The organism is Pseudomonas sp. JQ36 (assembly GCF_053851495.1).
Map to the genome: position 1 here is coordinate 5,230,038 of NZ_CM132642.1, position 57,671 is coordinate 5,287,708.

Consider the following 57,671-nt stretch of genomic DNA (forward strand, 5'->3'; position numbering starts at 1 on the left):
GCTACGGGCGCTGGAACCTGCTCGGGATCAGTGTCTATGTGTTCGGCGTGCTGGTGCAGCTGCCGTTCATCTCCACCAAGTTCTACACCGGCCCGTTGGTGGCTGCCCTCGGTGATGTGGATATCTCCTGGATCATCGGCCTGGTGCTGCCTGCTGCCCTCTACTACGTGTGCGCAAAAAAATGGCACGGCTCGGTGCCTGATCAACTGATTCTGCCGGTCGAGCAGAACAGCGTTGTACCACCTGAAAAAAGTGGGGCCGGACGCGCTGCGGCGCAGGCCTGATTGGACGTGGACAGGGCTGGATGCCTCTTGACTGCCGTAAGCCAATTCATGATTAGGAGCGTCGCTACAATGAAATCGAACAAGACCCTGCTCACCACACTGTTGTCCATGGGCCTGTTGGCCAGTGCCGGTGCCACTCAGGCAGCCGGCTGGTGCGAGTCCGGCAAACCGGTGAAGTTCGCCGGCCTCAACTGGGAAAGCGGCATGCTGCTGACCGACGTGCTGCAAGTGGTGCTGGAGAAAGGTTACGACTGCAAGACCGACAGCCTGCCGGGCAATTCCATCACCATGGAGAACGCCCTGAGCAGCAACGACATTCAAGTTTTTGCCGAAGAATGGGTCGGCCGCAGCGAAGTCTGGAACAAGGCCGAGAAGGCCGGCAAAGTCGTCGGAGTCGGCGCCCCGATCGTCGGCGCGATCGAAGGCTGGTACGTGCCGCGCTACGTGATCGAAGGCGACGCCAAACGCAAGATCGAGGCAAAAGCCCCGGATCTGAAAAACATCGCCGATCTGGGCAAATACGCGGCCGTTTTCAAAGACGCCGAAGAGCCGTCCAAGGGCCGTTTCTACAACTGCCCGGCGGGCTGGACCTGCGAGCTGGACAACAGCGAAATGCTCAAAAGCTACGGCCTGGAAAACAGCTACACCAACTTCCGCCCGGGCACCGGTCCGGCCCTGGATGCGGCGGTGCTGTCGAGCTACAAGCGTGGCGAGCCGATCCTGTTCTACTACTGGTCACCAACCCCGCTGATGGGCCAGATCGACGCGGTCAAGCTGGAAGAAAAACCGGGCGTCGACAAGAGCGTGAGCATCAAGGTCGGCCTGTCCAAAACCTTCCACGAACAAGCGCCGGAACTGGTGGCCGTGCTGGAGAAGGTCAATCTGCCGATCGACCTGCTGAACCAGAACCTGGGCCGCATGGCGAAGGAGCGTATCGAGTCGCCAAAACTGGCGAAAATCTTCCTCAAGGAACATCCTGAAGTCTGGCATGCGTGGGTCAGTGAAGACGCTGCCAAGAAAATCGACGCGGCGCTGTAGGTCGAATTCCTCCCGGCCAACCGAGAGGCTGGCCGGGGTGTTCGCCGCAATCGCTTGATTGAGTTTCCTGATTGAGAGCCGCTTATGTTTCCCGAAAGCTTTACCTTTTCCATCGCCGACTGGGTCAACGGTTGGGTCGATGCGCTGGTCACCAACTACGGCGACGTGTTCCGCCATATCTCCGACACCCTGCTGTGGGCCATCGTCAATCTTGAAGGCCTGCTGCGCGCCGCGCCGTGGTGGTTGATGCTGGCCATCGTCGGCGTCGTGGCCTGGCATGCGACGCGCAAAGTCGTGACCACCGCCGTGATCGTCGGTCTGTTGTTCCTGGTCGGTGCTGTCGGTCTGTGGGACAAGTTGATGCAGACCCTCGCGCTGATGATGGTGGCGACGGTCATTTCGGTGCTGATCGGCGTACCGCTGGGGATTCTCTCGGCGCGCAGCAATCGCCTGCGTTCGGTGCTGATGCCGCTGCTCGACATCATGCAGACCATGCCCAGCTTCGTGTACCTGATTCCGGTGCTGATGCTGTTCGGCCTGGGCAAGGTGCCGGCTATTTTCGCCACCGTGATCTACGCCGCGCCGCCGCTGATCCGTCTGACCGATCTGGGCATCCGCCAGGTCGACGGTGAAGTGATGGAAGCGATCAACGCCTTCGGCGCCAACCGCTGGCAGCAACTGTTCGGCGTGCAACTGCCGCTGGCCCTGCCGAGCATCATGGCCGGGATCAACCAGACCACCATGATGGCCCTGTCGATGGTGGTGATCGCCTCAATGATCGGCGCCCGTGGCCTGGGTGAAGATGTGCTGGTGGGCATTCAGACCCTCAACGTCGGACGTGGCCTGGAAGCCGGTCTGGCGATCGTGATTCTCGCAGTGGTCATCGACCGCATTACTCAGGCGTATGGTCGGCCACGGCATGAGGTGAGCAAATGAGCAACGCAACCGTGAGCAAGATCGAAGTCAAAAACGTCTTCAAGATTTTCGGCAACCGCGCCAAGGACGCACTGGCGATGGTCGGCCAGGGCAAGACCAAGGACCAGGTGCTGAACGAAACCGGTTGCGTGGTCGGGGTCAACGACCTGTCGCTGAGCATCGGCACTGGCGAGATCTTCGTGATCATGGGCCTGTCCGGCTCCGGCAAATCGACGCTGGTGCGCCACTTCAATCGCCTGATCGACCCCACCAGCGGCGCGATCCTGGTCGACGGCGTGGACATCCTGCAATACGACATGGAAGCCCTGCGCGAATTTCGCCGGCACAAGATCAGCATGGTGTTCCAGAGCTTTGGCCTGCTGCCGCACAAGACCGTGATCGAGAACGTCGCCTATGGCCTGAAAGTGCGCGGCGAGAGCAAGCAACTGTGCGCTGAGCGCGCGTTGCACTGGATCAACACCGTGGGCCTCAAAGGCTACGAAAACAAATACCCGCATCAGCTTTCCGGCGGCATGCGTCAGCGTGTCGGCCTGGCCCGCGCCTTGGCGGCGGACACCGACATCATCCTGATGGACGAAGCGTTCAGTGCTCTGGATCCGCTGATCCGCGCCGAGATGCAGGATCAGTTGCTGGAGCTGCAAAAGACCCTGCACAAGACCATCGTCTTCATCACTCACGACCTCGATGAGGCCGTGCGCATCGGCAATCGCATTGCGATCCTCAAGGACGGCAAGCTGATTCAGGTCGGCACCCCAAGAGAGATCCTGCATTCGCCGGCGGACGAATATGTCGACCGGTTCGTGCAGCGGCGGGCGGCGGTGGTTTAGTGGACTAAGGGTGAGACTGCTTTTGTGGCGAGGGAGCTTGCTCCCGCTCAAGCGCGCAGCGGTCGCAAAAATTTTGGGCCTGCTTCGCAGTCCAGCGGGAGCAAGCTCCCTCGCCACAGTTGGTGTATCAATAGAATAGGCATGAGGTTTTAGATGTCCCAGGCTGAAAAAATCATCATCACCGGCAGCCCCCTGCGTTGGCAGGACGTGGTCGCCGTCGCCCGTCACGGCGCGCAACTGGAACTGTCGAGCGAGACCTGGGCGCGCATCGAAAACGCTCAGGGCATCGTCCAGCGCATCGTCGAAAGCGGCGAGCGTGCCTATGGCGTCAACACCGGTCTGGGTGGTCTGTCCAACGTGTCGCTGAAGGACGAACAACTCAGCCAGCTCTCGCGCAACACCTTGCTCAGTCACGCCTGCGGCGTCGGCCCGGTACTGCCTGATGAGCAAACCCGCGCGATCATCTGCGCTGCGATTCACAACTTCAGCCACGGCAAATCCGGCATTCATCGCCGCGTGGTCGAAGCGCTGCTGGCGCTGCTCAATCGCGGCATCACTCCACAGGTTCCGTCGCAAGGTTCGGTGGGTTATCTGACGCACATGGCGCACATCGGCATCGCGCTGCTGGGCGTGGGCAATGTCAGCTATCGCGGGCAGATCACCTCGGCGCAACAGGTGCTGGCCGAAGAAGGTTTGCAGCCGGTGCAATTGGGTGCGAAGGACGGCTTGTGCCTGGTCAACGGCACGCCGTGCATGACCGGCCTCAGCTGCCTGGCGATTGCCGACGCGATGCGCCTGGTGCAATGGGCCGATGTGATCGGTGCCATGAGTTTCGAAGCGCAGCGCGGGCAGATCGCCGCGTTTGATGCCGAGATCATCGCGCTCAAGCCGCACCCCGGCATGCAACAGGTCGGTAGCAATCTGCGCGCCTTGCTCGATGGCAGTGAAGTGATCGCGACGAGCAAAGGCATTCGCACTCAGGATGCGCTGAGCATCCGCTCGATCCCGCAAGTGCATGGCGCTGCGCGCGATCAACTGGAACATGCGATCAAACAGGTCGAAGCCGAACTCAACGGCTGCACCGACAACCCGTTGCTGCTGGGCACGCCCGACAACTTCCGGGTGATGTCGCAGGCCAACCCGCACGGCCAGTCAGTGGCGATGGCGGCGGATCTGCTGGCGATTGCCATGGCTGAAATCGGCTCGATTGCCGAGCGCCGTCTCGATCGTCTGGTCAACCCGCACGTCAGCGGTCTGCCGGCGTTTCTGGTGGCCAATCCTGGAGTGAACTCCGGGATGATGATCGTGCAATACGTCGCCGCTTCGCTGTGTGCCGAGAACCGCCAATTGGCGCAGCCGGCGGTGCTCGACAACTACGTCACCTCGGGCCTGCAGGAAGACCACCTGAGCATGGGCACCAGCGCCGCGCTGAAGCTGCACCGCGCCTTGGAAAACTGCACGCAGATCCTTGCCATCGAGTACTTGCTGGCGGCGCAGGCCTTTGAATTCCTCAAGGAGCAGCGCTTTGGCGCGGGCACTGACCGGGCGTGGCGCCTGCTGCGTGAAACCGTCCCGGCCTACGATCAGGATCGCTGGCTGGCGCCGGATATCGCCGCCGCCGCCAGCGTGCTGAAAAAACCGAATGCGCTGCACAACGTATTAACGAATCTGCACTGACAACTACCCATACCAGCGTGCCAAGGCGCGGATCGTCCACAAGGCGAGAGGCGACGGATAACGGAATGCTCCGGAGCGACTGGTAGTTAATAACAATGTTCAAAAGGAGCATTTTAATGACTGCGCTGAACCTGATTCCCGGCCAACTGAGCCTGGCCCAACTGCGTGACGTCTATCAGCAACCGGTCAAGCTGACCCTCGACCACAGCGCTGCGGCGCAGATCGAGGCCAGCGTCGCTTGCGTCGAGCAGATCCTTGCCGAGAACCGCACCGCCTACGGCATCAACACCGGTTTCGGCCTGCTGGCATCGACCCGCATTGCCAGCGAAGACCTGGAAAACCTGCAGCGTTCGCTGGTGCTGTCGCACGCTGCTGGTGTCGGCCAGCCGATCAGCGATGAGTTGGTGCGCCTGATCATGGTGCTCAAGGTCAACAGCCTCAGCCGTGGTTTTTCCGGCATCCGCCGCGTGGTGATCGACGCGCTGATCGCGTTGATCAACGCCGAGGTTTATCCGCACATTCCGCTCAAAGGTTCGGTCGGTGCCTCGGGCGACCTCGCGCCGCTGGCGCACATGTCGCTGGTGCTGCTGGGCGAAGGCAAGGCGCGCTACAAGGGCGAGTGGATGGAAGCCACCGAAGCGCTGAAGGTTGCCGGTCTTACCCCGCTGACCCTGGCGGCGAAAGAAGGTCTGGCGCTGCTCAACGGCACCCAGGTGTCCACCGCATTTGCCCTGCGCGGTCTGTTTGAAGGTGAAGACCTGTTTGCCGGTGCAATCGCACTGGGCGGTCTGACGGTGGAAGCGGTATTGGGTTCGCGCTCGCCGTTTGATGCACGTATTCACGCCGCTCGCGGTCAGAAAGGTCAGATCGATGCTGCAGCCGCATATCGCGATCTGCTCGGCGAGCGCAGTGAAGTCTCCGACTCGCACCAGAACTGCGAGAAGGTTCAGGATCCGTACTCCTTGCGTTGCCAGCCGCAGGTCATGGGCGCCTGCCTGACTCAGTTCCGTCAGGCCGCTGAAGTGCTGGTGGTCGAAGCCAACGCCGTCTCCGACAACCCGTTGGTATTCGCCGCTGAAGGCGATGTGATTTCCGGTGGCAACTTCCACGCCGAGCCGGTGGCCATGGCCGCCGACAACATGGCTTTGGCCATCGCTGAAATCGGCTCGCTGAGCGAACGCCGTATCTCGCTGATGATGGACAAGCACATGTCGCAACTGCCGCCGTTTCTGGTGGCCAATGGCGGGGTGAACTCTGGCTTCATGATCGCTCAGGTGACCGCCGCGGCACTGGCCAGCGAGAATAAAGCGCTGTCCCATCCGCATTCGGTCGACAGCCTGCCGACCTCGGCCAACCAGGAAGATCACGTGTCAATGGCTCCGGCCGCCGGCAAGCGCCTGTGGGAAATGGCCGAGAACACCCGCGGCATTCTCGCGGTGGAATGGTTGGCGGCGGTGCAGGGGCTGGACCTGCGCAACGGTCTGAAGACCTCGGCCAAGCTGGAACAGGCGCGGGCGATTCTGCGCCGCGAAGTGCCGTTCTATGAGAAGGACCGCTTCTTTGCGCCGGACATCAATGCGGCGACTGAGTTGTTGGCGTCGCGCTGCTTGAGCGAATTGGTTCCGGCGAAATTGCTGCCTAGTTTGTAAGTGTTTTTTCAGGGGGAGTTTTGTTGTTGCTGAAATCGATCCCCCTCACCCCAGCCCTCTCCCCCAAGGGGTAGAGGGGGAAGGGAACCAATCTTCATTGTTTTCAGAGCCGGAGTTCGGCTCAAGATTCTCAGGTCGATGTATCTCGACAGAACAACCCGGTCAGTCCCCTCTCCCTCCGGGAGAGGGCTAGGGTGAGGGGCTTTTGAAGGCTCCCCACCAAACCAATTCCAACGGAGGCCAACAGTGAAAACCCTCTGGCAACACTGCCACGTCGCAACCATGGCGCAGGGCGTCTACTCGATCATCGAGGATGCGGCCATTGTGACGTCCGGTGCGCACATCGAGTGGATCGGTCCGCGCAATCTGCTGCCGTCCGGCGAATACCCGGCGGTCAACGATTTGCAAGGCGCGTGGGTGACCCCGGGCCTGATCGACTGCCACACCCACACGGTGTTCGGCGGCAACCGCAGCGGCGAATTCGAGAAGCGTCTGCAAGGTGTCAGCTATGCCGAGATCGCGGCGCAGGGCGGCGGCATTGCCAGCACCGTGCGCGCCACCCGTGAAGCGACTGAAGACGAGCTGTTCGCCAGCGCCGCCAAGCGCCTGAAAAGCCTGATGCGCGACGGCGTGACCACGGTCGAGATGAAGTCCGGCTACGGTCTGGACCTGGCCAGCGAACGCAAGATCCTGCGGGTCATCCGTCGCCTGGCCAAGGAGCTGCCGATCAGCGTGCGCAGCACCTGCCTCGCCGCCCACGCGCTGCCGCCGGAGTACAAGGATCGCGCTGACGACTACATCGAGCACATCTGCGCCGAGATGCTCCCGGCATTGGCCGCCGAAGGGCTGGTCGATGCGGTGGATGCGTTCTGCGAGTACCTGGCGTTCTCGCCGGAGCAGGTCGAGCGGGTGTTCATCACCGCACAGAAACTCGGTCTGCCGGTGAAGCTGCATGCCGAGCAATTGTCGTCACTGCATGGCTCCAGTCTGGCGGCGCGGTATCACGCGTTGTCCGCCGACCATCTGGAGTTCATGGATGAAGACGACGCCATCGCCATGGCCAAGTCCGACACCGTCGCGGTACTGCTACCGGGGGCGTTCTACTTCCTGCGCGAAACCCAGTTGCCGCCGATGGACGCCCTGCGCAAACACAAGGTCAAGATCGCCATCGCCAGCGACCTCAACCCCGGCACCTCGCCGGCGCTGTCGCTGCGTCTGATGCTGAACATGGCCTGCACCTGTTTCCGCATGACCCCGGAAGAAGCCCTGGCCGGCGCGACCATTCATGCCGCTCAAGCGTTGGGGATGGCTGACACCCACGGTTCGCTGGAAATCGGCAAGGTCGCGGACTTCGTCGCCTGGCACATCGATCGTCCGGCGGATCTGGCCTATTGGCTCGGTGGTGATCTGGACAAACGCGTCGTGCGTCACGGCGTCGAATCAAGTCTGTAGGAGAGCGGTTGTGGATAAGGTTCTGAGTTTCAAACAAGGTCGCGTACCGCTGCTGATCAGCATGCCGCATGCCGGCGTGCGCCTGACGCCTGCGGTCGAAGCCGGGCTGATCGCCGACGCGAAAAGCCTGCCGGACACCGACTGGCACATTCCGCAGCTCTATGATTTCGCCGAGGAGTTGGGCGCCAGCACGTTGGCCGCCGAATACTCGCGGTTCGTCATCGACCTCAACCGTCCGTCAGATGACAAGCCGTTGTATGCCGGCGCCACCACCGGGCTGTACCCGGCGACGCTGTTTGACGGTATCCCATTGTTCAAGGAAGGCCTAGAGCCTTCGAAAGAGGAGCGCGCGACTTATCTGGAGCAGATCTGGACGCCATACCACCGCACCTTGCAGGAAGAGCTTGCGCGGTTGAAGGCTGAGTTCGGCTACGCGTTGCTGTTCGACGCGCACTCGATCCGCTCGATCATTCCGCACCTGTTCGACGGCAAACTGCCGGACTTCAATCTCGGCACCTTCAACGGCGCCAGTTGCGATCCACAATTGGCGACGCAACTGGAAGCCATCTGCGCCCGTCACGACCATTACAGCCACGTGCTCAACGGACGCTTCAAGGGCGGCCATATCACCCGCCATTACGGCAACCCGGCCGAGAACATCCACGCCGTGCAACTGGAGCTGTGCCAGAGCACCTACATGGAAGAGTTCGAACCGTTCCGCTACCGCGCCGACCTGGCGGAGCCGACGCGACTGGTGCTCAAGGAGTTGCTGCAGGGCTATCTGGCCTGGGCAGAGTCTCACTACTCCGCATAACCCACTGTGGGAGCGGGCTTGCTCGCGAAGGCGGCGCGTCAGGCAACATATGCGTTGAATGACATAGCGCTTTCGCGAGCAAGCCCGCTCCCACAGGTTTTGTATGCAGCAGAAAAATTGTGACTGCGTACGGGCATGCTCATTGACGTAAATCGGGTTTATGATGCCGGACGGCAGAATAATAGAAAGTCCCCCCAGGGATGACCTCGCCCCCTTACGGAGCACGCAATGCAGACATTGTTTCCGCAGATCAAACCCCATGCCCGGCACGATCTGGCTGTCGATGACACCCACACGCTGTACGTCGACGAAAGCGGTTCGCCGGAAGGCTTGCCAGTGGTGTTCATCCACGGCGGCCCGGGTGCCGGTTGTGACGCGCAGAGCCGTCGCTATTTCGACCCGAACCTGTATCGCATTGTCACCTTCGACCAGCGCGGCTGCGGACGCTCCACCCCGCACGCCAGCCTGGAAAACAACACCACCTGGGATCTGGTCGCCGACCTCGAGCGTATCCGCAAGCACTTGGGCATCGACAAATGGGTGCTGTTTGGCGGTTCGTGGGGTTCGACCCTGGCGCTGGCCTACGCGCAAACCCACCCGGAGCGCGTACACGGTCTGATCCTGCGTGGGATCTTTCTCTGCCGCCCGCAGGAAATCGAGTGGTTCTATCAGGCAGGTGCCAGCCGTCTGTTCCCCGACTACTGGCAGGACTACATCGCGCCGATTCCGCTGGACGAGCGCGACGATCTGCTCAGCGCCTTCCACAAGCGTCTGGTCGGTAACGATCAGATCGCGCAGATGCACGCGGCCAAAGCCTGGTCGACGTGGGAAGGGCGCACCGCGACCCTGCGGCCGAACCCGCTGGTGGTCGACCGTTTCTCCGAGCCGCAGCGCGCCCTGTCGATCGCGCGGATCGAGTGTCACTACTTCACCAATAATGCGTTTCTTGAGCCGAATCAGTTGATCCGCGACATGGGCAAGATTGCCCATCTGCCAGGGGTGATCATTCACGGTCGCTACGACGTGATCTGCCCGCTGGACAACGCCTGGGAACTGCATCAGGCCTGGCCGAACAGCGAGCTGCAGGTGATTCGCGACGCCGGTCACGCCGCCTCCGAGCCGGGCATCACCGATGCGCTGGTGCGTGCCGCGAGCAACATGGCCCGTCGCCTGCTCGACCTGCCGCCCGAAGAAGCATGAAGGGGCTGTTACAGCGCGTGCGTGGTGCACGGGTCGAAGTCGCGGGAGAGATAGTCGGCGCGGTGGATCAGGGGTTGCTGGTGCTGGTGGCGGTCGAACCCGACGACACCCGTACCAGCGCCGACAAACTTCTGCATAAGCTGCTTAACTATCGGGTATTCAGTGACGCCGAGGGCAAGATGAATCTGTCCCTGGCGGATGTGGGCGGCGGGTTGCTGCTGGTCTCTCAGTTCACCCTCGCTGCCGACACCAAGAGCGGGCTGCGTCCGAGTTTCTCGACCGCGGCCCCTCCGGCATTGGGCGAGGAATTGTTCGACTATCTATTGAGCAAAGCGAAACAGATGCATGGCACTGTGGCATCAGGTAGATTCGGCGCGGATATGCAGGTGCACCTGGTCAACGATGGCCCGGTAACCTTCCTGTTACAGACATGAAAGCGCTTGAAACATCTTTTCAAGGGCTTTTCGACTGAAAACAGGCGTTTTTCGCGATAAATACTTTGTTACCCCTGATGCGTTGTCACGCGGGCTACTAGATAATCGCGCGCTATGGGGATCAGCGTTCGCTGTTCCATTTTTGACTTAGGTAGAGACTTGTCTGGATCCGATTGGGGAATCATTTTGCCCCAGCGGAGTCGGAACAATGCTCGCCAACCTGGCATATAGATAGCTGGCCGTTGGTTTTTTGATCTGTTTTCGGCGAGGGTTGCTCGTGATTGTTAGTCCCTGTAATGCAGCAAAAATGTCTGCCAAACGCATGCGAAGTGCCCTGGTAGCGGGTTCGGCGCTCCTGTGCCTGCTCAGCGCCGGCCAGCTTTGGGCGTTCAATCTTGACGATGTATCAGCCAAGGCTAAAGAGCTGGCCGGGCAGAAGTTCGAAGCCCCGCGCAGCAACCTGCCGAACGAATTCCGCGACATGAAGTTCGCGGATTATCAGAAAATCCGCTTCCTCACCGAAAAGGCTGAGTGGGCTGATCAGAAGACACCGTTCAAGCTGTCCTTCTATCACCAGGGCATGCACTTCGACACGCCGGTGAAAATCAACGAAATCACGGCGAACACCGTCGAAGAGATCAAATACGATCCGACCCGCTTCGATTTCGGCGACCTCAAGTTCGATCCGAAGGCCACTGAACAACTGGGCTACGCCGGTTTCCGTGTGCTGTACCCGATCAACAAGGCCGACAAGCAAGACGAAATCATGACCATGCTCGGCGCGAGTTACTTCCGCGTCGTCGGCAAGGGGCACACTTACGGTCTGTCGGCCCGTGGTCTGGCCATCGACACCGCACTGCCGTCGGGCGAAGAATTCCCGCGTTTCCGCGAGTTCTGGATTCAGCAGCCGAAGCCGGGCGACAAGCATCTGGTGATCTTCGCCCTGCTTGATTCGCCGCGCGCCACCGGTGCCTACCGCCTGATCCTGCGTCCGGGCAGCGACACCATTGTCGACGTCAAGGCGCAGATGTTCCTGCGTGACAAAGTCGGCAAACTGGGCATCGCACCGTTGACCAGCATGTTCCTGTTCGGCGCCAACCAGCCGTCGAAAGTCCTCAACTACCGTCGTGAACTGCACGACTCCAGCGGTCTGTCGATCCATGCCGGCAACGGCGAGTGGATCTGGCGTCCGCTGAACAATCCGAAACACCTGGCCGTGAGCAACTTCAGCGTCGAGAACCCGCGTGGTTTCGGTCTGCTGCAGCGTGGTCGCGACTTCAGCCACTACGAAGACCTCGACGACCGTTACGACAAGCGCCCAAGCGCCTGGATCGAGCCGAAGGGCGAGTGGGGCAAGGGTACCGTTGATCTGGTAGAGATTCCGACCGCTGACGAAACCAACGACAACATCGTTGCGTTCTGGAGCCCGGAAACCATGCCGGAGCCAGGCAAGCCGCTGGACTTCGCCTACCGCCTGCACTGGACCATGGACGAAGCAGCGCTTCACGCCCCCGACAGCGCCTGGGTCAAGCAGACCCTGCGTTCGACCGGTGACGTCAAGCAGTCGAACCTGATCCGTCAGCCGGATGGCAGCGTCGCCTACCTGGTCGACTTCGAAGGCCCGTCGTTGGCGGCTCTGGCCCCGGATGCCGACGTGCGCAGTCAGGTCAGCGTTGGCGACAACGCCGAACTGGTCGAGAACAGCGTGCGTTACAACCCGGAAACCAAGGGCTGGCGCCTGACCCTGCGGATGAAGATCAAGGACGCGAGCAAGTCCACCGAGATGCGTGCCGCCCTGGTTCAGCCAGTGGTCACCGCTGATCTGGCCAAGTCTTCGGTACCGGCGTCGAATTCGTCGGTGGCCAAGGCGGACAAGGTCGCGGCCAAGCAGCAAGAGAAGATCGAGAAGGAAACCAAGGCAGCCGAGGCCAAACAGGCCGACGCCAAGCCAGCCGCAGATGCCAAGGACAAGGCCAACAAAGACGCCAAGCAGCCAACCGCTGCCAACGCGGCCCCAGCCACACCGGAATCGGCACCGACTGAAGAAGTCCTGACCGAGACCTGGAGCTATCAGTTGCCTGCCGATGAGTAACTCTCAAGTACAGCCAGAGACTCTGTCCGAGTATCTGGCGCATCTGCCGATGACCGACGAGCAGCGCGCGGAACTCGCGGGCTGCCAGTCCTTCAGCGAACTGCACCAACGCCTGTCGTCGCCGACGTTCGACGCCCCTGCCGAAGCCGCCCAGGCTTCGGTGGGCAAGCGCCTGACCCTGAGCACCGCCGAGGAGCTGGAAGAGGCGGAAATGCTGGTGCTCGACGCCAGCGGTCGGGTCAGCATGAAGGCGACGCCGCCCATCCGTCGGACCAAAGTCGTGCCGGAGCCATGGCGCACCAATATTCTGGTGCGTGGCTGGCGCCGCCTGACCGGGCGCACCAACCCGCCACAGCCGCCGAAAGATGCGAACGTGTTGCCGGCCGCGCGCTGGCGCACGGTCGGTTCGATCCGCCGCTACATTCTGTTGCTGCTGATGCTCGGCCAGACCATCGTCGCCGGCTGGTACATGAAAGGCATCATGCCGTACCAGGGCTGGTCGTTCGTCGATCTGGACGAAGTGCTGCACCAGCCGCTGCTGCAAACCGCCACGCAAGTGCTGCCGTATGCGCTGCAAACCAGCATCCTGATCCTGTTCGGGATTCTGTTCTGCTGGGTCTCGGCCGGTTTCTGGACGGCGCTGATGGGCTTCCTCGAGTTGCTCACCGGTCACGATAAATACCGCATCTCCGGTAAAAGCGCCGGCAACGAGCCGATTCCGAAAGACGCCCGTACCGCGCTGGTGATGCCGATCTGCAACGAAGACGTGCCTCGGGTATTCGCCGGTCTGCGCGCCACCTTCGAATCGGTCGCCGCTACCGGTGATCTGGATCGCTTCGACTTCTTCGTCCTCAGCGACAGTAACGACACCGATATCTGCGTCGCCGAGCAACAGGCCTGGCTGGACGTCTGCCGCGAAGCCAAGGGCTTTGGCAAGATCTTCTACCGCCGCCGTCGCCGCCGTGTGAAACGCAAGAGCGGCAACCTCGACGACTTCTGCCGTCGTTGGGGCGGTGACTACAAGTACATGGTCGTGCTCGACGCCGACTCGGTGATGAGCGGCGAGTGCCTGACCAGTCTGGTACGCCTGATGGAAGCCACGCCGGACGCCGGGATCATCCAGACCGCGCCGCGTGCGTCGGGCATGGATACCCTGTATGCGCGCATGCAGCAGTTCGCTACCCGCGTTTACGGTCCGCTGTTCACCGCCGGTCTGCACTTCTGGCAGTTGGGTGAATCCCACTATTGGGGTCACAACGCGATCATCCGCATGAAGCCGTTCATCGACCACTGCGCCCTGGCGCCGTTGCCGGGTAAAGGTGCGTTCTCCGGGGCAATCCTGTCTCACGACTTCGTTGAAGCTGCACTGATGCGCCGTGCCGGTTGGGGCGTGTGGATTGCCTACGACCTGCCGGGCAGCTACGAAGAACTGCCGCCGAACCTGCTCGACGAGCTCAAGCGTGACCGTCGCTGGTGCCACGGCAACCTGATGAACTTCCGCCTGTTTCTGGTCAAAGGCATGCACCCGGTGCACCGCGCAGTGTTCCTCACCGGCGTGATGTCGTACCTGTCGGCGCCGTTGTGGTTCTTCTTTCTGGTGCTGTCGACCGCGCTGCTGGCGGTGAACACACTGATGGAGCCGCAGTATTTTCTTGAACCGCGTCAGCTTTATCCGCTGTGGCCACAATGGCACCCGGACAAGGCGATCGCGCTGTTCTCGACCACCATCGTGCTGCTGTTCCTGCCGAAGCTTTTGAGCATCATCCTCATCTGGGCCAAGGGCGCGAAAGAGTTCGGCGGCAAGTTCAAGGTGACCCTGTCGATGCTGCTGGAGATGCTGTTCTCCATGCTGCTGGCGCCGGTGCGGATGATTTTCCACACCCGTTTCGTCCTCGCCGCGTTCCTCGGCTGGGCCGCAACCTGGAACTCACCACAGCGTGACGACGACTCCACGCCATGGAGCGAGGCGGTCAAGCGCCACGGTCCGCAGACCCTGCTGGGCTTCTGCTGGGCGCTGCTGGTGATCTGGCTGAACCCGAGCTTCCTGTGGTGGCTGGTGCCGATCGTCGGTTCGCTGATGCTGTCGATCCCGGTGTCGGTGATTTCCAGCCGTGTCGGTCTGGGCCTCAAATCCCGTGACGAGAGCCTGTTCCTCATCCCCGAGGAATACAATCCGCCACAGGCGCTGCTGGCGACTGACCAGTACACCCACGAGAATCGTTGGCACGCGCTGAACGACGGCTTCATCCGCGCCGTGGTCGATCCGCAGCAAAACGCCCTGGCGTGCTCGCTGGCGACCTCGCGTCACGGTCAGGCCGAGCCGATCGAGTGGCTGCGTCAGGAGCGTGTGCGTCACGCGATCAAGGTCGGCCCGGCCGGGCTGAACAACCATGATCGTCTGCAACTGCTGAGCGATCCGGTGGCCCTGGCCCGTCTGCACGAACTGGTCTGGGCCGAAGGCCACAACGAGTGGCTGGATGCCTGGCGCGCTTCGGTGAAAGCCGATCCGCATGCGCCGCTGCTGCCGCTCAAGCCTGTGAGTCTGCAGGCGCAACCGGCCTGATGAAGAAACCCCGCGAAAGCGGGGTTTTTTTTGTCCTGACGACAGCGGGCGCTGATCTGCAATCGATCAAAAAACCTTGTGCAAACGAACGAGTGCGTTAGCATCCGTCCCCGAATTGGCGCACCCGGACAATCTTGTCCATTTCTGTCGGTTTTCGCGCCGCAAACGCAATGGTTTTGGGGACTTGAAGATGAAGAAGTATCTGTCGATGCTGCTGGTCGGCGTCACGGCACTGGTTGCAGTCACTGCGGCGCAGGCCGGCGCAATCGATGACGCGGTCAAGCGCGGCACGTTGAAAGTCGGTATGGATCCGACCTACATGCCGTTCGAAATGACCAACAAGCGCGGCGAAATCATCGGTTTCGAAGTCGACATCCTCAAAGCCATGACCAAGGCCATGGGCGTCAAGCTCGAGTTGGTGTCCACCGGTTACGACGGGATCATCCCGGCCCTGATGACCGACAAATTCGACATGATCGGCAGCGGCATGACCCTGACTCAGGAGCGCAACCTGCGCCTGAACTTCAGCGAACCGTTCATCGTGGTCGGCCAGACACTGCTGATCCGCAAGGAACTGGAAGGCACCATCAAGTCCTATAAAGACCTGAACACCGCCGACTATCGCATCACCTCCAAGCTCGGCACCACCGGTGAAATGGTCGCCAAGAAGCTGATCGCCAAGGCCAAGTACCACGGCTACGACAACGAGCAGGAAGCCGTGCTCGACGTGGTCAACGGCAAGGCTGACGCGTTCATCTACGACGCGCCGTACAACGTGGTCGCAGTAAACAAGGTCGGCGCCGGCAAACTGGTGTTCCTCGACAAGCCGTTCACCTACGAGCCGCTGGCCTTCGGTCTGAAGAAGGGTGATTACGACAGCATCAACTTCATCAACAACTTCCTGCACCAGATCCACGAAGACGGCACCTACGATCGCATCCATGACAAGTGGTTCAAGAGCACCGAGTGGCTCAAGGACATGGAATAAGCCCGGTCAGATAGACCGCGTTGCCTCGATCGCGAGCAGGCTCACTCCTACAGGGGAGCGCATTCCAATGTAGGAGTGAGCCTGCTCGCGATGGGGCCTCCAAGGCGATACAGAATCCGGAACCTGCAATGAAACAGAAAAAAGCCCAATGGCCCTGGCACGTCCTCACCGTGCTGGTGCTGGTCGGCCTGGCGGGCGCGTTGTATTACGCCACGTCGCTGATGTCCTACGAATGGCGCTGGAACCGCGTGCCGCAGTACTTCGCTTATCAGGCCGAAGAATCCCAGCGAGCCACCGACATCTCCACCGTCACCGAGCTGGTGCGCAAGGGCGGCAGCGCGCAGGTCACTCTGCGCAACGATGCCGGTGACGAGCAGCACCTGACTGTCGACGAGAACAGCCTGCAATTCGCTCAGGGCGACGATGTGGCCGAAGGCGACGTCGTGGGCGTGACCCGGCACTGGGCGGCAGGGCCGTTGCTGTGGGGCCTTTGGACGACGCTGTGGCTGTCGGTGGTGTCGGGCGTACTCGGTCTGCTGATCGGTCTGGTCACCGGGTTGTGCCGCCTGTCGAGCAACCCGACCCTGCGTGATCTGTCGAGCATTTACGTCGAACTGGTGCGTGGCACGCCGCTGCTGGTGCAGATCTTCATTTTCTACTTCTTCATCGGCACGGTGATGAACCTGTCCCGGGAGTTTGCCGGGATCGCCGCGCTGTCGCTGTTCACTGGCGCCTATGTCGCGGAGATCATCCGTTCCGGGGTGCAGTCGATTGCCCGTGGCCAGAACGAAGCGGCGCGTTCGCTCGGTCTGAGCGCCGGCCAGTCGATGCGCCACGTGGTACTGCCGCAAGCATTCAAACGCGTACTGCCGCCGCTGGCCGGGCAGTTCATCAGTCTGGTCAAGGACACCTCGCTGGTGTCGGTGATCGCCATCACCGAGCTGCTGAAAAGCGGCCGTGAAGTCATCACCACCTCGTTCTCACCGTTCGAAATTCTGTTCTGCGTTGCCGGCCTGTACCTGTTGATCAACCTGCCGCTGTCGAAAATCGCCAGCCGTCTTGAGCGGAGGCTCGCGCAAAGTGATTGAAGTCCGCGATCTGGTAAAAGTCTTCGACACCCGTGGCCAGGTAGTTCGGGCGGTGGATAACGTCACCACGTCTGTCGCCAAGGGCGAAGTGCTGGTGGTGATCGGCCCGTCCGGCTCGGGTAAATCGACCTTCCTGCGCTGCCTCAATGGCCTGGAAGAATTCGACTCGGGTTCGGTGAGCATCGACGGCCTGCAACTGGCCGACCCGAAAACCGACGTCAACGCCTACCGCCGTGAAGTCGGCATGGTCTTCCAGCATTTCAACCTGTTCCCGCACATGACCGTGCTGGAAAACCTCTGCCTGGCACAGAAAGTGGTGCGCAAGCGTGGGCAGAAGGAAAGCGAGGCCAAGGCCCTGGCGTTGCTGGAAAAGGTTGGCATCGCGCAAAAGGCTCGCGAATACCCGTCACGCCTGTCCGGCGGTCAGCAACAGCGCGTGGCGATTGCCCGGGCGCTGGCGATGGACCCGAAAGTGATGCTGTTCGACGAACCGACTTCGGCCCTCGACCCGGAAATGGTCGGTGAAGTGCTGGATGTGATGAAGAACCTGGCCGTAGAAGGCATGACCATGGTCTGCGTCACCCACGAAATGGGCTTCGCCCGGGAAGTGGCGGATCGGGTGCTGTTCTTCGATCACGGCAAACTGCTGGAGGATGCCTCCCCAGCGGAGTTTTTTGATGCGCCGAAGGATCCGCGGGCGCAGGCCTTTCTGCGTCAGGTCCTTTAATTTCAGCGTCTGACCTACCGCTTTCGCGAGCAAGCCCGCTCCCACATTAGACCGCGTCCGCATGGACAACCAGGTCAACTGTGGGAGCGGGCTTGCTCGCGAATGCATCACTTCGGTTCAGAGCGAACCGAGGTGGATGAATCACCTCAAACCTTGAACCGCCCCACCAGTGTCTGCAGGTGCGTACCAAGGCGCGCCAGCTCAACGCTGGAAGCCGCCGTCTCTTCACTCGCTGCCGAGGTCTGATCCGACACATCCCGCACATTCAGCACGCTACGGTTGATCTCCTCAGCCACGGCGCTCTGCTGCTCGGCCGCTGCGGCAATCTGCTGGTTCATCGCCTGAATCGCCGACACGGTGCGGGTGATGCTTTCCAGTGAGCCACCGGCACGGCGGGTCAGTTCGACGCTGCTGTCGGTCAGGCTGCGGCTGTTGTCCATGATCGTTGCCACTTGCTGGGTGCCGGTTTGCAGGCCGACGATCAGCTCTTCGATCTCCTCGGTGGACTTCTGCGTGCGCTGGGCGAGGCTGCGTACTTCATCGGCAACCACCGCAAAACCACGACCGGCTTCACCGGCACGCGCCGCTTCGATCGCGGCGTTGAGCGCCAGCAGGTTGGTTTGCTGGGCCACCGACTTGATCACGTCGAGCACGCTGCCGATCTTGTCGCTTTCGCGCTTGAGTTCACCCATGGCCTCGGTGGAGTGGCCGACTTCGACGGCCAGACGCTCGATCTGCGCGATGGCTTCACCAACCACCTTGTCGCCTTCGCGGGCTTGCTGGTCGGCGGCCACGGCGGCTTCGGAAGCCTCCTCGGCGTTGCGCGCGACTTCCTGCACGGTGGCGGCCATTTCGTTCATGGCGGTGGCGACCTGATCGGTCTCGATTTTCTGATTGTTGACCCCGGCGCTGGTCTGCTCGGTGACCGCCGACAGCTCTTCGGCGGCGCTGGCGATCTGCGTGACGCCGTCGCTGATGCCGCCGATCAACTCGCGCAAGCCTTGGGTCATGCTCTGCATCGAACGTTGCAACTGACCGAGTTCGTCGCGGCGCAGCGAGACCAGATTGTGGGTCAGGTCGCCAGCGGCCACTTGTTCGGCGACTTTCAGGGTCTGGTTCAGCGGAATGATGATCTGCCGGGTAATCGCCCAGGCGGCGAGCAAGCCGAACGCCAAGGCCAGCGCGGTGGCGATCAGTAGCAGGTTCTTGGCGCGTGCGGCGTCAGTGTCCCGAACCACTGTCTGCGATTCGGTGAGCTTCTTGCTGACCGCGATCAAAATGTCGCCCTGCGCCGCCATACTGGCGAGCGCTGCGGCGTTCTTCACCTGTGAATCACGGAATTGGCTGACTGCGGCGCGGTAGGCCTTGAGCGAATCAGTGGCTTGTTGCAGGTTGGCAATGTGCTGTTCCGGCACCCGAGTCGGCAGGCTTTCGAGGTTTTTCAGCGCATTATCGATAGCCGTCAGCGCCGGTTGTTCGGCCTCGGCCTTACCGCTGTAGGTGTAACCGCGCACCTGATAGCGCGCTTGCTGCAGCAGTTTGCTCAGCTCAATCACGGCATTGAACTGCGCGACGCTGTCCCCCTGCAGCAGTGCATTTTCGACTTCGCTGACCTTGGCCACGGCATTGTCTGCGTTTGCACCCAGTTTGTTGCGCGCGTCCTCACGTTGCACGGTGGCCTGGGTCATTTCCCCAAACGCGCGCTTGTACGCGGCTACGGCCGCCAGTTGCTGGTCGACCATCGCTGCATCGGCGGGTTGTTCGATCATGCTGCGCGCCGATTGCAGGCCGCTTTCGAGTTTGGCCAGCAATTCATTGACGGCGCCCGGTCCCTGCTCGCCGCGACGCATGTCGTAGTCCATGCGCGCCAGGCGCAAGTCCTTGGTCAGCTCATTGAGACTGGAGATGAAGCCCAGTTTATCGCCACGGCTGATAATGCCGCTCATGCCGGTCCAGCCGGTAAAGGTAATCAGCAGGGTGAGCAACAGCACCAGGCCGAAACCGATGCCCAGTTTGCGTTTGACGCTGACGTTTCCAAGATTCTCGGCTAACCAACGGTACATGCGACGACTCCCCTCGGACCACTTGCTAATTGGACTTATGGGGACTGTATCGGCTGGATGATGGCAATCTGTAACCTGATTTGCCCGGGGCGCAGCGACATTGTGGCGAGGGAGCTTGCTCCCGCCCGGCGGCGCAGCCGTCGCAAAACTGGCAAACACATTTTAATCTGAAGAAAGAGCAATGGCCGCTTCGCGCCCAAGCGGGAGCAAGCTCCCTCGCCACAGTACTTTTAGAACAGGCGGGCGAGCAGGGCGGTGACGGCGGTTTCGACGCGCAGGATGCGTTCGCCCAGTTGCACCGGTTGCAGACCGGACTTGCCCAGCAGGTCGACTTCGTAGGGGATCCAGCCGCCTTCGGGGCCGATCGCCAGCGTTACCGGCTCGCTGAGTGCTCGTGGGCACGCCGGGTAATTGCCGGGATGGCCGACCAGGCCGAGGGTGCCTTCGCTGATCGCCGGCAGGCGGTCTTCGACGAACGGTTTGAAGCGCTTCTCGATGATGATGTCCGGCAGCACGGTATCGCGGGCCTGTTCGAGGCCGAGGATCAAATTCTCGCGAATCGCTTCCGGCTCCAGAAACGGCGTCTGCCAGAAGCTCTTCTCGACGCGGTAGCTGTTGACCAGAATCACCTTCGACACGCCCATGGTCGCCACGGTCTGGAACACCCGACGCAGCATCTTCGGGCGCGGCAGGGCTAATACCAGCGTCAAGGGCAGCTTGGCCGGCGGTGATTGATCGAGGGTGACACGCAACTCGGCTTCACCGGCCTCAAGGCGCAGGAGCTCAGCGGAGCCCATCAAGCCATTGATCCGCCCCACGCGCAGGCTGTCACCGACTTCGGAACGATGAACTTCCTGCATGTGGGTCAGGCGCCGGTCACGCAGCACGACGCGGTCGGCCGCGATGAAGTCGGCCTCTTCGAGCAACAGCAGGTTCATGCCTGGGTCGCTGGCGGCTGGTCGTTGTGATCGTCGGCCGGCGTTTCGTCCGGACGTTCGCGCTTGCTGATCAGACCGCCGAACAGAATGCCGATTTCAAACAGCATCCACATCGGTACCGCCAGCAGGGTCTGCGAGAAGATGTCCGGCGGCGTGAGGATCATGCCGACCACGAAGCAGCCGATGATCACGTACGGGCGGATTTTCTTCAGGTAGGCGACGTCGACCACGCCGATCCACACCAGCAGCACCACGGCCACCGGGATCTCGAACGCCACGCCGAAGGCGAAAAACAGCGTCATCACGAAATCGAGGTAGCTGGCGATGTCGGTCATCATTTCCACGCCGGCCGGGGTGGCGGCGGCGAAGAATTTGAAGATCAGCGGGAACACGAAGTAATAGGCGAACGCCATGCCGATGTAGAACAGCAGGATGCTCGACACCAGCAGCGGCACGGCGATGCGCTTCTCATGCTTGTACAGGCCGGGCGCGATGAAGCCCCAGATCTGATGCAGGATCACCGGGATCGCGAGGAACAGCGAGACCATCATCGTCAGCTTCAGCGGCGTCAGGAACGGCGACGACACATCAGTGGCGATCATCGTCGCGCCGACCGGCAGGTACTGGCGCAGCGGCGTCGAGACGAAGGTGTAGATCTGCTGGGTGAAGGCGAACAACCCGGCGAAGATGATGAAGATCGCCGCCACACAACGCAGCAGGCGGGTGCGCAACTCGGTGAGGTGCGAAACCAGCGGCATGTGCTGGTCGTTTTCGGGGAGATCGCTCATGGGGCTCGCGGCGGCAGAGTGGAGTCGTGAGGCGCTGGTGTGATCGGCGCGGCGTTTGGCGCAACGTGTTCAACCGAGGTTTCTACGGCTGTCGGTTCTGTCGGCGCTACAACGGCAGCAGGTGCAGGTGTCGGAGCAGGCGCGACGGGTGCAGTCGGCGCATGAATCGTCTGCTGACCCACATGTTCAACCGGCGTCGGCTCCTGCTGAACCGGGTTGAAAATCTTCCGCGCCTCTTGCTCCAGCGACAAGATGTGCTCGTTGTGCAGTTGCCGACGAATCTCGTCGGCACCGATTTCACGTTCAACTTCCTGTTTGATCGCGTTGAAGCTGCGCTTCAGCCGGCCGACCCACAGGCCGGCGGTGCGCGCAGCGCCCGGCAGACGCTCGGGGCCCAGCACCAGCAGGGCGACGAGGCCGACGAGCAGCAGTTCAGAGAAGCTGATACCAAACATTAGTCAGTGCTCACACGTCTTTGCGGATCGGCTCTTCGACTTTCTGCGCCTGCACGTCGATGGTGTGCGGCGGGTTGGCCTGAGCGGTGGCTTGCGGCTGCACCGGTGGTACCGGCTGCGCAGGCGTCACGGTCGGATCGGCGGCCGGCTTTTCGTCATCGTTCATGGCTTTGCGGAAGCCCTTGATCGACTCGCCGACGTCGGTGCCGAGGTTTTTCAGTTTCTTGGTGCCGAACACCAGCACCACGACTACCAGAATGACGATCCAGTGTTTCCAGTCAAAAATGCCCATGTTGCTGTTCCTCTCTAAAAATTGTTCAGGCGGACGGACGCGAGGCTTTCTCGACATGTCCGGACAGACCGAAGCGACGATCCAGTTCATCCAGCACGGCCTGCGGATGCTGCCCCAGTTGGGCAAGCATGACCATGCTGTGGAACCACAGGTCGGCGGTCTCGTAGATCACATCGCTGCAGTCACCGCTGATGGCGGCGTCCTTGGCGGCAATAATGGTTTCGACCGACTCTTCACCGACTTTCTCCAGAATCTTGTTCAAACCCTTGTGATACAGACTGGCCACATACGAGCTGTCGGCGGCTGCACCTTTGCGCTCTTCAAGCACTTCGGCCAGGCGGGTCAGGGTGTCACTCATGTTTGTGTCCTGCGGAATAGATTGCGTGCGGGTCTTTGAGCACCGGGTCGACCGTTTTCCAGTCGCCGTTTTCGTAGACGCGGTAAAAGCAGCTTTGACGGCCGGTATGGCAAGCGATGTCGCCGATCTGTTCGACCATCAGGATGATCACGTCGGCGTCACAGTCCAGGCGCATTTCATGCAGGGTCTGTACGTGGCCGGACTCTTCGCCCTTGCGCCACAGCTTGCCACGGGAACGTGACCAGTAGATTGCACGGTTTTCCGCTGCGGTCAGTTCCAGCGCTTCGCGGTTCATCCAGGCCATCATCAGCACGCGTCCGGTCTTGTGATCCTGGGCAATCGCCGGCACCAGGCCGTCAGCGTCCCACTTGATCTCGTCCAGCCAGTTTTTCATCTTCGACTCCGACAGCGAACCCGCACTTCAATAGTCAGGTTCAGGCGTTGAAACAGTGTGCCAGCCGATCAGCGAACTGGCTATCGGCGAACGACCAGATACAAGCCGACGGCCACCATGATGCCCGCCGGCCAATGCCCCAGTTCGTGCAGCGGGCCACCGGCGGCGAGGATCGTGCCGCCGGCCAGATGTGCGCTGCCAAGCAGGCGCAGAAACCAGTCGTCCTTGCGTTTGTGCCACGGTGGCGGCGGGTCGTAGGCGTGCGGTTGCGACATGCGTTCGAGCAGGTCGCGGGCCATGTTGGCCAGGTGCGGCAGCTGCTCGAACTGGCTCTGCACGTTGCCGAGCAAGGCTTTCGGGCTGACGCGCTCGCGCATCCAGCGCTCGAGGAACGGCTGCGCGGTGTTCCACAGATCCAGATCCGGGTACAGCTGACGGCCAAGGCCTTCGATGTTCAGCAGGGTCTTTTGCAGCAATACCAACTGCGGCTGGACTTCCATGTTGAAGCGCCGCGCAGTCTGGAACAGGCGCATCAGCACCTGGCCAAATGAAATATCTTTTAACGGTTTTTCGAAGATCGGTTCGCATACGGTGCGGATCGCCGCTTCGAATTCGTTGAGTTTGGTTTCCGCCGGCACCCAGCCCGAATCGATATGCAACTGCGCCACACGGCGGTAATCGCGCTTGAAGAAAGCGAACAGGTTGCGCGCCAGGTAGTCCTGGTCTTCCGGGGTCAGGCTGCCGACGATACCGCAGTCGATCGCGATGTACTGCGGGCTCCACGGGTTGACGGTGCTGACGAAGATGTTGCCCGGGTGCATGTCGGCGTGGAAGAAACTGTCGCGGAACACCTGGGTGAAGAAGATCTCCACACCGCGTTCGGCGAGCATTTTCATGTCGGTGCGCTGGTCGGCGAGGGTCGCCAGGTCCGTCACCTGAATCCCGTAGATACGCTCCATCACCAGCACTTTCGGCCGGCACCAGTCCCAATAGACTTGCGGCACGTAGAGCAGCGGTGAGCCTTCGAAGTTGCGCTTGAGCTGGCTGGCGTTGGCCGCCTCGCGCAGCAGGTCGAGCTCGTCGTAGATGGTTTTTTCGTAGTCCTGCACCACGTCGACCGGGTGCAGCAAACGCGCGTCGGCGGAGACCTTTTCGGCGGCGCGGGCGAGAACGAACAGCCACGCCAGATCCTGAGCGATCACCGGTTTCAGGCCCGGGCGGATCACCTTGACCACCACTTCTTCGCCGGTCTTCAGTTGTGCGGCGTGCACCTGTGCCACCGAGGCCGAGGCCAGCGGTTCGACGTCGAAACGGCTGAACACTTCGCTGATTTTCTTGCCCAGCTGTTCTTCGATCAGCTTGATCGACAGCTGCGAATCGAACGGCGGCACGCGGTCCTGCAGCAGCATCAGCTCATCGGCGATGTCTTCCGGCAGCAGGTCGCGGCGGGTCGAGAGAATCTGCCCGAACTTGATGAAGATCGGCCCCAGATCCTGCAACGCAAGACGCAGACGCGCACCACGGCTCAGCTCCAGCGGCTTGCGCGGCAACCAGCGCCACGGCAGCACGTAGCGCAGCGCCAGGAGGAACCAGGGCAGCGGCAGCTCGAACAGCAGATCATCGAGGCGGTAGCGGATCACGACGCGCTGGATGCGCAACAGACGGCGGACGGCAAGCAGCTTCATGCGTTATCGCTTGGGTCGAGGGATCGGGAAAGGCGCTCGAAACGCGCCTCGAGACGTTCCAGATCAAGTTTGATCTGGTCCAGTTCGCTGAACCGCGCTTCGGCTTCGCGCTGGCCGACGAGGGTGCGCGATTCTTCGGCGAGGTATTCGGCGAGATTCTGGTTGAGGCTGGCAAATCCTTGTTGATACCAGCGTGCACGGCTGCGCAGATGGCCACCGATCAGTTGCGTGGCGACCGGGCCGAGCCAGCGCGAGAGTTCGTACTCCCAGTCCAGCTCGAGGTCCTGCAGCACGCCGGCCAGTTCCAGCAGCACGCCGCTGTCACCGTCGAGCTCGACTTCCGGGGCATGCAGCACCGCGGTCTTGTCTTTGCTCACGGCCAGTTTCACCAGGCTCGACGCCGGGGCGCGCAGGGTGCAGTCGACGCCGGTTTCCCACTGCGAGGCGAGCATCAGGCCCTCATCGCTGGGCAGGATGAACAGTTGCAGCGCCGGGCTGCGGCAATCGACGGCAATGACTCTGCCGGTCAGATGCGCCAGCCGCGGCAGCGCCGTGCTGTCGAGACGCAACACCCGGTTGAGGCCGAGTTCGACGCTGGCGAGCAGCCCGGTGAGCAACATCAGGGCTTGATGCCGCGGTGCAGGGCGACGATGCCTGCGGTCATGTTGTGATAGGTCACGCGGTCGAAACCGGCGTCGACCATCATCGACTTCAGGGTTTCCTGATTCGGGTGCATGCGGATCGATTCGGCCAGGTAGCGATAGCTTTCCGAATCGTTGGTGATCAGTTTGCCCATCAGCGGCATGAAGGCGAACGAGTAAGCGTCGTAGGCTTTCGACATCAGCGCGTTGGTCGGCTTGGAAAATTCCAGCACCAGCAGGCGGCCGCCGGGCTTGAGCACGCGCAGCATCGAGCGCAGGGCGTCTTCTTTGTGCGTCACGTTGCGCAGGCCGAAGGCGATGGTCACGCAGTCAAAGTGGTTGTCCGGGAACGGCAGTTTTTCCGCGTCCGCCTGAACGAATTCGACGTTGCCCGACACACCCAGATCCAGCAGGCGGTCACGGCCGACCTTGAGCATCGATTCGTTGATGTCGGCCAGTACCACTTGGCCGGTCGGGCCAACCAGGTGCGAGAATTTCTTGGTCAGGTCACCGGTGCCGCCGGCGATGTCGAGCACGCGGTTGCCTGCACGCACACCGGACAGTTCGATCGCGAAACGCTTCCACAGACGGTGCATGCCGCCCGACAGAAGGTCGTTCATCAGGTCGTACTTCGCGGCTACGGAGTGGAACACCTCAGCGACTTTTTCCGCTTTCTGGCTTTCCGGAACGTTTTTGAAGCCGAAGTGAGTGGTGGGTTCGGCATCGCTGCCTTTGCGCTGATCAGTCATATCGCTGTCACCAAAAGAGAATGCGCGACATTCTAATCCCCAAGCCATGCTTTGTCTTGGAATGGCTAAAGGTAAGATGGGCGACCTTCGGGACGATTTGCCGCAGACGCGGTCAAGATTTACCGTCACCTATTCATCAAGCAGGAGTCATTCGATGGCCAAAATCAGTGTTGAGCGTGCCCACAGCCTGGGCAAGGAAGCCGCCCGCGAGAAGGCCGACAAGCTGGCGCAGAAACTCTCCGATCAATATGGCCTGGAGCCGCAGTGGTCGGGCGACACCCTGAACCTCAAGCGCTCGGGCGTCAAAGGCGCGGTGCATGTGGCTGACGATTCGATCCGCGTTGACGTGGAACTGGGCATCATGATGTCGGCCATGAGCGGCATGATCAAAGCCGAGATCGAGAAGGCCCTCGACAAAGCCCTGGTCTGAAACACGATCCCCTGTAGGAGTGAGCCTGCTCGCGATAGCGGTCTGTCAGTCACTGGAATGTTGATTGACAGACCGCTATCGCGAGCAGGCTCACTCCTACATTTGTTCTGTGGCGCTCCTGCTGTTTATGTCAGTTGTTAGGGTGCCGTTTCTAATTTTTCTCCCTACTTTGTGCCTGAGCCCGACACATCTGCGGGCAGTTCCTCAAACCTTCTGCGCGTGAGGTGCACCATGGCCAAAGTCATTCTGAAGAAAAAAATCGACGCTTCGACTTCTGCTCTGAGCGACGTCAAATCCTATGCTCGCAAGATCTGGCTGGCAGGCCTGGGTGCCTACACCAAGGTCGGCCAGGAGGGCAGCGACTACTTTCAAGAGTTGATCAAGGCTGGTCAAACTGTTGAAAAGAAAGGCAAAAGAGTCGTCACCGAAAAACTCGAAGCGGCCAACGCCGAGATCGATGAAGCCAGGGATGAAGTCAGCTCATTCAAAGGTCGCGTCGAAGTTCAGCTCGACAAGGTCGAGAAGGCGTTCGACTCCCGTGTAGCAAGCGCCTTGAATCGTATCGGCATTCCGTCTAAACATGACGTTGAGACACTCTCTGCTAAGCTCGATGAGCTGACGGCATTGCTCGAACGCGTCGCGCGTAAATCTTAAGGAGAACGGGATGGCTGGTAAAAAGAACACCGATAAAGAAGGCAGCTCGTGGATTGGGAAAGTCGAAGACTACTCCCGCAAAATCTGGCTGGCTGGTTTAGGCGTGTACTCGAAGATCGACACTGACGGCAGCAAGCTCTTCGATACATTGGTCAAAGACGGCGAGAAAGCCGAGAAGCTCACCAAGTCTGCAGTCGGCAAGAAAGTCGATGCCGCCAAGGATTCCGCTTCTTCGGCCAAGTCGCGCATCAGCGGCGTGAAAGATCGCGCACTGGGCAAGTGGGACGAGCTGGAAGGGGCTTTCGACAAGCGCCTGAACAGCGCGATTTCGCGCCTGGGTGTGCCTAGCCGCAATGAAGTCAAAGCGCTGCACAGCAAGGTCGAAACGCTGACCAAGCAGATCGAGAAACTCACTGGCGAGAAGGCACGTCCGGTAGCGGCGAAAACCGCTGCGGCCAAACCAGCCGCTAAAACTGCAGCGGCAAAACCGGCGGCCAAAACTGCTGCCAAGCCATTGGTCAAAGCGGCTGCCAAACCGGTGGCGAAGGCTAAAACAGCCGTTAAATCCGTAGCGAAAACGGCTGCCGCCAAACCTGCTGCGAAAGCAGCGGCCAAGCCGGTTGCAGCCGCCAAGGCAGCTGCGAAGCCTGCCGCTAAAACCGCGGCGAAGCCAGCAGCCAAGCCAGCAGCGAAAACCGCTGCCGCCAAACCGGCTGCCAAGCCAGCGGCCAAACCGGCTGCGGCGAAAAAACCGGCAGTGAAAAAACCGGCCGCGCCGAAAGCCGCTGCGCCGAAGCCAGCTGCACCCGCAGCAGCCAAGCCAGCCACCCCGGCAACCCCGGCCAGCGCGTCGAACTCCGCCGCTGCACCGACTCCGGTAGCTACCCCGACTGCTGCATCGACCCCGTCGACGCCAACCAGTCAGTCCTGATTTTTCAGGGCAAAACAAAACGCCCGGCCTGTGAAGGTCGGGCGTTTTTGTTTGTGCAGAGAATCGCAGGAACAACGCCATTCTCCTGTGGGAGCGGGCTTGCTCGCGAAGGCGATGTGTCATTCAGCATTGATGTAGGCTGAGCCACCGCTTTCGCGAGCAAACCCGCTCCCACCGGGGGTGGCAATGTGTAGCCCATTCATTCGTGATCTTCGAGGTATTGCAGGGCCATCCGCTCCGTCGCCACCTTCACCGGCGGCAGCAGATGCGGTGCCACCAGCATCATGATCTGGTACACCACCAGTTTGACCTCGCCCTCGCGATCGAGAATCCGCTGATAGTCCAGCGAGAACAGCAGGGTCATGGTGATCTGTTCCACCAGTTGCCCCAACGCCTGGGTGTCACTGACCAGTTGGCCCGAAGCCTTCAACCGCGCCAGCAAGGATGCCAGCGTGCGCTTGAGCGCGTTGAGCAGGTTGCGAATGCCCTTGGCCAGTTTCGGCAGGCGCCCGGCGAGGTTCGACAGGTCCTGGAACAGAAACCGGTACTGCGCCAGACGCTCGACGATCAGGTGCAGAAACAGCCAGTAATCCTCCGGCGCCAGTTCGGCATCCGATGGCGGATCGAGCAGCGGCGCCAGTTCGTTCTGGAAGCGCTCGAACAGGCCGAGAATCATCGGCTCCTTGCCGTGGAAGTGGTAGTAGAGGTTGCCGGGGCTGATCCCCATTTCGTTGGCAACTTCCATGGTGGAGACGTTGGGCTCACCCTTTTCGTTGAACAGTTGCAGGGCACATTCGAGAATCCGGTCGCGGGTTTTCATCCAGTCTTCTTAGAAAAGTTCGGTTAAGCGTCAGCGCACATGCACGTAGGTGCCGGGTGCTGCCTCCATCGGTGGATAGTTCGGATTGCCGAGGGTCATCAGGGTTTCGCGCTGGGCGCCGGAGCGCTGCTGAATCCACTCCAGCCACTGCGGCCACCAACTGCCGTCGACGCGCTTGGCGTCGTAATACCAGGCGCGCGGATCGCTGCTGAGCTTGCCGTTCTCGACGTAATTGGCTTTCGGGTTGCTCGGCGGGTTGAGGATGCTTTGCACGTGGCCGCTGTTGGACAGTACGAAGCGTCGCTCGCCGCCGAGCAGCAGGGTCGAGCGATACACCGCGTCCCACGGCGTGATGTGGTCGTTCATGCCGGCCACGCTGAAGCTGTCGACCGTGACTTTCTGCAGATCGATCGGCGTGCCGCAGACTTCCAGGCCGCCCGGGTGGGTCAGCGGGTTGTGCTTGAAGAAGTCCAGCAGGTCGCCGTGGAACGCGGCGGGCAGGCGGGTGTTGTCGTTGTTCCAGTAGAGAATGTCGAAGGCCGGCGGCTCTTTGCCGAGCAGGTAGTTATTGACGAAGTAGCTCCAGATCAAATCGTTGGGCCGCATCCAGGCAAACACCTTGGCCATGTCGCGACCGTCGAGCACGCCTCGCTGATAGGAGCGGCGTTTGGCCGCCTCGATGGTCTGTTCGTCGGCGAACAGGGTGGTCGGGGTCTCGATCTCGCTGTCGAGCAGGCTGACCAGATAGGTCGCACTGGAGATCCGTCGCAGTTGCCGTTTGGCCTGCAGATGACCCTGCAGCGCGGCGATGGTCAGGCCGCCGGCGCAGGCGCCCATCAAGTTGACCTCGCGCGCGCCGGTGATCGCCCGGCAGATATTCATCGCTTCTTCCACCGCCTCGACATAGGTCGACAGGCCCCATTCGCGATGGCGCACGTCCGGGTTGCGCCAACTGATCATGAAGGTCTGCAGGCCGTTCTTCAGCGCGTACTGGACGAAGCTGTTCTGCGGGCTGAGGTCGAAAATGTAGTACTTGTTGATTTGCGGTGGCACCACCAGCAGCGGCTTGGCGTACTGTTTTTCGCTCATTGGCTTGTACTGGATCAGCTCCAGCATCTCGTTGCGAAACACCACTGCGCCGGTGGTGGTGGCGACGGTCTTGCCGACCTCGAATGCCTGCTTGGTAACCTGTCGCGGCAGGCCATCGTTGTGCAGCAGATCATCGAACAGATGGCTCAGGCCGCGCACCAGGCTCTGGCCGCCGGAATTGAACAGTTCCTTTACCGCCAGCGGATTGAGCAAGGTGTTGGAGGGCGCGACGGCATCGTTGAGCAAGGTGAACGCGAAGTGCGCGCGGGCGCGGTCGTCCTCGCTCATGCTGCTTTCATCGATCCAGCTCTTGACCTGTTTCTGCCAGGCCAGATACGCCTGCAGGCTGCGCCGGTAGAACGGATTGAGGCTCCACGCCGGATCGGCGAACCGCGCGTCCTGCGGGTTGGTCGGGTGCAGGGTTTCACCGAGCAGCACGCGACCGAGCTGGCCACCGAGTTTCAAGGCGTGCTTCGCGCTGTGAATCGGGTTGCGCAGACCGTGGGCGGCGACGCTGCGCAAGGTCGAGAGCAGGTCCCGCCCACGCAGGCCGGTCATTGCACTTTGTGCATTGATGAACACGGCGGGACTGGGCACTACGCCCGTCGCAGGTTTGTCGCGCATGACTCAACACTCCTTCGTCTTCAGGTCAAAAACAAACTCACCGAACCAGAACACCATAGTCGCTGTTACGGGTTGCTGCCTGCGCGGCGTCCTGCCGCGCACTTTGTTCAAAACCCTGCATAAAGCCTGCCGCCGTGATTTATCCGCCCAGCGGGGTCGGGTGCGGGTGCATCACGGCGCGCTGCCGCTCCTCCTCAAGGAATTTCATGATGATCGGCGCCACGGCTTCGGCGCGGGTGATCAGGAACAGATGACCGTCGTCGATGATGTGCAGTTGGGCGTTGGGAATCCGCCAGGCGAGCATGCGCATGTTGATCAGCGGGATCAGTGGATCGTCGTCGCCGGCCAGCACCAGGGTCGGCTGATGGATCTTGTGCAGCCAGTGAATGCTGGTCCAGCCGAGGCCGGCGAACAACTGCCAGTAGTAACCGAGCTTGCCCGCCGAACGCACTTTCGCCGCATGGCTGGCGGCCAGGGTCGGGTCGCGGCGGAACGAGCCGCCGTAGATCAACGGCGCAATGCGGATCACGTGCGATGGCTGAATGTAACGGCGTGGGCTGGCCATCATCCACAGCACTTTCGGCTTGCCCGGCACCATGAAGGCGCCGGCCGCAGTCGCCGCCAGCACCAGTTTCTTGCAGCGTTCGGGGTAGTCGTGGGCGAATTGCTGCGCCAGCGCACCGCCCCAGGACACGCCGATCACATTGACCTGACCGTAGTCGAGGTAATCGAGCATCCGCGCCGTCAGCTTCGCCAGCCCGGGAAAGCGATACGGCCGGTTGGGCGTCGACGAGCCGCCGACACCGGGCACGTCGAAGGCGATCACTTCCAGATCCGGGTCCAGCGCCGCGACAAACGGAAACACCAGCTCCAGGTTGGCGCCGATGCCGTTGAAAATCAGCAAGGGCGTCAAATGAGGCTTGCCGGGGCGTACCGCGGTGCGGAGGGTCTGCCCATCCAGATCGACGGTACGGAAAATGAACGGTTGCGGCATGCTTCAGGCCCTGTGGGTCAATCTCAATATCACCTCCAATCCCTTGTGGGAGCGGGCTTGCTCGCGAAGGCGTCGAGTCAGTCGCCAATGTTGTTGGCTGATCAACCGCTTTCGCGAGCAAGCCCGCTCCCACAGGGGGATGAGGTGTGTCAGTTACCGCTCGTGAACGTAGGTGCCCGGCGAGGCCTCGCCTGCCGGATACGCCTTGTTGCCCAGTTTCAGTGGCGCCTTTTTCAGATTGCCCGAGCGTTCGGCCTGCCACGCCTGCCAGTACAGCCACCAGGAATCAGTGTGCTTGGTCGAGTTCTCTTGCCATTCGTCGGCATTGGCGGCCATGCCTTCGCTGGTCATGTAGCGCGATTTCGGGTTGCCCGGCGGGTTCAGGATGCTCTGGATGTGCCCGCTGCTCGACAGCACGAACTCGACCTTGCCACCAAACAGCTGCGCCGACTTGTAGCAGGACTTCCACGGGGTGATGTGGTCGTTGGTGCCGGCCAGCGAGAAGATATCGGCGGTGACCTGCTTGAGGTCGATCGGCGTGCCGCACACTTCCAGTGCATTGGGGCGGATCAGTGGGTTGTTTTTGAACATCTCGATCAGGTCGCCGTGGAACGCGGCCGGCAACCGGGTCGTGTCGTTGTTCCAGAACAGGATGTCGAACACCGGCGGCTCGTTACCGAGCAGGTAGTTGTTGACCCAGTAGTTCCAGATCAGGTCGTTGGGGCGCATCCACGCGAAGACCTTGGCCATGTCTTTGCCTTCGAGCACGCCGGCCTGATACGAATGGCGCTTGGCGGTTTCCAGCGTCTGTTCGTCGACGAACAGGGCGACGTCGCTGTCCAGGGTGGTGTCGAGCACGCTGACCAGCAGGGTCAGGGCGTTGACCTTGTTCTGGCCGAGGGCGGCGTAGTGGCCGAGCAGCGCGGTGCAGGTGATACCGCCGGAACAGGCGCCGAGCATGTTCACGTCTTTGCTGCCGGTGATGGCTGTGACCACGTCGACCGCTTCCTTGAGCGCATCGATGTAGGTCGACAGGCCCCACTCGCGCTGGGCCTTGGTCGGGTTGCGCCAGCTGACGATGAAGGTCTGCACGTTATTGCGCAGGCAGAAGCGCGCCAGACTCTTGTCCGGGCTCAGGTCGAATACGTAGAACTTGTTGATCTGTGGCGGCACCACGAGCAATGGGCGTTCGTGTACCTGCTCGGTGATCGGCCTGTACTGGATCAGCTCCAGCACGTCGTTGCGAAACACCACCGCGCCTTCGGTCACGCCAAGGCTCTTGCCGACCTCGAACGCGCCCATGTTGACCTGGCTCGGCATACCGCCGTTGTGCACCAGATCCTTGGCCAGATGCGAGAGGCCATCGAGCAGGCTCTTGCCGCCGGTCTCGAAGAAGCGTTTGACCGCTGCCGGGTTGGCGGCGGTGTTGGTCGGGGCCATGGCTTCGGTCATCAGGTTGATCACGAAGTGGCCGCGCGCGATGTCTTTGGGTGACAGGCTGCTGTCGTCGATCCAGGAGTGGAGCTCCTTGCGCCACGCCAGGTATGTCTGCAGATAACGTTTGTAGAGAGGGTTCTGGCTCCAGGCCGGATCCGCGAAGCGACGGTCATCGCTGGCCGGTTGCAGTTCGGATTTGCCGAACAGCACGTTCTTCAGTTCGAGACCGAAATGGGTCACGTGCTTGACGCTATGGATCGGTTGTCTGATGGCCTGGGTCAGCACCATTCGAGCAGAGGCCAGCAGATCCTTTCCGCGCAGCCCAACGACGGGATTAAGCCCCAGGGTGTTTTCCGAGGCTTGGTACTTCAGGTCATCGTTATTCTTGTTACTCATCTACGACGCTCCATTGTCCTGAGACGAGTACCCGGTTTCTGCTGTGCAGTTCCACAGCCAATGCCAGGTACTACTGCTCGGGTGACCGTTAATTCTGCATAGCTGCTTTACAGTCGTAGAGCACTGCAGGGAACTTGCCAGCTCCATTGGTTACCCGAGTTTAATTTTTTTCGCAAGCAGGCCGATCCTCGGCCACACAGCAGAGCATTCAAACAGATGAATTTAGAAAATGCCCTCTAAAGAGCAAGAGTCTCGGACTAGAGCATCAGCTTGACGATTGACTCGTCCGGATCGCGGGTTTTCCCGGCCGCTTTGAGCTCGGCCAGATAATCGGCCCAGAGTGCGTCATGACGTCGCCCCAGCTCGTAGAGATAATCCCAGGTGAACAAGCCGCTGTCGTGACCGTCGTCGAAGGTCAGTTTCAGTGCGTACTGACCGGCCGGTTCCAGGCCGCTGAGGCCGACATTGAGCTTGCCGAATTGCAGGATCGGTTTGCCGTGGCCCTGGACCTCGGCGGAAGGGGAATGCACGCGCAGAAATTCGGCGGGCAGGGTGTACTCCTCGCCGGACGCGTATTTGAGCGTCAGGGTTTTCGAGGCTTTGTGCAGTTTGATGTCGGTGGGGATTGAGGTCATGGTCTGGCGTCCGTTGTGTGGGCGACCCTGATTCAAATGTGGGAGCGGGCTTGCTCGCGAATGCGGTGTGTCAGCCAACATTGGTGTCGACTGGCACGGCCTCTTCGCGAGCAAGCCCGCTCCCACAGGGTCCGCTACCGCTGTAAGTATGGCTTACAGGATATAACGGGACAGGTCTTCGTTCTGCGCCAATTCGCCCAGATGGCTGTTGACGTATGCAGCGTCGATCAGGATCGGCTTGTCGTCATGTGCGCTGGCCAGGTCGCCGGCACTGAACGACACTTCTTCCAGCAGACGCTCAAGCAGCGTGTGCAGACGACGGGCACCGATGTTCTCGGTCTTCTCGTTGACCTGCCAGGCGATCTCCGCCAGACGCTTGATGCCTTCAGGCTGGAACTGGATGTTCAGGCCTTCGGTTTTCAGCAGTGCGCAGTATTGCTCGGTGAGCGACGCGTGCGGCTCGCTGAGGATGCGCTCGAAGTCTTCCGGGCTCAGGGCCTTGAGTTCGACACGGATCGGCAGACGGCCTTGCAGCTCAGGCACCAGATCGCTCGGCTTGCTCAGGTGGAACGCACCGGAGGCGATGAACAGGATGTGGTCGGTCTTGACCATGCCCAGCTTGGTATTGACGGTGCAGCCTTCGATCAACGGCAGCAGGTCGCGCTGTACGCCTTCACGGGACACGTCGGCGCCGCCGACATTGCCGCGCTTGGCGACCTTGTCGATTTCGTCGATGAACACGATGCCGTGTTGCTCGACCGCTTCCAGGGCCTTGGCCTTCAGCTCTTCTTCGTTGACCAGGCGCCCGGCCTCTTCGTCGCGCACCAGTTTCAGCGCTTCTTTGACCTTGAGCTTGCGCGCTTTCTTCTTGCCCTTGCCCATGTTGGCGAACAGGTTCTGCAACTGGCTGGTCATTTCTTCCATGCCAGGTGGCGTGGCGATTTCGATGCCGGCCACTTCGGCGACTTCGATTTCGATTTCCTTGTCGTCCAGCTGACCTTCGCGCAGGCGTTTGCGGAACAGCTGACGGGTGTTGGAATCGCTGCTCGGTGCCTCTTCATTGCTGAAGCCCATGCGTGCCGGTGGCAGCAGTGCGTCGAGGATACGGTCCTCGGCAGCGTCTTCGGCACGGTGGCGCACGCGGGTCATTTCCTGCTCGCGGAGCATCTTGATCGCGGCGTCGGCCAGATCACGGATGATCGATTCGACGTCACGGCCAACGTAGCCGACTTCGGTGAATTTGGTCGCTTCGACCTTGATGAACGGCGCGTTGGCCAGTTTCGCCAGACGACGGGCGATCTCGGTTTTACCGACACCGGTCGGGCCGATCATCAGGATGTTTTTCGGGGTCACTTCAACACGCAGCTCTTCAGGCAGTTGCATGCGGCGCCAGCGGTTGCGCAGGGCAATCGCGACGGCGCGCTTGGCATCGTCCTGGCCGATGATATGGCGGTTGAGTTCGTGGACGATTTCGCGGGGAGTCATGGACATAGTAATTGACGGTCCTCAAGCAGAAACAAGCCGTGGCACTTAGGCCGCGTCAGGCTTATTCAGCGAGATCCTGCTCCTCAATGGTCTGGGTGTGGTTGGTGAATACACAGATGTCGCCGGCGATACCGAGGGCAGTTTCGACGATCTCACGGGCCGACAGGTCGGTCTTTTTCAACAGCGCGCTGGCCGCAGCTTGCGCGTAGGCGCCGCCGGAGCCCATGGCGATCAGGCCGTCTTCGGGTTCGACCACGTCACCGTTGCCGGTGATGATCAGCGAGGCGTCCTTGTTGGCGACCGCGAGCATGGCTTCGAGGCGGCTCAGGGAGCGGTCGGTGCGCCATTCTTTGGCGAGTTCGACAGCGGCGCGGATCAGGTGGCCTTGGTGTTTCTCAAGCTGGCCTTCGAAACGTTCGAACAGTGTGAAGGCGTCGGCGGTGGCACCGGCGAAACCGGCGATGACCTGGCCGTGGTACAGGCGACGCACCTTTTTGGCGTTGCCTTTCATCACGGTGTTGCCGAGAGAAACCTGGCCGTCGCCGCCCATGACGACTTTGCCGTGGCGGCGGACTGAAACGATGGTGGTCAAGGGAAGAGTCTCCACGCAGCGGGGCGAAAATGCCTTATGCCCATTCATATGGGGGTGCTGGAGAGGATTTCAACCGGGGGCGGAGAGAGGAGACGAGCGGTGATGAAGGGGTGGTGCAAACCTCTGTGGCGAGGGAGCTCGCTCCCGCTCGGCTGCGCAGCAGTCGTAAAACCTGCAATCCCGGCTGTCTGACGCACTGGATTCACAGGATTTAGGGGCGCTTCGCACCCCAGCGGGAGCAAGCTCCCTCGCCACAAAGTCCGCCGAACGATTTACCTTCGGCGAGAGGTCAGCGGCTCTGGCGTTGTTGTAACAACAGGTTGCTGAAGCCGCTGCCGGCCAGTTGTTTCTGTGCAGTGGTCAGTTGCTCGCGATTGCTGAACGGGCCGACCAATACGCGATACCAGGTTTCATCCTTCACCGTGCCCGACTCAACCGAAACGGCCTGGCCCAGCAGGATGATCTGCGCCCGCACCTTGTCCGCATCCGCCTCTTTGCGGAACGAACCGGCCTGGAGGAAGAACTTGGTCACCGGCGCCGCTTTCGCCACCGGTGGCGCGGGTGGCGGGGTAATGCCCGACAGCGCAGCCTGCGCCCGCGCGGTGTCGATCTTCGCCGCTTCCGCCGGGGTGACCGGCGTGGTCGGCACTTGTGGCGTCGGCAGGGTTTTCTCCGGCACGGCATCCGGCGGCACGATCACTTCCGATTCCGGCAGCAGCGTGTAGAAGTCGTACTTCGGCTTCACCGGTTGCGTCGGGCTCGGCGGAGTCTTGTTGGCCTCGGCGATCTTCGACGCTTTCTGCTGTTGCGCCTGCTCGATTTTCTCGCGCTTGACCGTGTCGCTGCCCTTGCCCGGCTCCAGTTTCATCAGGAACACGATGAACGCACCGACCGTCAGGCCGATGGCCATCCACAGCCAGCCCGGGATCGGTTGCTTTGCAGGAGCTTGGTAACGGCTGGCGCCACGCTTGGGTGCAGGTTTTTTCTTGGCAGCCAACTTACATGCGCTCCAGAGTTTCCAGGCCCAGCAGCTCCAGGCCTTGCTTGAGAGTACGACCGGTCAGCGCGGCCAGACGCAGACGGCTCTGCATCTGGGCCGGCGTTTCGGCGGCGAGGATCGGGCAGTTCTCGTAGAAGCTGGAGAACAGACCGGCGACGTCATACAGATAGGTGCAGAGGATGTGCGGCGTGCCTTTTTCCGCGACGTTGTTCAGCACTTCGCCGAACTGCGCCAGTTTCGCCGCCAGCTCTTGCTCGTGCTCGGCTTCGAGGACGATCTGGCCGTGGACTTCGCTGAAGTCCTTGCCCAGTTTGCGGAACACACCGGCCACACGGGTGTAGGCGTACAGCAGGTATGGCGCGGTGTTGCCTTCGAAATTCAGCATCAGGTCGAAGTTGAAGCTGTAGTCGCTGGTGCGGTGCTTGGACAGGTCGGCGTATTTCACCGCACCGATGCCGACAACCTTGGCGATGTTGCGCAGTTCGTCTTCGGCCAGTGTCGGGTTCTTCTCTTTGACCAGGTTATAGGCACGTTCCTGCGCTTCGGTCAGCAGGTCGATCAGCTTCACGGTGCCGCCGTCACGGGTCTTGAACGGACGGCCGTCGGCGCCGTTCATGGTGCCGAAGCCCATGTGCTCCATTTCCATCGGATGGGTCACGAAACCGGCCTTGCGCGCCACGGCGAACACCTGCTGGAAGTGCAGGGCCTGACGCTGGTCGACGAAGTACAGTGCGCGGTCAGCCTTCAGCTTGCCGCTGCGGTAGCGCACGGCCGCCAGGTCAGTGGTGGCGTACAGGTAACCGCCGTCAGCCTTGACGATGATCACTGGCAGCGGATCGCCGTCGGCGTTCTTGAACTCGTCGAGGAACACGCACTGGGCGCCGTTGCTCTCGACCAGCATGCCGGCGGCTTTCAGGTCGTTGACCACGTTGATCAGGTCGTCGTTGTAGGCGCTTTCGCCCATCACGTCGGCCATGGTCAGTTTGACGTTGAGCAGTTCGTAGATTTTCTGGCAGTGCGACAGCGAGATGTCCTTGAACTTGGTCCACAGCGCCAGGCACTCGGCATCGCCGGCCTGCAGCTTGACCACCAGACCGCGGGCGCGGTCGGCGAACTCTTCGGATTCGTCGAAACGCTGCTTGGCGGCGCGGTAGAAGTTTTCCAGATCGGACAGCTCGTCGCTGGTGATCGGGTTTTCCTGCAGATACGCCATCAACATGCCGAACTGGGTGCCCCAGTCGCCCACGTGGTTCTGGCGGATCACTTCGTCGCCGAGGAATTCGAGAACGCGGGCCACGCCGTCGCCGATGATGGTCGAGCGCAAGTGGCCGACGTGCATCTCTTTGGCCAGGTTCGGTGCCGACAGGTCGACCACGGTGCGCTGTGCCGGGCCGGCCTTGCGCACGCCAACATGGGCGTCAGCCAGAGCGGCGTCGAGGCGCGAGGCCAGGGCCTGGGTGTTCTGGAAGAAATTGATGAAGCCGGGGCCGGCGATTTCGGCCTTGGTGACATTCTCGTCGGCCGGCAGTGCCGCGATGATTTTCTCTGCCAGATCGCGCGGCTTCATGCCCGCAGGCTTGGCCAGCATCATGGCGATGTTGCTGGCGAAGTCGCCGTGGGTTTTGTCGCGGGCGTTCTCCACCTGAATCGCCGGCGACAGGCCTTCAGGCAACACACCTTCGTTGACGAGTTGGGTGAGGGCTTGTTGGATCAGCTGGCGAATGGTGTCTTTCATGGTCTTCTCTTTCGACCGCAAGCGCGGCGGCGCATCGATGCGCGGGTGGAAAAACTGGGCATTATCCGTTGCGAAGACGGGCTTGCCAACCTTAGCAGGCAGCTTATGGATATGTGGTGACAATTCGGGCCTCTTCGCGAGCAAGCCCGCTCCCACAATGGATCAGCGGCGTTCATTTGTCTGGCTCATACCCTGTGGGAGCGGGCTTGCTCGCGAAGGCGATTTTCAGATCAATACAGATCCACGGGATCGACATCCAGCGACCAGCGCACCGCCCGCCCGCTCGGCATCTGCTCCAGCTCCAGCAACCAGTTGGCGAGCAACCGATGCAGCGGTGCCCGCGCTGCCGCCTGCACCAACAACTGCGCGCGATAGCGACCGGCTCGGCGCTCCATCGGCGCCGGCACCGGCCCGAGCAATTCGATGCCGCTCAGATTCTGCTCGACCAGCAAGCGCTCGGCCGCGCTGCATGCTTCATCGAGAAAACCTTCGGCCTGCCCCGGTTTGTGCGCTTCGGCACGCAACAGCGCCAAGTGTGAAAACGGCGGCAGTCCGGCGGCACGGCGCTCGCTCAAGGCCTGCTCGGCAAAGGCGAAGTAGCCCTGCTCGGTCAATTGCACCAACAAAGGATGGTCTGCCAGGTGGGTCTGGATGATCACTTTGCCCGGCTCTTCCGCCCGCCCGGCACGGCCGGCGACTTGTACGATCAATTGCGCCATCCGTTCGCTGGCGCGGAAGTCGCCGGAGAACAGGCCGCCGTCAGCATCCAGAATCGACACCAGTGTCACGCGCGGGAAATGGTGACCCTTGGCCAACATCTGGGTGCCGACCAGAATGCATGGCTGGCCCTTCTGAATCGTTGCGAACAGTTGATTCATCGCGTCCTTGCGCGAGGTGCTGTCGCGGTCGACGCGCAGTACCGGGTAGTCCGGGAACAGAATTGCCAGGCGTTCTTCGGCGCGCTCGGTGCCGGCGCCGACCGGTCGCAAATCGACCTTGTTGCACTTCGGACACTGGCGCGGCGTGCGCTCGACGTTGCCACAGTGGTGGCAGCGCAGTTCGCCGTAGCGCTGGTGCACGGTCATTCGCGCATCGCAGCGCGAGCACTCGGACATCCAGCCGCAATCGTGGCACAGCAACGTCGGCGCAAAGCCGCGCCGGTTGAGGAACACCAGCACCTGCTGGCCCGCCGCGAGGGTCTGGCCGATGGCTTGTTGCATCGGCCCAGAAATGCCGCTGTCCAGCGGACGGCTTTTTACGTCCAGGCGCAGGAATCGTGGTTGTTTGGCGCCGCCGGCCCGCTCGTTGAGGCGCAGCAGGCCATAGCGACCGGTGTAGGCGTTGTGCAGGCTTTCCAGCGACGGCGTGGCGGAGCCGAGGACGATCGGGATGTTTTCCTGTCGCGCGCGCACCAGCGCCAGATCCCGGGCGTGGTAGCGCAGGCCTTCCTGCTGTTTATAGGAGCCGTCGTGCTCTTCGTCGATGATGATCAGCCCCGGGTTCTTCATCGGGGTGAACAGCGCCGAGCGGGTGCCGATAATAATGTCGGCCTCGCCGTCGCGGGCAGCGAGCCAGGCGTCGAGGCGCTCACGGTCGTTGACCGCCGAATGCAGCAGGGCGATACGCGCATTGAAGCGTTGCTCGAAACGCGCCAGGGTCTGCGGGCCGAGGTTGATCTCCGGGATCAGCACCAGGGCCTGTTTGCCCGCCTCGAGGGTTTCGCGGATCAGCTGTAGATAGACTTCGGTCTTGCCGCTGCCCGTGACCCCGGCCAGCAGAAACGCGTGATAACTGTCGAACCCGGCGCGGATCGCTTCATAAGCGGCGCGTTGTTCGGTGTTCAGCGGCAACTCCGGTTGCGCCAACCAGTGTTCATGGCGCACGCCGGGGGCGTGCCGGCGGATTTCCACTTGTACCAGGCCCTTGGCCAGCAGCAGGTCGAGGCTGTCCTTGCTCAGCATCAGCTTGCTCAACAACTGATGGGCGACGCCGTGCGGGTGCTGCGCCAGTGTTGCCAGGGCTTCACGCTGGCGCGGGGCGCGGGCGACGCGCGGATCATCGAGGCTGGCGCCGGGGGCAACTGACCAGAAGCGCTCCTGGCGCGCCTCGGCCAGTTCGCCCTGACGCAGCAGCACCGGCAGCGCCCAGCTCAAAGTGTCGCCGAGGCTGTGCTGGTAATACTGCGACGTCCACAGGCACAGCTTGAACAGTGCGGGCGGCAACGGCAGTTCGACATCGAGCAGGGCCAGCGCCGGCTTGAGTTTTTCCAGCGGCACGTCGCTGGTGTCGGTGATCTCGACCAGAATCCCGATCATTTCCCGCCGCCCGAACGGCACCCGCAGGCGCATGCCCGGCTGCAACTGGGCACGCAACACCCCGGCCGGCGCCCGATAGTCGAACAGGCGGCGCAGGGGCGAAGGCAGGGCGAGGCGCAGAATGGCGTCGGGCACGCGGGGGGATCTCTATCAACACAAAAGGAGGCTTGGCGCAGATCAAGTGTGGGAGCGAGCTTGCTCGCGAACGCGGTGTTTCAGGCACGAAGTCATCACCTGGCACACCGCATTCGCGAGCAAGCTCGCTCCCACAGGGGAGTGCGTTCAAGCCCGGGAGCCTAGCAGACGGTCGGTCTCAGGGACAGCTTGCGCGATTGACATTGTCTGGTAGAATCCGCGGCCTAATTACGTGCGGTATTCAACAATAGTGTTGGGTGGCGGCACGCTAGCTGAGGAAGACATCATGAAAGCTGATATCCACCCGAATTACCCAGAAGTTGCAGTAACCTGCAGCTGCGGCAACAAGTTCGAAACCCGTTCGACCTTCGGCAAAGCCCTGGCGATCGACGTTTGCAACGAGTGCCACCCGTTCTACACCGGTAAGCAGAAGACTCTGGACACCGGTGGCCGCGTTCAGAAGTTCGCCGACCGTTTCGGTGCCTTCGGCGCCAAGAAGTAAGATTGGTCATTCTGGAAAACTTCGACGGTTTCTCCAGGCTGATGAAAAAGGCGTCCCTTGTGGGCGCCTTTTTTGTGTCCGCGATTTGGCTGTCCGCTGCCCAGGCGTTTTGCCCCACGCCTGCCGGCCTGAGCAGCGTCAGCGTCCAGCGCGTGGTCGATGGCGACACGCTACGCCTGAGCGATGGGCGCAGTGTGCGGATGATCGGTCTCAACACCCCGGAGCTGGGCAAGCAGGGTCGCAGTGACGAACCCTTCGCCGTGGCGGCACGTAAACGCCTTGAAGCCTTGGTGGCGGACAGCGGTGGCCGGGTTGGTTTGCAACCCGGCCAGCAGGCCAAAGACCATTACGGTCGCACCCTCGCGCATGTCTACAGCACCAATGGCACCAATCTTGAAGCGCAAATGCTCGCCGACGGCCTTGGGTTTCAGGTGGCGGTGGCGCCGAATGTCGATCTTGTGGCCTGTCAGCAGGCGGCCGAACGCAGCGCCCGGCAGGCCGGTCGAGGCCTGTGGCGCCAGTCGCCTGTACTGAAAGCGGAGCAGATCCGCACTTCGGGTTTCGCCTTGGTCAGTGGGCGTGTGAGCAAGGTTCAGCGCAATCGCGGCGGAATCTGGATCGAGTTGCAGGACTCGGTTGTACTGCGCGTTGCACCCAATCTGGTCGGACAATTCGACAGCTCTCGGTTGCAAACGCTGGAGGGCAGACAGATCGAGGCTCGCGGGTGGGTTGTCGATCGTTCGCGGCGTGGCGGGTTGAAACCGGGTCAGCCGCGTTGGCTGCTGCCATTAACTGATCCGTCGATGCTGCAAAGCACTCGCTGAAGAAAAATTGTAGACATTTTTTCTACCGATTGTGAACAGTCAAGCCCTTGTGCGCCGTGGCTCTTGGCCCAAAGTCGTAGGACAGGGCGCTTGACAGGGGTGACCGCTCAGTCTTGTGGGGACTTTGCGAGGCGCGTATCCTCGCTGACCAGTCTGTTCAACAGTAAAAAGCGGAATGCCAAAATGTCTGATCTGAAAACTGCCGCTCTCGAATATCATGCCAATCCTCGTCCAGGGAAGCTGAGTGTCGAGCTCACCAAGGCCACTGCTACCGCCCGCGACCTGTCGCTGGCCTACAGCCCCGGCGTAGCTGAACCAGTGCGTGAGATCGCCCGCGATCCTGAACTGGCCTACAAATACACCGGCAAGGGCAACCTGGTTGCAGTCATTTCCGATGGCACCGCGATTCTGGGCCTGGGTAACCTCGGCCCACTGGCCTCCAAGCCAGTGATGGAAGGTAAAGGCGTACTGTTCAAGCGCTTCGCCGGCATCGACGTGTTCGACATCGAAGTCGATTCCGAAAGCCCGCAAGCCTTCATCGACACCGTAAAACGCATCTCCATCACCTTCGGTGGCATCAACCTGGAAGACATCAAGGCACCTGAGTGCTTTGAGATCGAACGTGCTCTGATCGAGCAGTGCGACATTCCGGTATTCCACGATGACCAGCACGGCACCGCGATCGTGACCGCTGCGGGCATGATCAACGCCCTGGAAATCGCCGGCAAAACCCTGCCGGAAGCCAAGATCGTCTGCCTCGGCGCCGGCGCTGCGGCCATCTCCTGCATGAAGTTGCTGGTGAGCATGGGCGCAAAAATCGAAAACATCTTCATGGTTGACCGTACCGGCGTGATCCACTCCGGCCGTGATGACCTGAACCAGTACAAAGCCGTGTTCGCTCACGCCACTGACAAGCGCAGCCTGGCTGACGCTCTGAAAGGCGCTGACGTGTTCGTCGGTCTGTCCGGCCCGAATCTGCTGAGCGCTGAAGGCCTGCTGTCGATGGCGGCCAACCCGATCGTCTTCGCCTGCTCGAACCCGGATCCGGAAATCTCCCCGGAACTGGCGCACGCCACCCGCAGCGACGTGATCATGGCCACCGGTCGTTCCGACTACCCGAACCAGGTCAACAACGTACTGGGCTTCCCGTTCATCTTCCGTGGTGCCCTGGACGTTCGCGCCAAGCGCATCAACGAGGAAATGAAAGTGGCTGCGGCCAACGCCCTGCGCGAACTGGCCAAACTGCCAGTGCCACAGGACGTGTGTGACGCCTACGGTGGTGCGCCGCTGGAATTCGGTCGTGAGTACATCATTCCGAAGCCAATGGACAAACGCCTGATCACCCTGATCTCCGACGCTGTGGCCAAGGCCGCGATCGAGACCGGTGTGGCGACCCTGCCGTATCCGAAGAACTATCCGCTGAAAAGCGTGGATGACGTGTTCAACGGCTAAGCCTTTGTAGCGCCTCAACCGAAAGCCCCGGCTTGTGAGAGTCGGGGCTTTTTTGTGCCTGTGTGATTTGTGGTGTTCTTCGGTGCCTCTTCGCGAGCAAGCCCGCTCCCACAGTGACCGGGTTGTAACCACAAAACCTGTGGGAGCGGGCTTGCTCGCGAAGAGGCCGACCCAGACAACATAAAAATCACAGGCATAAAAAAGCCCCGCACTTCAATCGAAGGCGGGGCTTTTTGCGGCGCATTGATCAGAACAGATCGATCGGCGCCTGCTCATCCGCCGGCAGCGGGCTGCCGGGTACGGCGCCGTTACCCAGTTCGTTCACCGAGGGCGGCGTGTCTTCGGATTTGAACAGTTCGAAGTACGCGCCCGGCGTGCTCGGGGTGGCGGCACGACCGCTGATCGGATCCACCCGCAGGCTGAGAATACCTTCCGGCTCAGGCTGCACGTGCGGCGGCTTGTCCTTCAGTGCAGCCGACATGTAGTTCATCCAGATCGGCAGTGCCACGGTGCCGCCGAACTCGCGGCGACCAAGGCTTTCCGGCTGGTCGAAGCCGGTCCACACGGTGGTCACGTAATCGGCGTTGTAACCGGAGAACCACGCATCCTTCGATTCGTTGGTGGTGCCGGTCTTGCCCGCAATGTCGCTGCGACCCATGGCTAGAGCGCGGCGACCGGTGCCGAGCTTGATCACGTCCTGCAGCATGCTGTTGAGGATGTACGTGGTGCGGCCATCGACGATCCGCTCAGCCACGGCCGGCGCTTGTGGCGCGGCGGCAGCGCCCGGTGCTTCACCCGGAACCGGAGCGGAGTTGACGGTGATCGGCTGAGACTCCGGCGCGGCAAGGCCATAGGTCGCCGAGCCACCCTGTGGCACGGTCGGCGGGTTGGCGACGAACAGCGTGTCACCGTTGCGGCTTTCGATCTTGTCGATGATGTACGGGGTGATCTTGTAGCCGCCGTTGGCGAAGGTGCTCCAGCCGGTAGCGATCTCCATCGGGGTCAGGGTCGCGGTGCCCAGCGCCAGCGACAGGTTCGGCGGCAGATCCTGTTTGTTGAAGCCGAAGCGGGTGATGTAGTCGATGGTCTTGCCCACACCCATCGCCTGCAGCAGGCGGATCGACACCAGGTTACGCGACTTGTACAGCGCCTCGCGCAGACGGATCGGGCCGAGGAAGGTGTTGGTGTCGTTCTTCGGCCGCCAGACTTTGTCCAGGTACTCGTCGACGAACACGATCGGCGCGTCGTTGACCAGGGTCGCGGCGGTGTAACCGCTGTCCAGCGCAGCGCTGTAGACGAACGGTTTGAAGCTCGAACCCGGCTGACGCTTGGCCTGCAGGGCGCGGTTGTAATTGCTCTGCTCGAAGGCGAAACCACCGACCAGCGAGCGAATCGCGCCGTTCTGCGGATCCAGCGATACCAGCGCGCCTTGCGCCTGCGGAATCTGACTGAATTTCAGCGAATTGTTCGGCTGACGCTGCACGCGAATCAGATCGCCGACCTGCGCCACATCCGACGGTTGGCGCGGTGCGGCGCCCATACTGTTGGTGTTGAGGAACGGCCGCGCCCATTTCATGGTGTCCCAGGCGACGTGTTCTTCGCCGGTACGGGTCAGCACCTGCAGGCCATTCTTGTCGACCTGGGTGACGATCGCCGGTTCCAGGCTGCTGATGGTGCGCTGTTTGGTCAGCTCGGTCGCCCAGGCTTCGTGGGTCTTGCCCGGCAGGCGCGACTCGGGGCCACGGTAGCCGTGACGCTGGTCGTAAGTCATCAAGCCTTCGTGCAGCGCGGTGTTGGCCATTTCCTGCAGGTTGCTCGGCACGGTGGTGGTGACGCGGAAACCTTCGGTGTAGGCGTCGCTGCCGTAGCGACCGACCATTTCGGCGCGGGCCATTTCGGCGATGTACGGTGCATTCACTTCCGGGGTCGGCACGTGATAACTGGCGTTCAGCGGCTCGTTGATCGCGGCAGTGTAGTCGGCCTCGGAAATCTTCCCGAGCTTGTACATGCGCCCGAGAATCCAGTCACGGCGTTCCTTGCTGCGCGCCGGATTGGCCAGCGGGTTGAAGCGCGACGGGGCTTTCGGCAGGCCGGCGATCATCGCCATCTGCGCCAGGCTGACGTCGCGGATCGACTTGCCGTAATACACCTGCGCCGCCGCCTCGATGCCGTAGGCGCGGTTACCCAGATAAATCTTGTTCACGTACAACTCGAGGATCTCGTCCTTGGTCAGTTGCCGTTCGATCTGCAGGGCCAGAAGAATCTCGGTGGTTTTGCGCGAGAAGCTGCGTTCGCTGGTCAGGAAGAAGTTCTTCGCCACCTGCATGGTGATGGTGCTGCCGCCGGACTGAATGTGCCCGCTTTTCACCAGTTGGGTAGCGGCACGCATCAGGCTGCTCGGATCAACGCCATAGTGGTTGGCGAAATTGTCGTCTTCAGCACTTAGTAACGCATTAATGAAATTGGGGGGAATGTCGGCGAAACGGATCGGAGTACGGCGCATTTCGCCAAATTCTGCGATCAACTTGTTGTCGCTGCTGTAGACCCGGAGCGGAATCTGCAACTGAATGCTTCTCAGCGCCTCCACAGACGGCAAACCCGGACTAAGGTAAAGAAACGCGCCGCTGAGACCTAAAAGCAGTCCGCAGAAAACGGCGACGATGGACCAACCGAAAAATTTCAGCAGACGAATCAAGGCTTTTGGGCACCCAGGGCAAAGAATGAATGTGGCGACAGGGTTCCGGTTACACACAGAACGGCCCGCGCCGGCAGTAAAAAGCGGAAAAAAACGCTGGGCATTATAAGCACTTTTCTGCTGGGGGCGTCATTTGCGCTTCTGTCAAGACGGGGTGAAGGAACGCAATGCGTATTACAGAGTCCGTAACTCACGGAAAGTCATAGGGAATTGGTAGTGCTGGGACTCTTCAAGAAAAAGACCAATGCGTTGCTGGGGATCGACATCAGCTCCACTTCGGTGAAGCTGCTGGAACTGAGCCGTCAGGGCGACCGCTACCGGGTCGAGGCGTACGCGGTCGAACCGCTGCCGCCCAATGCCGTGGTCGAAAAGAACATCGCCGAACTCGAAGGCGTTGGCCAGGCCCTGAGTCGGGTGCTGGTCAAGGCGCGCACCGGGCTCAAGGGCGTGGCAGTTGCAGTGGCCGGCTCGGCGGTGATTACCAAAATCATCGAGATGGACGCCGGGCTTTCCGAAGACGAACTGGAAAACCAGCTCAGGCTCGAAGCCGACCAATACATTCCCTATCCACTGGACGAAGTCGCCATCGATTTCGAAGTCCAGGGTGTGTCGCCGCGCAACCCGGAGCGGGTCAACGTGCTGCTGGCCGCCTGTCGCAAGGAAAACGTTGAAGTGCGCGAAGCAGCGCTGGCGCTGGCCGGGCTGACCGCGCGGGTGGTCGATGTCGAAGCCTATGCGCTGGAGCGCTCGTTCGGCCTGCTTGCCACTCAGTTGGCGGTCTCGCAGGAACACCTGACCGTCGCCGTGGTGGACATCGGCGCGACCATGACCACCCTCAGCGTCCTGCACAACGGCCGCATCATCTATACCCGCGAGCAGCTGTTCGGTGGCCGGCAACTGACCGAGGAGATCCAGCGCCGCTACGGCCTGACCGTCGAGCAGGCCGGGCTGGCGAAAAAGCAGGGTGGTCTGCCGGATGATTATGTCAGCGAGGTGTTGCAGCCGTTCCGTGACGCACTGGTGCAGCAGGTCTCGCGCTCGTTGCAGTTCTTCTTTGCCTCCGGGCAGTACAACGCGGTCGATCACATCCTGCTGGCCGGCGGCACGGCGTCGGTGCCGGGGCTGGATCGGCTGATCGAGCAGCGTCTGGGCACTCCGACCCAGGTCGCCAACCCGTTTTCCGACATGGCCTTGAGCAGCAAGGTCAACGCCGGGGCTCTGGCCAGTGACGCGCCGGCCCTGATGATTGCCTGCGGGCTCGCGCTCAGGAGTTTCGACTGATGGCGCGGATCAACCTTCTCCCCTGGCGTGAGGAGCGCCGTGAAGAGCGGCGCAAACGCTTTCTGCTGATCCTGATCGGGGTGTTCGTCGGCTCGGTGGGTGCGGTGTTCATCGCCGATCAGATCGTCAGCACCGCCATCGAGCGGCAGGCGGCGCGTAATGACTACATCGGTAAACAGATTGCCGTGGTCGATGAACGGATCAAGCAGATCAGCGAGCTCAAGGCGCGGCGCCAGCAACTGGTCGAGCGGATGCGCATCATCCAGGACTTGCAGGGCAACCGGCAGATCAGCGGACGGATCTTCGATCAACTGGCGCGCACGCTGCCGGACGGGGTGTATTTCACCAGCGTGAAACTGCTCGGCAAAACACTGTCGATCAGTGGCGCGGCGGAGTCGAACAATCGCGTCTCGGAGCTGATGCGCAATCTGGATGCCTCCGACTGGTTCGATGCGCCGAGCCTTAATGAAGTGAAAGCGACGACCGCCGGTCAGGTGGATCAGGCCAACGTCTTTCAGTTGACCGTGCGTCAGACCCAGCCTGCAGCTACGGAGGGCGACAAATGAAGCCGTCCGAATGGCTGCAAAGTCTGCGCAACATCGACTTCAATGATCTGGATACCAGCAATATCGGTTCCTGGCCGGCTGCGGTGAAAGCCATGGCGGTGGCGCTGCTGATGGTGCTGGTGTTGGCGTTTGGCTATAACTTTTTCATCAGTGACATGGAAAACCAGCTGGATGCCAAGCGTCAGGAAGAAGACACCTTGAAGGAGCAATTCGCCAGCAAAGCACGCATGGCTGCCAACCTGGAGCTGTACACCCAGCAGATGAAGGAGATGGAAAACACCTTCGGCGTGCTCCTGCGCCAATTGCCCAGCGACACCGAAGTCCCCGGGTTGCTGGAGGACATCACCCGCACCGGGTTGGGCAGTGGCCTCGAGTTCGAAGAAATCAAGCTGCTGTCGGAAGTCACCCAGCCGTTCTACATCGAGTTGCCGATCCAGATCACCGTCACCGGGGCTTACCACGACCTTGCGACCTTCGTCAGCGGCGTCGCCGGACTGCCACGGATCGTCACGTTGCACGATTTCGAACTGGCACCGGCCAACCCCGACGGCGGGACGAAATTGCGCATGAGCATTCTCGCCAAGACTTACCGCTATAACGACAAGGGGCTGGATAAATGACCCCGATCCGTTATATCGCCCTGTCGATGCTGTTGCTCGGCCTCAATGGTTGCGGCAGCAGTGACGAGTTCAGCGACCTCGATGCCTACATGAACGAAGTGCGTCTGCGGCCGGCCGGCCGGATCGAGCCGACGCCGACGTTCCGTTCCTATCCCGCCTTTACCTACAGCGCGGCCAACCTGCGCAGCCCGTTCTCGCGCCAGGTTCGGGTCGATCTGGCCGGGCAGCAGCGCGGTTCGCGCAATGTCAAACCCGACCCCAACCGGGTCAAGCAATACCTCGAAGGTTTCAACATCGAGCAGTTTGAAATGGTCGGCACTATCTCCAATGCTTCCGGCTCGTTTGCTTTGCTGCGCGGGGCGGGTGCGGTGCACCGGTTGAAAGTCGGCGACTACCTGGGGCGTAACGACGGGCGCATTGTCGCCATCAGCGCCACTCAGGTCGATGTGGTCGAGATCGTGCCCGACGGCGAAGGCGCCTGGCTGGAACGTCCGCGCACCATTCCTTTGAAAGAGCACTCATAGTGGAAGTCGAACAATGAACAGGATTTTCTCCACCCTCGGTTTTTCGCTATGGATAGCGTTGCTTTCACCGATGGTTCAGGCGGCCAGCCTCAAGACGCTGGATGTCGCGGCGTTACCGGGTGACCGCATCGAGTTGAAGCTGTCGTTCGACAGCCCGCCACCGCAACCCAAGGGCTACACCACCGAATCGCCGGCGCGCATCGCCCTGGATCTGCCGGGTGTCGCCAGCCAACTGACGAGCAAGACTCGCGATCTGGGCAGTGGCAACGCGCGAACCGCAACGGTGGTCGAGGCCAACGACCGGACGCGCCTGATCATCAACCTGACGCAACTGACGCCCTATACCTCGCGGATCGAGGGCAACAATCTGTTCGTGGTGGTCGGGCAGGGCACCAAGCCTGCTGCGCCAAGGCCCGCCGCTGTTGCGCCGCGTCCGGTCGCAGCACCGGCGAAGGCTTACACCCCCGTCGCCAAAACCATTCGCGGCGTGGACTTCCAGCGCGGCACCGCGGGAGAGGGCAACGTCGTCATCGATCTGTCGGACCCGACCATCGCTCCGGACATCCAGGAGCATGACGGCAAGATCATCCTCAGTTTTGCCCGCACGCAGTTGCCCGACAGACTGCGAGTACGCCTCGACGTCAAGGACTTCGCCACCCCGGTGCAGTTCGTCAATGCCGCCGCCACTGGCGATCGTGCGGTGATCACCGTCGAACCCAGCGGCACGTTCGACTATTCCACCTATCAGACCGACAACAAACTGACCGTCAGCATTCGCCCGATGACGGTCGATGACCTGCAAAAGCGTAACGCCGACCGCAACAGCTACAGCGGCGAAAAGCTTTCGCTGAATTTCCAGGACATCGACGTGCGCTCGGTGCTGCAACTGATCGCCGATTTCACCAACCTCAATCTGGTGGCCAGCGATACGGTGCAGGGCGGGATCACCTTGCGTCTGCAGAATGTGCCATGGGACCAGGCGCTGGATCTGGTGCTGAAAACCAAAGGCCTGGACAAACGCAAGATCGGCAATGTGTTGCTGGTGGCGCCGGCCGATGAAATCGCCGCTCGCGAGCGCCAGGAACTGGAGTCGCAGAAACAGATCGCCGAACTGGCACCGCTGCGTCGCGAGCTGCTGCAAGTGAACTACGCCAAAGCCGCCGACATCGCCAAGCTGTTCCAGTCGGTGACCAGCGCCGAGGCGAAAATCGACGAGCGTGGCTCGATCACCGTCGATGAACGCACCAACAACATCATTGCCTACCAGACCCAGGATCGCCTCGACGAACTGCGGCGGATCGTGGCGCAACTGGATATTCCGGTGCGTCAGGTGATGATCGAGGCCCGGATCGTCGAAGCCAACGTCGATTACGACAAGAGTCTGGGTGTGCGCTGGGGCGGTTCGATCCAGAACAAAGGCAACTGGAACACCTCCGGGGTCAGTAACGGCACCTCGACCACCATTGGCACTCCGGGCAGCACCAGCACCAACTCGCCGTTCGTCGACATGGGCACGGTTGGTAACACCTCGGGGATCGGCATCGCCTTCATTACCGATAACGTGCTGCTCGATCTTGAGCTGACGGCGATGGAAAAAACCGGCAACGGCGAAATCGTTTCCCAGCCTAAGGTAGTCACCTCCGACAAGGAGACGGCGAAGATCCTCAAGGGCACGGAGATTCCGTATCAGGAAGCCAGTTCCAGCGGTGCGACGTCGGTGTCGTTCAAGGAGGCTTCGCTGTCGCTGGAAGTGACGCCGCAGATCACCCCCGACAACCGCATCATCATGGAGGTCAAGGTCACCAAGGACGAACCGGACTACCTGAACAAGGTGCAGGATGTACCGCCGATCAAGAAGAACGAAGTCAACGCCAAGGTGTTGGTGAACGACGGCGAGACCATCGTGATTGGGGGCGTTTTCTCAAATACTCAAAGCAAGGTCGTAGATAAGGTGCCATTTCTTGGCGATGTGCCGTATCTTGGCCGCCTTTTCCGGCGTGATGTGGTTTCGGAGAAAAAATCCGAGCTGCTGGTATTTCTCACTCCGCGTATCATGAATAACCAGGCGATTGCTGTGAGTCGTTGATTCTGTGCGAAATTTGATTCTTGTAGGACCGATGGGCGCTGGAAAAAGCACCATCGGCCGGTTGCTGGCCAAAGAGCTGCGCCTGCCGTTCAAAGATTCCGACAAGGAAATTGAACTGCGCACGGGCGCCAATATCCCGTGGATCTTCGACAAGGAAGGCGAGCCCGGCTTTCGTGACCGTGAGCAGGCAATGATCGCCGAGCTGTGCGCGTTCGACGGCGTGGTGCTGGCGACCGGCGGCGGCGCGGTGATGCGCGATGCCAACCGCAAGGCCCTGCACGCGGGCGGGCGGGTGGTGTATCTGCACGCCTCCGTCGAGCAGCAGGTCGGGCGTACGTCGCGCGATCGCAATCGTCCCTTGTTGCGCACCGCCGATCCGGCGAAAACCCTGCGTGACCTGCTCGAGATCCGCGATCCGCTCTATCGGGAGATCGCCGATCTGGTGGTGGAAACCGACGAGCGGCCACCGCGCATGGTGGTGCTCGACATTCTCGACCGTCTGGCACAGCTGCCACCCCGTTAAAGCGCCGCCGGAAATGCGCTATCCTCGGCGTCCTGTCACAGCCGCCGAGGTTGTGGCGGATGGCGTGCGAGCGGCGTCAGATTCGCTATAGGCCGCAGACAACCAATAATTCAGGGCAGGACGCCTGCTTCCATCTTCACTGTGGGGACACATGCAGACACTCAAGGTCGATCTGGGCGAGCGCAGCTACCCGATTCATATTGGCGAAGGTTTGTTGGATCAGCCTGAGTTGCTGGCGCCGCATATTCATGGGCGGCAAGTGGCAATCATCTCCAACGAGACCGTGGCGCCGCTCTATCTCGAACGTCTGACCCGCAGTCTTGCGCAGTTCTCGGTGATCTCGGTGGTGCTGCCGGACGGCGAAGCCTTCAAGAACTGGGAAACCCTGCAACTGATCTTCGACGGTCTGCTGACCGCCCGTCATGATCGTCGCACCACCGTGATCGCCCTCGGCGGCGGAGTGATCGGTGACATGGCCGGTTTTGCCGCCGCTTGCTACCAACGCGGCGTCGACTTCATCCAGATTCCTACCACGCTGCTGTCCCAGGTCGATTCGTCGGTGGGCGGCAAGACCGGCATCAACCATCCGCTGGGCAAGAACATGGTCGGCGCGTTCTATCAGCCGAACGTGGTGCTGATCGATACCGCATCCCTGAAAACCCTGCCGGAGCGTGAACTGTCCGCCGGTCTGGCGGAGGTCATCAAGTACGGGCTGATCTGCGACGAACCGTTCCTGACCTGGCTCGAAGACAATGTCGACGCCCTGCGTGCGCTGGACCAGAAGGCCCTGACCTACGCCATCGAGCGTTCCTGCGCGGCCAAGGCTGCGGTGGTCGGTGCCGATGAGAAGGAAACCGGCGTGCGCGCCACGCTCAACCTCGGCCACACCTTCGGCCACGCCATCGAGACCCACATGGGCTATGGTGTCTGGTTGCATGGTGAGGCGGTCGCCGCTGGCACCGTGATGGCGCTGGAGATGTCCGCGCGTCTGGGCTGGATCAGCGAGCAGGAGCGTGATCGCGGCATTCGTCTGTTCCAGCGTGCCGGTCTGCCGGTGATCCCGCCGGAAGAAATGACCGAAACCGATTTTCTCGAACATATGGCAATTGATAAAAAAGTGATCGACGGTCGTCAGCGCCTGGTGCTGCTGCGCCGGATGGGCGAAGCGGTGGTGACCGCCGATTATCCGAAAGAGGTTCTACAGGCCACGCTGGGAGCGGATTACCGCGCTCTGGCTCAGCTTAAAGGTTAATAAGATTCCGATGACTAGTTTGCATGCCGACGAGGCGTTCCTCGGCCATTTCCAGTTAAGTCACGACCCTTTCGCGCCACGGGTGCCGGGCTTCAAATTCTTCCCGGCCCAGCGCAAACCGGTGCTGGGTCAACTGCACCATCTGGCGCGTTACAGCCAGTTGCTGCTGGTGGTCACCGGCCCGCAAGGCAGTGGCAAGACCCTGCTGCGTCAGGCGCTGGTGGCCAGCACCAACAAGCAATCGGTGCAAAGCGTTGTGGTGTCGGCCCGTGGGGCTGGCGATGCCGCCGGTGTGCTGCGTCAGGTGGCTCAGGCACTGAACGTGGCTCAGGCCGAAGTTGGCGCGATTCTGGATCAGGTAGTGCAACTCGCGCTTACCGGCCAGGAAGTCTATCTGCTGGTGGATGATGCCGAGCAGCTCGACGAATCCGCCCTCGAGGCGCTGATGGCGCTGGGTGCCGGTGCGCCGGAAGGTCGTCCGCACGTGTTCCTGTTCGGTGAGTCGTCGCTGATCGCGCAACTGGAGGCCTTGCACCTCGAGGAGGAGCGCTTTCACGTCATCGAATTGCAGCCTTACACCGAAGAAGAGACCCGCGAATATCTCGACCAACGGCTGGAAGGTGCGGGCCGGGGTGTCGAACTTTTCACCGCGGATCAGATCTCTGAGATTCACGAAAGCGCCGAGGGTTGGCCTGGCAACATCAACCAGGTCGCTCGCGATGCACTGATCGAAGTCATGATTGCCAGCCGCTCTGCGGTCAAGCGTCCAAGTATGGGGTTCAACATGCCGAAGAAACACGTATTGGCGATTTCCGCCGTCGTTGTGGTCGCGGTCGCCGCCGCCTGGCTGATGCCGGGTCGCAACAAGGCGCCAACCACCGGCGCACCTGCCAACGAACAGGCACAACTGCCATTGGGCCAAGGCGCTAATGGCGGCGCACCGAACGTCGAGTTCGCCGGCAATACCCAGCCGATGCCGCTGCCGCTGGTCGGCAACTCGCAGCCGGTGATGCGCGGCCCGTTGGCTGAAGCTGCGGGTGGCATCACTGAAGGTGACGACGGCGTGCCTGTCGAAGGCTCCAGCGCAACACCGCCGACCGTAACGACTTCCGCACCACCGGCAGGTGTTCCGGCTGGCCCGGCGCCAACCCCGGTTCCGGCACCCGCGGCCAAGCCGACCCCGGCACCGACTCAGGTCGCCACCGCCAAGCCTGCTCCGGCAGCGCCAGCGGCCAAACCGGCCCCGGCCCCGGCCAAGCCTGTTGCCGCCGCCAAACCGGCCGAGAAGCCGGTTACCGTGGCCAAGGCTGCCGGTGGCAGCTGGTACGCCGGTCAACCGACCAGCAACTACGTGGTGCAGATCCTCGGCACCAGCTCCGAAGCGACCGCGCAGAACTTCGTCAAAGAGCAGGGCGGCGAGTACCGTTATTTCAAGAAAGTCCTCAACGGCAAGCCTCTCTACGTGATCACCTATGGCAACTTCGCCAATCGTGATGCAGCCGTTTCTGCCATCAAGGCCTTGCCAGCGAAGGTTCAGGCTGGTAAACCTTGGCCTCGCACTGTCGCCAGCGTCCAACAGGAACTGGCAACAACTCGCTGAAGATTCGGCGGCCTTACCCAGGCCGCCTCTCCAAGCACCTCAAAATTTCTACAAGTGCGCGCTTCCTTCCAGGTCGCGTGCCTTGTGGTGTCTGCGTCACAGTAGTCTTTGAGTCGTTGCGGTCAAAATTAAAAAAGTTTTGACTAGCACAGCAGATCGCTTTAAACCTTTCACAAATGCGACATGAATTTGCGACATTTCGTCGTCAAATTTGTGAGCCTCTGTGTCGCTGTGTACAATGACCACCCTTTTGCCCCCGCAAAGCCGGCGTACGTTCGGCGCGGCAAGCAAGTGGTTGAATTGAAAAGAAATTTGCCTCGTAAAGAGGCAGCCTGGTGAGAAAGTGTCTATGAAAGCAGGTCTGTACCAACCAGATGAATTCAAGGATAACTGCGGTTTCGGCCTGATAGCCCATATGCAGGGCGAGCCCAGTCATACCCTTTTGCAAACGGCCATCGAGGCCCTGACCTGCATGACCCACCGCGGTGGGATTAATGCCGACGGCAAGACCGGTGACGGTTGCGGTCTGCTGATTCAAAAGCCTGACGCGTTCCTGCGGGCGATTGCCCAGGAAAACTTCAGCGTCGAACTGCCCAAGCAATATGCCGTGGGCATGGTCTTCTTCAACCAGGATCCGGCCAAGGCCGAAGCCGCTCGCGAGAACATGAACCGCGAGATCCTTGCTGAAGGCCTGCAACTGATCGGCTGGCGCAAAGTGCCGATCGACACCAGCGTCCTCGGCCGCCTGGCCCTTGAGCGCCTGCCGCAGATCGAGCAGGTGTACATCGGCGGTGAAGGCCTGAGCGATCAGGACATGGCGGTCAAGCTGTTCAGCGCCCGTCGTCGCTCGTCCGTGGCCAACGCCGCCGACACCGACCACTACATCTGCAGCTTTTCGCACAAGACCATCATCTATAAAGGCCTGATGATGCCGGCCGACCTGGCCGCGTTCTATCCGGACCTGGGTGACCAGCGCCTGCAAACCGCGATCTGCGTGTTCCACCAGCGCTTCTCCACCAACACCTTGCCGAAATGGCCGCTGGCCCAGCCATTCCGCTTCCTCGCCCACAACGGCGAGATCAACACCATTACCGGTAACCGTAACTGGGCGCAGGCCCGTCGGACCAAGTTCACCAACGATCTGATGGATCTGGAAGAGCTCGGCCCGCTGGTCAACCGTGTCGGTTCCGACTCCTCGAGCATGGACAACATGCTCGAACTGATGGTCACCGGTGGCATCGACCTGTTCCGTGGCGTGCGGATGATCATTCCGCCAGCGTGGCAGAACGTTGAAACCATGGACCCGGATCTGCGTGCGTTCTACGAGTACAACTCGATGCACATGGAACCGTGGGACGGCCCGGCCGGCGTGGTAATGACCGATGGTCGTTACGCGGTGTGCCTGCTCGATCGTAACGGTCTGCGTCCGGCACGCTGGGTTACTACCACCAACGGTTTCATCACCGTTGCCTCGGAAATCGGCGTCTGGAACTACCAGCCAGAGGACGTGATTGCCAAGGGCCGTGTCGGCCCGGGCCAGATCCTCGCCGTGGACACCGAAACCGGGCAGATCCTCGACACCGACGCAATCGACAACCGTCTGAAGTCCCGTCATCCGTACAAGCAATGGCTGCGCAAAAACGCTCTGCGTATCCAGGCGACCATGGAAGATAACGACCACGGTTCGGCGTTCTACGACGTCGATCAGCTCAAGCAATACATGAAGATGTATCAGGTCACGTTCGAAGAGCGCGATCAGGTGCTGCGCCCGCTCGGTGAGCAAGGCTACGAAGCCGTTGGCTCGATGGGCGACGACACGCCGATGGCCGTGCTGTCGCAGCGTGTGCGTACGCCGTACGATTATTTCCGCCAGCAGTTCGCGCAGGTCACCAATCCGCCGATCGACCCGCTGCGTGAAGCGATCGTGATGTCGCTGGAAATCTGCCTCGGTGCCGAGCGCAACATCTTCCAGGAATCGCCGGAACACGCCTCGCGCGTGATTCTCAGCTCGCCAGTGATCTCGCCGGCCAAGTGGCGCTCGTTGATGAACCTCGACCGCCCGGGTTTCGAGCGGCAGATCATCGACCTCAACTACGACGAAAGCGTCGGCCTCGAAGCGGCGATCCGCAACGTTGCCGATCAGGCTGAAGAAGCCGTGCGTGCCGGGCGTACCCAGATCGTCCTCAGCGACCGCCATATCGCTCCGGGCAAACTGCCGATCCACGCCTCGCTGGCGACCGGCGCGGTGCACCACCGTCTGACCGAAAAAGGCCTGCGCTGCGATTCCAACATCCTCGTTGAAACCGCGACCGCACGCGATCCGCACCACTTTGCGGTGCTGA

General features: G+C 61.3%; 51 protein-coding genes and 1 pseudogene (2 of these 52 cut by a window edge). 30 read left to right on the forward strand and 22 right to left on the reverse strand.

The window, feature by feature from the left end; all coding sequences use genetic code 11:
• From ACS4NR_RS23625 to ACS4NR_RS23695, 15 genes are all read left to right on the forward strand, one after another.
• A protein-coding gene (locus tag ACS4NR_RS23625; RefSeq protein WP_204894324.1) for a cytosine permease crosses the window boundary here: on the forward strand, positions 1–284 show its 3' end. 1,189 nt of this gene lie to the left of the window's left edge; 284 of the gene's 1,473 nt are visible here — the last part of the coding sequence; its start codon lies beyond the left edge, outside the window; its stop codon occupies positions 282–284.
• Positions 285–353: 69 nt separating this feature from the next.
• The gene (locus tag ACS4NR_RS23630; RefSeq protein WP_095137980.1) at positions 354–1,322 is read left to right on the forward strand and encodes an ABC transporter substrate-binding protein; all 969 of its coding nucleotides are present in this window, start codon (positions 354–356) and stop codon (positions 1,320–1,322) included.
• 84 nt (positions 1,323–1,406) lie between these two features.
• Entirely contained in the window at positions 1,407–2,258 is an 852-nt protein-coding gene (locus ACS4NR_RS23635; protein ID WP_007952475.1) for an ABC transporter permease, read from the forward strand.
• Positions 2,255–3,085, forward strand: coding sequence for a quaternary amine ABC transporter ATP-binding protein (locus ACS4NR_RS23640; RefSeq protein WP_456018473.1), 831 nt, complete (start codon positions 2,255–2,257; stop codon positions 3,083–3,085). The genes ACS4NR_RS23635 and ACS4NR_RS23640 overlap by 4 nt, the downstream gene beginning before the upstream one ends.
• Before the next feature lie 153 nt (positions 3,086–3,238).
• The gene (gene hutH / locus ACS4NR_RS23645) at positions 3,239–4,762 is read left to right on the forward strand and encodes a histidine ammonia-lyase (protein ID WP_456018474.1); all 1,524 of its coding nucleotides are present in this window, start codon (positions 3,239–3,241) and stop codon (positions 4,760–4,762) included.
• A gap of 116 nt (positions 4,763–4,878) precedes the next feature.
• The gene (gene hutH / locus ACS4NR_RS23650) at positions 4,879–6,411 is read left to right on the forward strand and encodes a histidine ammonia-lyase (protein WP_456018475.1); all 1,533 of its coding nucleotides are present in this window, start codon (positions 4,879–4,881) and stop codon (positions 6,409–6,411) included.
• Positions 6,412–6,657: 246 nt separating this feature from the next.
• Positions 6,658–7,863, forward strand: a complete 1,206-nt coding sequence (hutI, locus tag ACS4NR_RS23655; protein WP_456018476.1) for an imidazolonepropionase — start codon at positions 6,658–6,660, stop codon at positions 7,861–7,863.
• Positions 7,864–7,873: 10 nt separating this feature from the next.
• On the forward strand, positions 7,874–8,677 hold the full coding sequence (gene hutG, locus ACS4NR_RS23660) for an N-formylglutamate deformylase (protein WP_456018477.1): 804 nt from the start codon (positions 7,874–7,876) through the stop codon (positions 8,675–8,677).
• Between the two features lie 228 nt (positions 8,678–8,905).
• The gene (pip, locus tag ACS4NR_RS23665) at positions 8,906–9,877 is read left to right on the forward strand and encodes a prolyl aminopeptidase (RefSeq protein ID WP_003220824.1); all 972 of its coding nucleotides are present in this window, start codon (positions 8,906–8,908) and stop codon (positions 9,875–9,877) included.
• On the forward strand, positions 9,874–10,311 hold the full coding sequence (dtd, locus tag ACS4NR_RS23670) for a D-aminoacyl-tRNA deacylase (protein ID WP_003220826.1): 438 nt from the start codon (positions 9,874–9,876) through the stop codon (positions 10,309–10,311). The genes pip and dtd overlap by 4 nt, the downstream gene beginning before the upstream one ends.
• Positions 10,312–10,618: 307 nt before the next feature.
• Positions 10,619–12,403 carry a glucan biosynthesis protein G gene (locus ACS4NR_RS23675; protein ID WP_456018478.1) on the forward strand — a complete coding sequence of 595 codons (1,785 nt, stop codon included), beginning with the start codon at positions 10,619–10,621 and terminating at the stop codon, positions 12,401–12,403.
• Positions 12,396–14,966 carry a glucans biosynthesis glucosyltransferase MdoH gene (gene mdoH, locus ACS4NR_RS23680; RefSeq protein WP_095137986.1) on the forward strand — a complete coding sequence of 857 codons (2,571 nt, stop codon included), beginning with the start codon at positions 12,396–12,398 and terminating at the stop codon, positions 14,964–14,966. Before ACS4NR_RS23675 ends, mdoH begins: the two co-directional genes overlap by 8 nt.
• Positions 14,967–15,156: 190 nt before the next feature.
• A complete protein-coding gene (locus ACS4NR_RS23685; RefSeq protein ID WP_095137987.1) occupies positions 15,157–15,954 on the forward strand; it encodes a transporter substrate-binding domain-containing protein in 798 nt (265 codons plus the stop codon).
• 128 nt (positions 15,955–16,082) lie between these two features.
• Entirely contained in the window at positions 16,083–17,042 is a 960-nt protein-coding gene (locus ACS4NR_RS23690) for an amino acid ABC transporter permease (protein WP_027611292.1), read from the forward strand.
• Positions 17,035–17,769 (forward strand): amino acid ABC transporter ATP-binding protein, encoded by a 735-nt coding sequence (locus tag ACS4NR_RS23695; RefSeq protein WP_007961769.1) that lies wholly within the window; start codon positions 17,035–17,037, stop codon positions 17,767–17,769. Before ACS4NR_RS23690 ends, ACS4NR_RS23695 begins: the two co-directional genes overlap by 8 nt.
• A 146-nt stretch (positions 17,770–17,915) precedes the next feature.
• Here the strand turns inward: ACS4NR_RS23695 and ACS4NR_RS23700 are convergent, their stop codons facing one another.
• From ACS4NR_RS23700 to ubiE, 11 genes and pseudogenes are all read right to left on the reverse strand, one after another.
• A complete protein-coding gene (locus ACS4NR_RS23700) occupies positions 17,916–18,788 on the reverse strand; it encodes a methyl-accepting chemotaxis protein (protein ID WP_371917875.1) in 873 nt (290 codons plus the stop codon).
• Positions 18,771–19,832: pseudogene (locus ACS4NR_RS23705) on the reverse strand (methyl-accepting chemotaxis protein); the annotation flags it as partial. The pseudogene ACS4NR_RS23705 and the gene ACS4NR_RS23700, both read right to left, overlap by 18 nt.
• Positions 19,833–20,062: 230 nt before the next feature.
• A complete protein-coding gene (locus tag ACS4NR_RS23710) occupies positions 20,063–20,770 on the reverse strand; it encodes a 16S rRNA (uracil(1498)-N(3))-methyltransferase (protein ID WP_456018479.1) in 708 nt (235 codons plus the stop codon).
• Positions 20,767–21,558 (reverse strand): twin-arginine translocase subunit TatC, encoded by a 792-nt coding sequence (tatC, locus tag ACS4NR_RS23715; RefSeq protein ID WP_095137991.1) that lies wholly within the window; start codon positions 21,556–21,558, stop codon positions 20,767–20,769. The genes ACS4NR_RS23710 and tatC overlap by 4 nt, the downstream gene beginning before the upstream one ends.
• Complete coding sequence (tatB, locus tag ACS4NR_RS23720) at positions 21,555–22,013, reverse strand: Sec-independent protein translocase protein TatB (RefSeq protein ID WP_115985307.1); 459 nt, start codon at positions 22,011–22,013, stop codon at positions 21,555–21,557. Before tatB ends, tatC begins: the two co-directional genes overlap by 4 nt.
• Positions 22,014–22,023: 10 nt before the next feature.
• Positions 22,024–22,305, reverse strand: coding sequence for a twin-arginine translocase TatA/TatE family subunit (locus ACS4NR_RS23725; protein WP_003220847.1), 282 nt, complete (start codon positions 22,303–22,305; stop codon positions 22,024–22,026).
• 25 nt (positions 22,306–22,330) lie between these two features.
• Positions 22,331–22,663, reverse strand: coding sequence for a phosphoribosyl-ATP diphosphatase (locus ACS4NR_RS23730; RefSeq protein ID WP_007909355.1), 333 nt, complete (start codon positions 22,661–22,663; stop codon positions 22,331–22,333).
• Positions 22,656–23,057 carry a phosphoribosyl-AMP cyclohydrolase gene (gene hisI / locus ACS4NR_RS23735; protein ID WP_003220851.1) on the reverse strand — a complete coding sequence of 134 codons (402 nt, stop codon included), beginning with the start codon at positions 23,055–23,057 and terminating at the stop codon, positions 22,656–22,658. The genes ACS4NR_RS23730 and hisI overlap by 8 nt, the downstream gene beginning before the upstream one ends.
• Positions 23,058–23,137: 80 nt before the next feature.
• On the reverse strand, positions 23,138–24,742 hold the full coding sequence (gene ubiB, locus ACS4NR_RS23740; RefSeq protein ID WP_095137993.1) for a ubiquinone biosynthesis regulatory protein kinase UbiB: 1,605 nt from the start codon (positions 24,740–24,742) through the stop codon (positions 23,138–23,140).
• Positions 24,739–25,362, reverse strand: coding sequence for a ubiquinone biosynthesis accessory factor UbiJ (locus ACS4NR_RS23745; RefSeq protein WP_456018480.1), 624 nt, complete (start codon positions 25,360–25,362; stop codon positions 24,739–24,741). The genes ubiB and ACS4NR_RS23745 overlap by 4 nt, the downstream gene beginning before the upstream one ends.
• Positions 25,362–26,132: a bifunctional demethylmenaquinone methyltransferase/2-methoxy-6-polyprenyl-1,4-benzoquinol methylase UbiE gene (ubiE, locus tag ACS4NR_RS23750; RefSeq protein WP_007961779.1), complete on the reverse strand. Its 771-nt coding sequence runs from the start codon at positions 26,130–26,132 to the stop codon at positions 25,362–25,364. The genes ACS4NR_RS23745 and ubiE overlap by 1 nt, the downstream gene beginning before the upstream one ends.
• A 154-nt stretch (positions 26,133–26,286) precedes the next feature.
• On the opposite strand from ubiE, the gene ACS4NR_RS23755 reads away from it, so the two are divergent.
• The 3 genes from ACS4NR_RS23755 (at position 26,287) to ACS4NR_RS23765 (ending at position 28,147) form a co-directional block, all read left to right on the forward strand.
• On the forward strand, positions 26,287–26,562 hold the full coding sequence (locus ACS4NR_RS23755; protein ID WP_003220859.1) for a polyhydroxyalkanoic acid system family protein: 276 nt from the start codon (positions 26,287–26,289) through the stop codon (positions 26,560–26,562).
• A gap of 231 nt (positions 26,563–26,793) precedes the next feature.
• Positions 26,794–27,216 carry a phasin family protein gene (locus ACS4NR_RS23760; protein ID WP_095137995.1) on the forward strand — a complete coding sequence of 141 codons (423 nt, stop codon included), beginning with the start codon at positions 26,794–26,796 and terminating at the stop codon, positions 27,214–27,216.
• A gap of 10 nt (positions 27,217–27,226) precedes the next feature.
• The gene (locus ACS4NR_RS23765) at positions 27,227–28,147 is read left to right on the forward strand and encodes a phasin family protein (RefSeq protein ID WP_115985310.1); all 921 of its coding nucleotides are present in this window, start codon (positions 27,227–27,229) and stop codon (positions 28,145–28,147) included.
• Between the two features lie 199 nt (positions 28,148–28,346).
• Here ACS4NR_RS23765 and ACS4NR_RS23770 read toward each other — a convergent pair whose 3' ends face one another.
• The 10 genes from ACS4NR_RS23770 to ACS4NR_RS23815 all read right to left on the reverse strand — a co-directional run bounded on the left by ACS4NR_RS23770 (position 28,347) and on the right by ACS4NR_RS23815 (position 41,404).
• On the reverse strand, positions 28,347–28,967 hold the full coding sequence (locus tag ACS4NR_RS23770) for a TetR/AcrR family transcriptional regulator (RefSeq protein WP_456018481.1): 621 nt from the start codon (positions 28,965–28,967) through the stop codon (positions 28,347–28,349).
• Between the two features lie 30 nt (positions 28,968–28,997).
• Positions 28,998–30,680, reverse strand: coding sequence for a class II poly(R)-hydroxyalkanoic acid synthase (phaC, locus tag ACS4NR_RS23775; RefSeq protein WP_095137998.1), 1,683 nt, complete (start codon positions 30,678–30,680; stop codon positions 28,998–29,000).
• A 139-nt stretch (positions 30,681–30,819) separates the two neighbouring features.
• Positions 30,820–31,674, reverse strand: a complete 855-nt coding sequence (phaZ, locus tag ACS4NR_RS23780; protein WP_027611303.1) for a poly(3-hydroxyalkanoate) depolymerase — start codon at positions 31,672–31,674, stop codon at positions 30,820–30,822.
• A gap of 153 nt (positions 31,675–31,827) precedes the next feature.
• Complete coding sequence (gene phaC, locus ACS4NR_RS23785) at positions 31,828–33,507, reverse strand: class II poly(R)-hydroxyalkanoic acid synthase (protein WP_253148774.1); 1,680 nt, start codon at positions 33,505–33,507, stop codon at positions 31,828–31,830.
• Positions 33,508–33,764: 257 nt separating this feature from the next.
• Positions 33,765–34,142: a gamma-butyrobetaine hydroxylase-like domain-containing protein gene (locus tag ACS4NR_RS23790; RefSeq protein ID WP_115985314.1), complete on the reverse strand. Its 378-nt coding sequence runs from the start codon at positions 34,140–34,142 to the stop codon at positions 33,765–33,767.
• A gap of 153 nt (positions 34,143–34,295) precedes the next feature.
• Positions 34,296–35,633, reverse strand: a complete 1,338-nt coding sequence (hslU, locus tag ACS4NR_RS23795; RefSeq protein ID WP_007968354.1) for an ATP-dependent protease ATPase subunit HslU — start codon at positions 35,631–35,633, stop codon at positions 34,296–34,298.
• A 55-nt stretch (positions 35,634–35,688) separates the two neighbouring features.
• The gene (gene hslV, locus ACS4NR_RS23800) at positions 35,689–36,219 is read right to left on the reverse strand and encodes an ATP-dependent protease subunit HslV (RefSeq protein WP_007968352.1); all 531 of its coding nucleotides are present in this window, start codon (positions 36,217–36,219) and stop codon (positions 35,689–35,691) included.
• A gap of 289 nt (positions 36,220–36,508) precedes the next feature.
• Positions 36,509–37,216 carry an SPOR domain-containing protein gene (locus ACS4NR_RS23805; protein ID WP_095138001.1) on the reverse strand — a complete coding sequence of 236 codons (708 nt, stop codon included), beginning with the start codon at positions 37,214–37,216 and terminating at the stop codon, positions 36,509–36,511.
• A 1-nt stretch (position 37,217) separates the two neighbouring features.
• A complete protein-coding gene (gene argS, locus ACS4NR_RS23810; protein WP_456018482.1) occupies positions 37,218–38,954 on the reverse strand; it encodes an arginine--tRNA ligase in 1,737 nt (578 codons plus the stop codon).
• 230 nt (positions 38,955–39,184) lie between these two features.
• Positions 39,185–41,404 carry a primosomal protein N' gene (locus ACS4NR_RS23815; protein ID WP_456018483.1) on the reverse strand — a complete coding sequence of 740 codons (2,220 nt, stop codon included), beginning with the start codon at positions 41,402–41,404 and terminating at the stop codon, positions 39,185–39,187.
• A gap of 286 nt (positions 41,405–41,690) precedes the next feature.
• On the opposite strand from ACS4NR_RS23815, the gene rpmE reads away from it, so the two are divergent.
• The 3 genes from rpmE (at position 41,691) to ACS4NR_RS23830 (ending at position 44,182) form a co-directional block, all read left to right on the forward strand.
• Positions 41,691–41,906, forward strand: a complete 216-nt coding sequence (rpmE, locus tag ACS4NR_RS23820) for a 50S ribosomal protein L31 (protein ID WP_007968345.1) — start codon at positions 41,691–41,693, stop codon at positions 41,904–41,906.
• 41 nt (positions 41,907–41,947) lie between these two features.
• On the forward strand, positions 41,948–42,730 hold the full coding sequence (locus ACS4NR_RS23825) for a thermonuclease family protein (protein WP_456020407.1): 783 nt from the start codon (positions 41,948–41,950) through the stop codon (positions 42,728–42,730).
• 183 nt (positions 42,731–42,913) lie between these two features.
• Entirely contained in the window at positions 42,914–44,182 is a 1,269-nt protein-coding gene (locus ACS4NR_RS23830) for a malic enzyme-like NAD(P)-binding protein (protein WP_003220889.1), read from the forward strand.
• 247 nt (positions 44,183–44,429) lie between these two features.
• On the opposite strand, the gene ACS4NR_RS23835 is transcribed toward ACS4NR_RS23830, so the two are convergent.
• Positions 44,430–46,877: a penicillin-binding protein 1A gene (locus tag ACS4NR_RS23835; protein WP_456018484.1), complete on the reverse strand. Its 2,448-nt coding sequence runs from the start codon at positions 46,875–46,877 to the stop codon at positions 44,430–44,432.
• Between the two features lie 216 nt (positions 46,878–47,093).
• Between ACS4NR_RS23835 and ACS4NR_RS23840 the strand changes: the two genes are divergently transcribed.
• The 9 genes from ACS4NR_RS23840 to gltB all read left to right on the forward strand — a co-directional run.
• On the forward strand, positions 47,094–48,158 hold the full coding sequence (locus tag ACS4NR_RS23840) for a pilus assembly protein PilM (RefSeq protein ID WP_456018485.1): 1,065 nt from the start codon (positions 47,094–47,096) through the stop codon (positions 48,156–48,158).
• Positions 48,158–48,724, forward strand: a complete 567-nt coding sequence (locus ACS4NR_RS23845; RefSeq protein ID WP_095138006.1) for a PilN domain-containing protein — start codon at positions 48,158–48,160, stop codon at positions 48,722–48,724. Before ACS4NR_RS23840 ends, ACS4NR_RS23845 begins: the two co-directional genes overlap by 1 nt.
• Complete coding sequence (gene pilO, locus ACS4NR_RS23850) at positions 48,721–49,344, forward strand: type 4a pilus biogenesis protein PilO (RefSeq protein WP_456018486.1); 624 nt, start codon at positions 48,721–48,723, stop codon at positions 49,342–49,344. Before ACS4NR_RS23845 ends, pilO begins: the two co-directional genes overlap by 4 nt.
• On the forward strand, positions 49,341–49,868 hold the full coding sequence (locus tag ACS4NR_RS23855) for a pilus assembly protein PilP (protein ID WP_456018487.1): 528 nt from the start codon (positions 49,341–49,343) through the stop codon (positions 49,866–49,868). The genes pilO and ACS4NR_RS23855 overlap by 4 nt, the downstream gene beginning before the upstream one ends.
• 13 nt (positions 49,869–49,881) lie before the next feature.
• Entirely contained in the window at positions 49,882–51,954 is a 2,073-nt protein-coding gene (gene pilQ, locus ACS4NR_RS23860) for a type IV pilus secretin PilQ (protein WP_115985321.1), read from the forward strand.
• A gap of 4 nt (positions 51,955–51,958) precedes the next feature.
• Entirely contained in the window at positions 51,959–52,477 is a 519-nt protein-coding gene (aroK, locus tag ACS4NR_RS23865; protein ID WP_027611316.1) for a shikimate kinase AroK, read from the forward strand.
• 151 nt (positions 52,478–52,628) lie between these two features.
• Positions 52,629–53,729 carry a 3-dehydroquinate synthase gene (aroB, locus tag ACS4NR_RS23870; RefSeq protein WP_456018488.1) on the forward strand — a complete coding sequence of 367 codons (1,101 nt, stop codon included), beginning with the start codon at positions 52,629–52,631 and terminating at the stop codon, positions 53,727–53,729.
• A gap of 10 nt (positions 53,730–53,739) precedes the next feature.
• Positions 53,740–55,329, forward strand: a complete 1,590-nt coding sequence (locus ACS4NR_RS23875; RefSeq protein ID WP_247269347.1) for an AAA family ATPase — start codon at positions 53,740–53,742, stop codon at positions 55,327–55,329.
• 349 nt (positions 55,330–55,678) lie between these two features.
• Positions 55,679–57,671, forward strand: partial view of a glutamate synthase large subunit gene (gltB, locus tag ACS4NR_RS23880; RefSeq protein WP_166495943.1) — the 5' end (the start) only. It continues 2,453 nt past the right edge of the window; 1,993 of the gene's 4,446 nt are visible here — the first part of the coding sequence; its start codon is at positions 55,679–55,681; its stop codon lies off the right edge, out of view.

Bases quoted from the DNA above. Each gene is read 5' to 3' on its own strand.
- ACS4NR_RS23630 (WP_095137980.1), top strand. From the start codon at position 354: ATGAAATCGAACAAGACCCTGCTCACCACACTGTTGTCCATGGGCCTG.
- ACS4NR_RS23635 (WP_007952475.1), top strand. From the start codon at position 1,407: ATGTTTCCCGAAAGCTTTACCTTTTCCATCGCCGACTGGGTCAACGGT.
- ACS4NR_RS23640 (WP_456018473.1), top strand. From the start codon at position 2,255: ATGAGCAACGCAACCGTGAGCAAGATCGAAGTCAAAAACGTCTTCAAG.
- hutH (WP_456018474.1), top strand. From the start codon at position 3,239: ATGTCCCAGGCTGAAAAAATCATCATCACCGGCAGCCCCCTGCGTTGG.
- hutH (WP_456018475.1), top strand. From the start codon at position 4,879: ATGACTGCGCTGAACCTGATTCCCGGCCAACTGAGCCTGGCCCAACTG.
- pip (WP_003220824.1), top strand. From the start codon at position 8,906: ATGCAGACATTGTTTCCGCAGATCAAACCCCATGCCCGGCACGATCTG.
- dtd (WP_003220826.1), top strand. From the start codon at position 9,874: ATGAAGGGGCTGTTACAGCGCGTGCGTGGTGCACGGGTCGAAGTCGCG.
- ACS4NR_RS23675 (WP_456018478.1), top strand. From the start codon at position 10,619: ATGTCTGCCAAACGCATGCGAAGTGCCCTGGTAGCGGGTTCGGCGCTC.
- mdoH (WP_095137986.1), top strand. From the start codon at position 12,396: ATGAGTAACTCTCAAGTACAGCCAGAGACTCTGTCCGAGTATCTGGCG.
- ACS4NR_RS23685 (WP_095137987.1), top strand. From the start codon at position 15,157: ATGAAGAAGTATCTGTCGATGCTGCTGGTCGGCGTCACGGCACTGGTT.
- ACS4NR_RS23690 (WP_027611292.1), top strand. From the start codon at position 16,083: ATGAAACAGAAAAAAGCCCAATGGCCCTGGCACGTCCTCACCGTGCTG.
- ACS4NR_RS23700 (WP_371917875.1), bottom strand. From the start codon at position 18,788: ATGCAGAGCATGACCCAAGGCTTGCGCGAGTTGATCGGCGGCATCAGC.
- ACS4NR_RS23710 (WP_456018479.1), bottom strand. From the start codon at position 20,770: ATGAACCTGCTGTTGCTCGAAGAGGCCGACTTCATCGCGGCCGACCGC.
- tatC (WP_095137991.1), bottom strand. From the start codon at position 21,558: ATGAGCGATCTCCCCGAAAACGACCAGCACATGCCGCTGGTTTCGCAC.
- tatB (WP_115985307.1), bottom strand. From the start codon at position 22,013: ATGTTTGGTATCAGCTTCTCTGAACTGCTGCTCGTCGGCCTCGTCGCC.
- ACS4NR_RS23725 (WP_003220847.1), bottom strand. From the start codon at position 22,305: ATGGGCATTTTTGACTGGAAACACTGGATCGTCATTCTGGTAGTCGTG.
- ACS4NR_RS23730 (WP_007909355.1), bottom strand. From the start codon at position 22,663: ATGAGTGACACCCTGACCCGCCTGGCCGAAGTGCTTGAAGAGCGCAAA.
- hisI (WP_003220851.1), bottom strand. From the start codon at position 23,057: ATGAAAAACTGGCTGGACGAGATCAAGTGGGACGCTGACGGCCTGGTG.
- ubiB (WP_095137993.1), bottom strand. From the start codon at position 24,742: ATGAAGCTGCTTGCCGTCCGCCGTCTGTTGCGCATCCAGCGCGTCGTG.
- ACS4NR_RS23745 (WP_456018480.1), bottom strand. From the start codon at position 25,362: ATGTTGCTCACCGGGCTGCTCGCCAGCGTCGAACTCGGCCTCAACCGG.
- ubiE (WP_007961779.1), bottom strand. From the start codon at position 26,132: ATGACTGATCAGCGCAAAGGCAGCGATGCCGAACCCACCACTCACTTC.
- ACS4NR_RS23755 (WP_003220859.1), top strand. From the start codon at position 26,287: ATGGCCAAAATCAGTGTTGAGCGTGCCCACAGCCTGGGCAAGGAAGCC.
- ACS4NR_RS23760 (WP_095137995.1), top strand. From the start codon at position 26,794: ATGGCCAAAGTCATTCTGAAGAAAAAAATCGACGCTTCGACTTCTGCT.
- ACS4NR_RS23765 (WP_115985310.1), top strand. From the start codon at position 27,227: ATGGCTGGTAAAAAGAACACCGATAAAGAAGGCAGCTCGTGGATTGGG.
- ACS4NR_RS23770 (WP_456018481.1), bottom strand. From the start codon at position 28,967: ATGAAAACCCGCGACCGGATTCTCGAATGTGCCCTGCAACTGTTCAAC.
- phaC (WP_095137998.1), bottom strand. From the start codon at position 30,680: ATGCGCGACAAACCTGCGACGGGCGTAGTGCCCAGTCCCGCCGTGTTC.
- phaZ (WP_027611303.1), bottom strand. From the start codon at position 31,674: ATGCCGCAACCGTTCATTTTCCGTACCGTCGATCTGGATGGGCAGACC.
- phaC (WP_253148774.1), bottom strand. From the start codon at position 33,507: ATGAGTAACAAGAATAACGATGACCTGAAGTACCAAGCCTCGGAAAAC.
- ACS4NR_RS23790 (WP_115985314.1), bottom strand. From the start codon at position 34,142: ATGACCTCAATCCCCACCGACATCAAACTGCACAAAGCCTCGAAAACC.
- hslU (WP_007968354.1), bottom strand. From the start codon at position 35,633: ATGTCCATGACTCCCCGCGAAATCGTCCACGAACTCAACCGCCATATC.
- argS (WP_456018482.1), bottom strand. From the start codon at position 38,954: ATGAAAGACACCATTCGCCAGCTGATCCAACAAGCCCTCACCCAACTC.
- rpmE (WP_007968345.1), top strand. From the start codon at position 41,691: ATGAAAGCTGATATCCACCCGAATTACCCAGAAGTTGCAGTAACCTGC.
- ACS4NR_RS23825 (WP_456020407.1), top strand. From the start codon at position 41,948: ATGAAAAAGGCGTCCCTTGTGGGCGCCTTTTTTGTGTCCGCGATTTGG.
- ACS4NR_RS23830 (WP_003220889.1), top strand. From the start codon at position 42,914: ATGTCTGATCTGAAAACTGCCGCTCTCGAATATCATGCCAATCCTCGT.
- ACS4NR_RS23845 (WP_095138006.1), top strand. From the start codon at position 48,158: ATGGCGCGGATCAACCTTCTCCCCTGGCGTGAGGAGCGCCGTGAAGAG.
- pilO (WP_456018486.1), top strand. From the start codon at position 48,721: ATGAAGCCGTCCGAATGGCTGCAAAGTCTGCGCAACATCGACTTCAAT.
- ACS4NR_RS23855 (WP_456018487.1), top strand. From the start codon at position 49,341: ATGACCCCGATCCGTTATATCGCCCTGTCGATGCTGTTGCTCGGCCTC.
- pilQ (WP_115985321.1), top strand. From the start codon at position 49,882: ATGAACAGGATTTTCTCCACCCTCGGTTTTTCGCTATGGATAGCGTTG.
- aroB (WP_456018488.1), top strand. From the start codon at position 52,629: ATGCAGACACTCAAGGTCGATCTGGGCGAGCGCAGCTACCCGATTCAT.
- ACS4NR_RS23875 (WP_247269347.1), top strand. From the start codon at position 53,740: ATGACTAGTTTGCATGCCGACGAGGCGTTCCTCGGCCATTTCCAGTTA.